Source organism: Candidatus Agathobaculum pullicola, assembly GCF_052117205.1.
GTDB lineage: Bacteria > Bacillota > Clostridia > Oscillospirales > Butyricicoccaceae > Agathobaculum > Agathobaculum pullicola.
On record NZ_JBQKJP010000003.1, the window covers coordinates 1 to 57671 of the forward strand.

Below are 57671 nucleotides of genomic sequence, written 5' to 3' on the forward strand. Positions count from 1 at the left end.
GGCACGGAATTCGCCGACTATAACGCGAACGCGACCCGCGCGCAAATGGCGTATCTGTTCGCAAACGCGCTGCCGGAAAGCGAATATACGGCAATCAACGACGTTACAGCACTGCCGGACGTAAAGGAGCAGACACAGTACAGCGACGAGATTTTCCTGCTGTATAATGCGGGCATCCTGACCGGTTCGGATAAATACGGCACGTTCAAACCAAACGATACTATCATTCGCGCGGAAGCTGCGGCAATTATTAACCGAGTAGTAGATTCGAGCAAGCGCAAGGAAGTGACTCTCGAGGATGAAGATACCATAGAAATGCCGACTGGCTTGTCTCCCTTGCCGGACGGCGGCAACGTAGGCCTATCGGGTATTGTTTATCCTAAGGAAGGCGACGTTATCAATGGTGTTAAGGTAGAGCGCGATGAAGAGACCGGTGTTCTTGGTTTAGGTGGTAATGGTAAAGGTGGTATTTATCTTGGCCTTGTTTACCCGACCAACGGTGTAAAGATAGAGCTTGGTGATGTGGCTGACGACTTCTATGATAATATGGGTGGCCAATACACTCAGAAAGGTGATTATATCTTCTGGGACGCAGAATGGGCTATGATTCAGGGCGCAGGTATGGGAAAGGTTGAAAAGATAGCCAATCCAACAGAGGGTATGGTAGCAGACATCCATGGCAATCTTACCACTGGTGTTTGGACAGACAATAATGTGTTCTTTGAGTATCATGATGGATACTGGCAGTTCGTCAAGTAAAGGTAATACTATCCCTTTAGACTACAAAGTTAAACTAGAGAGGTGTGATGTTTAGGCATTACACCTCCTCTTAATATAAGGAGGAAATTTTAAGAATGACAATTACACCACGAGGTCATCCCAACTCAACTCTAACTGAGATTAGTTTCAAAAGGAGGTAGACAGATGCAACGAAGAAGCAGAATATCAAGGGTATTTAGTTTGGTTCTAGGTCAATTGCGAAAGGAAAAGGGATAGGTGATCTCGAATGTGAGAAAACCTATCCCTTTGTCTTTGATTATGCCTTTTTAGTTTGAAAGTTTGACGAAACCTGTTTGACCGCTGCCTAGAAACATATTGATTTAGTTTTGTTTTCCTGTCTCAGGCTGGTTTTAGCGGGCTTTTTTATGTGGAGCGGATGATGGGAGTCGAACCTGCGCTGAGGGTGCAGAATATCAGGCGTTTTCGGTATCTGTGTCGCATTTTGTGTTGCATAACTCCCCCAAATAGCGGTCGATCTGGTCGCCTAAGGCCTTGTGATAGTCCGAAAAAGTATGCAGATAAACGGTTTGCAGCACAGCATTCGTTGACCAGCCGCCGTGCTCCATGGCGTATTTGCCCGGTACGGCCAGCTGCAACATGACCGAGGCGTTCGGATGTCGCAAGTTGTGAAAGCGCATGTGCGGCAACCCGGTCGCGGCGATTGCGGCGACAAAGCGGTTGTAGATCACCGCGCCGCTTTCCTTGATGATCGGTTCGTCCGGTTTGCCCTTGCCGATCAGCTGCCGCTTTTCGCGGGCAGCGTGACGCGCAGCCGAAGGTCGGGCGCAAACATGGTGCACGCGGCTGAAATCAGGCCGTAGGCGTTGGACACGCTTTACCGCCTCACGGTTGATTGCTTTGTACGGCCGCTGAATCCAGTGCGGCGAGCAACAGCTTTTGCAGTGCTTGAAAGCGGTTCTTGGAAATCAACCGATAGGCGTGTACAGTCGTGGGGGAGAGCACATGCTCCTTGGAGTCGATGGCCTGCGCAAGCGTCAGATCCGCAGCATTGCCGCCTTTGTGTTTGTGGGTGAGAGATTCACTGGCCAGAAACTTCGCTGTGCGCTTGTTCGGATCGGTAAAGGATTTGTATTGCCGCTTGCTGGCGGTATCTTTGCCGGTATAGACCAGTACGCGGTAGTTGTCTGATGGTAACTTCTTTGCAGTTGCCATTGCAAAAACCCTAAAAAGAACATTTGCTCTGCTTGAGAGGATCTAAAAATGCAGACCACAACAAAACGGCGTTTGGTTGTGGTCTGCGGGTTCCCTATGTCAGCCGCCAGCGCAATTTTTGCATGGCGTCAGACCACGGGCTTGCGCCTGCTCCAGCGTAGCCTCTGTTGCATTCTTCCCGGCACAGCTGGCGGAGTAATGATACCGCTTGCCGGTGGGCGTGACATAAACCATCCGTCCGGTGGTTTGCGCTGTGGCAGCAGCCGCGGCTTCTTCGGCGGCCTGCTGCTCGGCTGCTGCCTGTGCGGCGGCGGCTTGTTCGGCAGCTTTGCGCTCGGCCTCGGCTTGTGCCGCTGCTGCTTCCTCTGCGGCCTTGCGTTCCGCTTCAGCCTTGGCGGCGGCCTCTGCGGCCGGGTCGGTGACGCTCATCTTGAGTTCTGGAGCCTGCGCGGTGTCCGTCTGGCAGGTGATGACCACGTCTCCAGCAGACATGGGGGTAATCAGACAAGTGATTTTGCCGTTTTCCATCGAGGTCACATCGACGGTAGCAACAGCCGGATTCGAACTTTCACAGGTGATGCTGTCAGTGGATGCGTCCGCAGGCTCGTACTTGTATGATATGCTGGTCGCTTCGGGTACTTCCAACTGAGTGGACACCAGTCCGTTCAGCGAGATTTTGTTGACCGGGTCGGGCGTCAATGCACCGGCAGCCGCCAGCAAGACAAAGGCCACTGAGACGACAATCTGCCATCGCCGTCGGAATGGGTTGGTAACGGTTTGGCCGGTTTTGGCTTCGATCATGCGCGCTCGCTTTTGCAGTACGACGCAGCCGATTGCAGTAAAGATGAAACCGCCGATGACCGAGGCAATCGAAAGGAACAGGCCGAGCGCCACCAGAAGGATGCCAAGCACCTTGAGCAGCGTATAAGCGCCTTTTGGTTTGTTGGGCTGCGGTTGCGGTGCAGGTAGCGGTGTCTGCGAAGAGGGTGGCTCTTTGCCGCCACCCGATCCTGTTCCGCCGATTTTGCTGGTTTTCACATAGCTGATTCCTGTGCCGGGAATGCCGACGGATTTGGTAACGCGGCCGGAGCTGTTGACGGAAACGCGCGCGCCCTTTACGCCAGCAGAGATGCCGATGCTCTTTTTGCCAAGGTTGACACGAACACCCGGTGCGATTTTGAAGCTCTTGCGAAATCGGAAGCCCATCCATATCCCCCCATTTTATAAATCCAGTGTTTAACAAATTATATCATATATGAAAAAATTATACAACATAATAAAACAAATGTTCGTGCGAGGAGCTGAAAATATAGACCACAACAAAAGCGGTGTTTGGTTGTGGTCTGTGGGGTTCTTTAGTAGCCTGCGGCCGTGACACCGTATTCGGCTTGCTCCTGCGTAAAGCCATCGTACATAAGCTGGTCGATCAATTCTTGACGTGAAAACGACATCACTTCCAGATAGCTTTGAGCGGATTTAGCGGCTTGCTCGTTCCAGTCTGCATCACAGCTATCTGCCGCAAATGTTGCGTCCTCAGTGGTGTAACCGTCGTATTTTAGTTGTTCTATCAAGCTGCTGTGAGAAAATGGCATGATAGACAGATAGCTTTTTGCTGATTCCAGCGCATTTTGCTGGCCCATGGTCAGGGGGACAGTCGGTTCTATTGCAGCCGGAGGGGTTTCCTCAACGACTGGCTCGGCGGTTTCAGAGGAATCGCTGGTAGCGGCCTGCGTGTTACCAGCTGACGGCTGATCGGCATTTCCGCATGCCACTAGGCCACAGAGCATAGCCACGCATAGTAAGCACAAAAAGAGTCGTTTCATGCTGTTTCCCCCTAAATGATGCACAATTTGCACACTAATATTTTGTGATAAATTATAATATATTGGATTTCCCTTGGACAAACGCAGGCACACGCCGCCGCGCTTCTGCAGAAAGATGCTCCAAGGTAGCATCCGGTTTCCACGCCGCTTCGCTCACTGCTCGTTCAGTGGGCGATTTTTTGTCCTTCAAGCAGCTTGTCAGCAGACTACAACCTCGTCCGATATTCGGTGACAAAACAATATTCGGGTTATTCGTAGACTTTTGCAAAGGTAGCGGCACTATCTGCTGCTTGTATTATATCAAATTCACTCCCGGAGGACAATATTCAATATGGCTTCCGTATACGAGAAGGCATATACATAAGCAAGTTTACTTAACGGGAACTGCGCGGTCACACGCGGCATCTTGACCTGCGTCGACACAGGCAAGCGCGTCGCATCGGTAAAGTGCGGAGAGCGCTCCGCTGCTGTCACGATTGCGACAAGGGGGCGCGAATGGGCCTGGCTGCGCCAGACGCTGGAAAGCATCGTATCACAGCGCTAACCGAGATGGAGCGGCTGTTCAGCGATCGCGCCAGATGGATTTTTCGCCTGATTTGATACGGTACCACATACCGGATATCGATGATATGTATTCCTTCGACCATTATATCGGCATCGACCTACAGGAGCTGTTGTGAGCAAGCCGGAGCATTAAAAACGCGCCTGCAAAACAGGCGCGTTTGGAAAAGCAAGTTGGTAAACCTGCGGGCGTTTCTGCTGTCAGCTGCCGCTGCCCGACGCCTCGATCGGCTCCATGACGGAAGCGAACAGAGAGGTGAGCTTGGCCATGCCCTCGGCGGCGGGCTGCTGCGCAGCACGCGCAAAAATATCGTATTTGGCCGTTTGGTCGGTGGAGCGCGTGTTTTCGCGCGAGGTGGTCACCTTACCGGTCACGCTGGAACTGAAGCCCCATGCGGAGAACTTTGCGGTGGTGTCCAGTGAGGAAGAACTGGAGTTGGTGTCGGTTTTGACATCCGTGATTTCCATGGTGAACTGCACCGTGGCCTCGTCCATCGTGAACGCCGGAACGGGCACAAGGGACAGCAGCGGCGCTTCAATTTCCAGTTCAATGCTCTTGGTGTCGCCTGTTGGGGTGACGATTTGGCGCGGCAGTTTGAATTTCACGCTGTTAATGCCGTTGTCCGGATTACCGTCTTTGAACGCCAGTTCAAACAGATAATCCAGATACACGCGGCAGAGTTCGGATTGACCTTGCGCGACCGCAATGATCGGCCCGCAGATCAACTGGCTGATGGGCAGGGATGCAAAGCTTTTTCCGGGGTTGTCACTCATGGATTCAATGCCTCCTTTTGATTACAGCAGCTTGTTCAGTTCTGTATTGACGCGTGCGGTACCTTCGGGCGGTTCTCCGCAGCGGAAACACAGCTCCAGTTCGGTGCGCGGCGCAGCGCTGGCTGCGCCGTCCGACGTGGATGGGGTCAAGTCGAGCAGCACTTTTTCGTCCGTGTCCACTGACGCGGCGCCGCTCAGCTTGATGCGCACGTCACGCAGCCCCATGGCGTTGTGATGCGCCATCGTCACCAGCGGCACTGCGACACGCGCAGGCGCACCGCTGCCATCGACCGGCGGAATCAGAATGTCGGCGGTATTCGGTGTATAGGCCCCTAAGCCGTTCTCCGCGCTGTCGGTTTTCTCAAAATAAGTAAAGTAGTTTGCAATGGCGTGAGCGGCCACAGCGCGCTGTGCCTCGGAAATTGCCTGTCCGGTTGCGGTGATCAGTCGGCTCAGTTCAATTTGCATTTGTTTTCACCACCTTGTCCGAGCGTACAGATGCGTTCCTGCGGAATATTGTACTTTTCCGCGAGCGGCGGCAGTTCGCAGCCGACCTCGATGATCTGGTGGCGGTCGGCATTGCGGATGGGCGCCCATACTGCATAGCGTCCGACTACGGTATCCACGCCGTCGATCTCCGCATGGCGGTTTTCGCCCAGATCGGTGATGAACAGCTTACCTTGCATCAGTTCGTCCCATTGTGACATGGTTATAAACCTCCTTATCGGTAAAATCTGATCCAGCGATATAGGGTATTGGGAATCTTATTCCTCTCTTGTTCGTATGGCAGATAATTTTTGATTTCACGATATAGCGTGGCTTCGCTTCGCAGTGCCTCATCGGCTTGGGGCACGGTCGTACGCTTGGATTGTGCACGGATGGTGGAAACCGGACGCACAATGACAGGACCGCGACGGCCGGCGGCAGACTGGGGCGGAAGTGGCTGCTGCGCCGTGCCTGCCATGCTTGCTGCATAGCGTTTGATTTGGTTCAATGAATACCGAAACCGCACCCATGCGCTGACCAGATCCGCCATGGAAACCGAAGAATAGATCGCCATTTCTGCACTGCCGCGTGTTGCGCGATCCAGACGGATGATTTTATGGAACGTATCAGCCTGCGCGGATTGCGAAAATGGTGTGACATTGATTGTGCCCATGCCGTCATGGTCGCAGATATAGCCGCCGCGCGTATTGTTCCAGATGCGAGGGCTAAACTCCATGCGCACGGCATTCGAGGAACCGACGCTGTTAAACGCCATTGTGCATGGTGTTTCCCCTGCCAGCATGATGCGAAAATAGACATAAGATGCACCGGCTAAACCGTGATCATGATCAACGCCGTCTGCTCGCAGAACGCCATTGCGCAATGCGGTAAGCAATGTGTTGCAAGGCGCGCCCTGTACAAAGCCGGTTATGTTCTGGGGAAGGGGACAGTTTTGTGCACCGCCGTGGCCCGCTTTTTTCAGAAGCTCGGGGAGCAAACCGGGGTTAGATCTTTGTCCCTTGATCCACTGTTTCCCAAGTTCGGGATATTCCTCAAGCGGCATTGCGTTTCGCCTCCTTTGCTTCACTGTATGCGGGACAGGCGGTGGATATGCCCTGCGGCAAGCGGACAGCAAGGAACAGCACTTGAAGAAACGGGTTTTGGCAGATATTCGGAAAATCATTCAAACGGAGAACGGAGGGGCAATGAAACGACGAAAAACCATTCGCGCGGGGCGTTTGGTGTGGGACATCGCGTACACGGTGCCGCGGCCGAACGCGACGCCGCAGGAGCTGGCACGCGAGCCGTTCTGTCGGGACTGTGCCCGGCGCGGTCTGCGGGTTTACGCCACCGACGTTGACCATGTCGTGCCGCACGACGGTGACTGGTCGAAATTCGTAGACCCGGAAAACATGCAAAGCCTGTGTCACTCATGCCACAGCGCCAAAACTATCGCGGAAAGCCGGGCAAAAGCAGCGCGCCGGAAGCGCTGACCGGCTGGACGCTCGGACAGGCACGGCGCGGGCAGGATGCGCGCGGCTTTGGCGGGAAATCCGTGGATTTCCCGAACCTCCCCCCACCTCAAGAAAGTTTCGGGGCGGTCGACAGATGACTCCAAGGCAACAATCGCGTGGGATTTTTCCCCACGACAAGAATGTTTTAGTTTAATAAAGTGAGATTTCAAAGTTAAAGGAGGTGTAGAAAGTGGCTGGACCGAGGCAACCCACGGAGTTGGTGGTGTTGAAAGGGCGTAAGCATCTGACCAAAGCCGAAATTACCCAGCGCCGCAATAGTGAGCCCAAAACCGACAAGGTCAAGCAAGTGCGTGTGCCGGTCTGGCTGCCTGAGCATCTGCGCGACGAGTTTGCAAAGCTCGGACACGAGCGGAACGAGGTCGGCCTGCTGTCCAAGCTGGATTTCGACATCCTGGCGCGCTACCTGATGAGCCGGGACGCTTGGGTCGCGGCGCACCTCAAGGCGCGCGATGCGCTGGACATGGACGACGCCAAGGAAGCTGGTGCTTGGTCACGGGTCGCCCGTACCTACTTTGACCAGTGCCAGCAGTGCGCCAACAGCATGGGCTTGACGATTTCCAGCCGCTGGCGTCTGGTCGTACCCAAACCGCCGGAAGACCCGGCAGGGGACGACCTGATGACCCAGATGCTGCGCGAGCGGGCGGAAAGGCGGCGTAAAGCATGAAGCAAATCATGTGCAGCTTGTTCTGTCCGATGCTCAACAAGTTTGGCGTGTGCGAAAGTACCATGCGCCGCGTCGAGCGGGTGCAGGAGTGTCCGCATAACCGGCTGCGTCAGGTGTTCGAATTGAAAACTGAGCGCCAGAGCAGGGGAGAGGATAAGCCTGTTTGACGCCGAGAAGGCATCGTTTGTCTGTGATTATATCAAATACCTGACCTGCTCGAGCGGCGCGCCGTTTCGTCTGATGGACTGGCAGCGCGACGCGGTCACTGAGTTCTACGGCCAGATGGTACATCCGGCGGTATCAGTATCTGTACCTCGAAATTGCCAAGAAAAACGGCAAACGGGGTGCGCGCCATGACCTGTGATGAAACCGACATGTCCGAGAGCGTGTACGGCGGTGTGCAAGCATATTGGGCGAGCGAGGCCGCGACAGTCAACGCCAGCTAGCCCAAGTTTTACGAGACCAAGATCGACCTCGAGAAGCTGATGGCGTTCATCTACATCACGGACGAGGCACTCGGGGACATGCCGTTCATGTCCGGCCTGCTCAATAACGCGATGGCGACCGCAGCAAACCGCCTGCTGGAGGGTCGCTGGCGGCGCAAAAGGGCGTGAAGGTGGAACTGCTGGGCGCGAAACGACGCCGGGACCGGCGAGCCGATGCAAAAGCTTATCTACAACGGAGAGGAGATCATATAGGGGGTATCCATACCACCTATATGTGGCAGGTGATACCCGCCGATACCCTTGGATGCCGCCCAAGGCGGCTGGATCGGGGGTATTAAAAACCCGCGGACATGTCGCGGATTTTGATGAAAACGGCAGGGACGTTTTCCGAGAGGTGCGAAATGGCAAACGAGTACGACGATATGCTGAAAAGCCTGCCGACAGCCTATCGGCGCGACGCATGGGTGATGGCGCTGCTGGGCACGGGTGACGGCCTGACCTTCACGCGCGCGGCAGCGGCGGATGCGGAGGGCGTGGAGAGGTTGGACTTGATGTTGCAAGCACCCAGCTGGCATAGACGGACGGCAAGGTGTATAGCCCGGAGAGCGGCGTCACCTATCACGCATGGTGGACAGAGAGTGGCACGAGCCTCGGTACTTATATCGCGGGCAGATCGTGCAAGACCTGTCCGGGCACGGCGTTTTTCGGCGGCAACACGCGCGCCAGCTATGACAAATGTCTCAAGCCGCTGCTGACGGCGGCGATGAACGGAAGCTATCAGGAGGAGGACGATGAAGTGATAGAGCAGAAAACCGTGCTGGTGGACGGCAAGGAGTACACCTGTGAGTGTATCGAAAAGGATGGACATAACTTTGTGAAGATGCGTTCGCTTTCGCAGGCGGGGTATGACGTTGTATTCGATGCGGCGCGCCAGCTGCCTGCCATGACCGCGCCGCAGTGCCGCGCGTTTGTGCCGGATGGGGACGAGGCCGTGCAGGACGCGATTGACACGCTGCATGAGACCTGCGGGCTGGAGGAACAGACGATCAAATATCTGCTGCGGTATCAGTACGGCGACGATCTGGTGCGGAAGCTGGCCGCCGCCGTAAAATAACGGCGTTCAATTTGCACACGGAAAAGCCCGAGGCTTATGCCTCGGGCTGTGTCCACTCCTGATGCCGCAACACGCCTGATATCGTGTTGCATCATGCGGTTTTTCATTGTATTTTTGCGGTTCATGGTTGCAACACCACGGTATGCGCGAAACCGCTAAACCTCGCACCATATCTGGAGAAAATGAAAAACCCCCGAATTTTCGGGGGTTTTAGTTTGGAGCGGATGATGGGAGTCGAACCCACCTATGCAGCTTGGGAAGCTGCCGTTCTACCGATGAACTACACCCGCAAAGAGTATGTTTATTATACTGAAATAGCAGCGATTTGTCAAGAATAAGTGATTGTAAACTCTTATACTTAATTAAGTTGACAATAGGGAGGGCGTATGGTATACTCGTACCGAAAAACGGAAAAGGAGCATTTTTATGGAGCAGAATCAAAGACTCAATACCCGAATGTTGGTGCTCAGCGCATTGTTTACTGCGCTGGTAGCGGTCGGTGCGTTTATCCGTATACCAATCCCTCTATGGCCGTTCACGCTGCAAACCTTGTTTACAACTATGGCCGGTTTGCTGCTGGGACCGCGCTATGGCACATTGTCATGCACTGCTTATATGGTGCTGGGACTGGCAGGATTGCCAATCTTTACGGGCGGCGGCGGACCGCAGTATATTTTCCAGCCGACCTTTGGCTGTATCGTTGGCTTTGCGCTCGGGGCGCTGGTGGCAGGCCTGATTGTGCAGTGTGCGTCCAAACGGAACTTCGGTACTTATGTGGTTGCCGCACTGGTCAACATCGTGGTCGTATATGTGATTGGTATGGTGTGGTTCTGGGGCGTCAAGGCATTTTACCTCAACGACCCTATCGGCATGTGGACTCTATTTGTCACCTGTTTTGTGCCAACCATTGGTGTAGATATCGCAAAGGCCCTCGCGGCATCCGCGCTGGCGGCGCGCTTGGTTCCTGTGGTAGGGACCTATCGCGTACCGGCGGGAGCAAGTCATTAGTGGGCGATTCCAATAGAGAAGTCATTACATTCGCAAAAGCGCCGTCCCAACTGGACATAATCCAGTGGAACGGCGCTTTTTGGGAGTCTATGTGATATTATTGTGCTCCGAACTAAAACAGAGATTGCTTACGAGTTGATCGATTCGACGATCACATCTGCAAGAGCCTCCAGCTCGCTGGCCTTGTCGGGCAGCAATGCGGAAGCCATAGACAGACGCTCGTTGAGTACGGTCATATTCTTAAGCTCTTCGTCGATGAACTTCTGCATCAGATCGCCAGATTTAACCGCCCACGATCCGTTCTCAATGATGGCAAAGGTGCGGTTCTGCAGGTTGAGTGCCTTCATATCCATCAGGTAATTGTGCATAACCGGATAGATACCCAGGTTATATGTGACAGATGCCAGTACAACATGGCTCAGGCGGAAAGTTTCGGAAATGAGGTAGGAAACATGGGTGTTGGAAACATCGTACAGCCAAACATTGGTGACACCCTTATCGCACAGACGGCTGGCCAGTGCCTGCGCTGCGGACTCTGTGTTGCCGTACATCGAGGCGTATACGATCATAACGCCCTTTTCTTCCGGCTCATAGCGGCTCCAGTGGTCGTACTTATCGATGAAGTAACCCAAATCCTTGCGCCAGACCGGACCATGCAGCGGGCAGATAAACTTGATCTGGTCCAGAATGCCGGCAGCCTTGCCGAGCAACAACTGCACGTGAGGGCCATATTTGCCAACGATGTTGGTCAGATAACGGCGAGCATCATCAATCCAGTCACGGTCGAAGTTGACTTCGTCCGCGAACAGCTTGCCGTCCAGTGCGCCGAACGAACCGAATGCGTCAGCCGAGAACAGTACGCCATTGGTGGTATCAAAGGTAACCATAGCTTCAGGCCAGTGTACCATGGGCGCAGCAACAAAGGTTACCACATGCTTGCCGAAGCTCTGGGTATCGCCTTCCTTGACCTCGATTAATTCATGACCGTCGATGTCAAAGCCAAACTGGCGCATGAGCATGAATGCCTTTTCGGTGGAAATCACCTTGACGGACGGATAACGAATCAAAACCTCTTCAATGGAAGCGCCGTGGTCAGGTTCCATGTGGTTGATGACCAGATAATCCAGAGAACGGCCGTCCAGCAGATGCTCGACGTTCTCCAGCAGCTGGCGGCAGGCCGACCAGTCGACGGTATCAAACAGAACGGTCTGTTCATCGAGCAGCAGATACGCGTTGTAAGACACGCCGCGCGGGATGGGGTGGATATTTTCAAACAGAGCAAGACGATGGTCGTTCGCGCCGACCCAATAGAGATCGTCCGTTACATTGCGTACGCAGTACATATATTCTCCTCCTTATTTTCCGGTCAGCCTTCAATAAACATCTCTTTGCCTTCGCCGCATTCCGGGCAAATCCAATCCTCAGGCAGCTTTTCAAACAGCGTGCCGGGAGCGATTTCGGCATCCTCGTCACCCACCTCGGGGACATATTCGTAGCCGCAGCCGCCGCAGACATAGCGCTTGCCGATCGGCTCGGGCTTGGGCACGGGCGGGCGCTTCATCTTAATCATGGGCGGTGCAGGCTGCTTTTCGCCCGTATCGAGCGCAGCGGTCAACAGCGGCAGGATTTCATTGACATCGCCCACAATGCCGTAGTCGCAATTCTTAAAGATAGGCGCATTGCCGTTCTTATTGATAGCCACGATGGTAGAGGCGTCCTTGATGCCCTTGAGGTGCTGAATCGCGCCCGAAATGCCGCAGGCGATGTACAGGTTGCCCTTGAACTTCTGACCGGACATACCGACATAGCGGTCAAGCGGCACATATTTGAGCGTTTCTGCCACCGGACGAGAGGAACCGACCGCAGCGCCGGCAGCGCGTGCCAAATCCTCAATCAGCTGCATATTTTCCTTGCTGCCGATACCCTGACCAGCGGAAACCACACGCTCGGCCTGCGTAATCGGGGTGTCAATCGGGATGCCGACCGTAAAGTCGTGGCCGTCCTTCTGCAGTGCCGCAACCAGTGCTGCGACCTTCTCTTCCGAAGAGCCTTCCTTAAGAATGTTGCGCTTGCGCACGCCGGTTACCGGTGCGGGCTTCTTCGGACGGCTGGACGAACCGCCTTCGCTCTTGGGCGGCTTGCCCAAGATATTTGCGGAGATAACGACGCGCTGAATTTCATTGGTGCCCTCATAGATCGTGGTGATCTTGGCATCGCGGTACATGCGCTCTACATCCATGCCCTTGAGGAAGCCTGTGCCGCCGAAGATCTGCAGTGCATCGTTGGTTACTTCAAGCGAAATATCGGATGCGTACATCTTGGCCATGGCAGCTTCCGTGGCGTACGGCTCGTGCGCTTCCTTCAGCTCGGCTGCGGAGTAGACCAGCATGCGAGCGCAGCGCAGCTTGGTCGCCATGTCCGCGATTTTGAACGAAAGAGCCTGCTGGAAGCCGATCGGCTTGCCGAACTGAACGCGTTCCTTTGCGTAGTCGACCGCCGCTTCGTATGCGCCCTGCGCAATACCGAGTGCCTGTGATGCAATGCCGATGCGTCCGCCGTCCAGCGTTGCCATGGCGATTTTGAAGCCCTGGCCTTCCTTGCCAAGCAGGTTTTCCTTGGGAACCTTGACATCATTGAAGATGAGTTCCGCGGTGGACGAGGAGCGGATGCCCATTTTGTCATAATGGTCGCCGAAAGTGAAGCCTTCCCAGCCCTTTTCAACGATGAACGCAGAGATGCCGCGGGTGCCGATATCCGGCGTGGTAACCGCGAATACAACATAAGTATCCGCCTTGGGGGCGTTGGTGATGAAAATCTTGCCGCCGTTGAGCAGATAATAGTCGCCCTTGTCAATGGCAGTGGTTTCGGTGCCACCCGCGTCCGAGCCGGCATTGGGTTCGGTCAGGCCGAAAGCGCCGATTTTCTCGCCCTTTGCCAGCGGGACGAGGTATTTCTGCTTCTGCTCTTCCGTGCCGAATGCGAAAATCGGCCAGGAACCGAGCGATACATGGGCGGACAGGATAACGCCCGTGCCGCCGTCTACGCGCGAAAGCTCTTCTACCGCAATCGCGTAGCTCAGCACATCCAGACCGGCGCCGCCGTACTCCTTGGGGTAGGGCAGTCCCATAAAACCAAGCTCGCCCATTTTCTTGACAGCTTCCGCCGGGAATTCATTTTCTTTGTCCATGAGGAAAGCCTGTGGCTTTACCTCGGTTTCCGCAAAGGCGCGGATTTCAGCGCGCAGTTTCTCATGCGCGTCGGTAGTTCGGAACAACATGGGGAAACCTCCTTAATCAGCATTGCTTCTAAATAATATGTATTATCCTTAACTGACAACAAAAGGATACCATAAAGGTATTGTTTTAGTCAAGTGCAATTTACACAAAATTCCCAATAGAAATTTATATATAAATAAATATTCGTGCAAAGTGCACAAATAAAACTGACGTGATTCGACTAAATAGTCAAAAGCATCGGCTGGAATAGGTAAAATCAAATGGAGAGGGTAGCGGATATCACGGACTGAAAGCGGCCTTGGGATTCTAACATTCATCTTGGGGATATGCAGGCAAGAATGAATGGCGAGATATATCCTGATGGCAGGCATAAAATGGGCAATAACATAGGAATTTTGTGATTCTTTTATCATGTATTGTAAAAGGCATGCTTTGTCGTTCTTTTCTTTTTCCGGGCGCTATGTTATACTTTATCATAATAGATATGGACTGGATTGAGAGGGATTCCTATGACAAAACAACCGCAGCGAAAAAAAGCATGTGCGGAATTGAATCAGGAAAAGCGTTATCGCACGCGCCGTCGTCTGACCATTCGCGGCGTTCTTTCGTTTTTTATTGTGCTGACGTTCGTGCGCGCGGCTTTCATGCACCGGTATGAAAATATGTTTGTCTGTGTGCTGTCGCTGGCACTGTTCTGCGTACCGATGCTGATTGAGCGCAGCCTGGACATTGATATTCCGCCGCTGATGGAAGCGATTATTTATTGCTTCATTTTTGCCGCGGAAATTCTCGGGGAAATCAACTCGTTTTACACGATTATTCCCGGATGGGATACTATGCTGCACACCATTAACGGTTTTCTGGTTGCAGCAGTCGGTTTTTCGCTGGTGGATTTGTTTAATCGCAGCGAACGGTTTTCTTTCAAGCTCTCGCCGCTGTTTTTGGCAATCGTGGCGTTTTGCTTTTCGATGACAGTCGGCGTTTTATGGGAATTTTTCGAGTTTGGCGCGGATCAGATGCTGGGAACCGACATGCAGAAGGATTTTATTGTGCGCAACATCAATTCGGTTTCGCTCAATCCGGACGGACTGAATACCGTGGTGCATGTGCCGATTGAGAGTCTGGTCGTCAACGGGGAGGACTGGATGCAGTTTCCGGGCGGCTATCTGGACATTGGCCTTATCGACACGATGAAGGACTTGCAGGTCAATTTCATTGGCGCGGTAGCGTTTTCAATTATTGGATATTTTTATGTAAAAACACGAGGCAAAGGCAAGCTCGCCGCGTCGCTGATTCCGATTGTGCTTGACCCGCAGAATAACGAACCGGAAGAAAAAGGATTGAAGAAAAAGGCTCCGGACAGGGAACCAAACGCGGACCAGTCCCGTCCAATCAATCAGAACGACGAAAAGGAGTAGTTTTCTGATGAAAAAGCAAGTGACCGCGGCGTCTCTCGCCGCTCTGGTGGCGATTTCCGCGCTGCCGATTTCTGCGTGTGCGGCCGCTATGGGAGACATGGCGCAGGTAAAAACGCCGGTGCTTAACACGACCGACCACATGCAGTATATGAACGGCTATGCGGACGGTACGTTCCGTCCGGACGCACCGATTACCCGCGCGGAGGCCTGCAAGCTGATTTCCTCTCTGCTGGCTGAGCCCTCCGGCGGCGGGGATTACCTGTTCACCGATGTGCCGCAGAACGCGTGGTATGCTGCGGCAGTTGGAGAGATGACTGGCTATTCGCTCGTTGGCGGTTATGCGGACGGCACATTCCGCCCGGACGCAAACATTACGCGCGCTGAGTTTGTCACCATCCTGTCCCGCATCCCGCACGATGATATTGGCACCGAGGGCAGTTTCTCGGATGTGCCCAAGACCCACTGGGCGTATGAAGCGGTGCAGACCGCGCTGGCACAGGGCTGGGTTGCGGGCGACCCGTCCGGCCTGTTCCGTCCGGATGATTCGATTACCCGCGCGGAGGCTGTGACCGTACTCAATCGGATTTTAGGCCGTATGGGCGACGCAGTGATGGCGTCGACCGGCGAGGGTATCCGCGTGATGCCGGACGTGCCGGACACGCATTGGGCGTATCTGGCGATGCTGGAGGCAACGACCGACCACGAATATGAGCTGACCGATAGCGTAGAGCACTGGACTTCGTATGATAAGGAGACCACCACACTGGCGGAAGGCTGGCATAATATTAACGGCTTGCTGTTTCATGTCAACGGTGCGCAGCAGTTCGATTACAATACCACGGTGGACGGTCTGGAGCTGGATCGCAATGGTCGTTACACGACCGGCTCGGAGGAGCTGGACAAGCTGCTGACGCAGGCGGTCGCGGGTGTGGTCAATGACAAGATGACGCAGATGGAGAAGCTGCGCGCGGTATATGACTACGCCAAGAAAACCTTCGGTTATCTGGGTATCGGCACGGTCGACACCACGGTGGACGGCTGGGAGATTGAGCAGGCGATCAATATGCTGACCGATAAGCGCGGCAATTGCTATTCGTGGTCGAGTGTGTTCACATACCTTGCCCGTCAGGTAGGATTCGATGCCAAGGCCGTCGTCGGTACGGGCGTGTCCCCCAAGGGCAGCGAGTCCGTGCACGCGTGGACGGAAATCACAATTGACGGCGTAGCTTACACCTTCGATCCGCAGATTGAAAGCGTGTATGCGGCGCGTTACGGCGAAAACTATGATCTGTTCATGAAGCAGTACGGCCAAGCCGAATGGGGCTACAAGAAGGCGGAGGAGCCGGAGCAGCCTGCTGAGCCGGAAACGCCGCAAGCGGACGCTTCTCTGGTGGCGCTGATGGATAAGATTTACGGCGACAGAAAGGACATCATGGTTGGCCAGACCGTGCTGTATAACGGCATGGGTGCGGATGGCACGACGCAGCCGCTGACCTGGTATCTCGGTACGGAGGATGTGCAGTTTGAGGCCGGTCTTGCGTCCGAGGCCATGATTTCTTCGCAGGCACATTCGATTGTCCTGCTGCGGATGCCGGAAGGCGCGGATATGGAAGCGGCCAAGGCGAAAATCGCGGAGAGCATCGACCCGTTCAAGTGGATTTGTGTCGGTGTCAATCCGGATAAGGTACGCGTGGAGAGCAACGGCGATCTTATTTGCGTTGTGCTCGATGACCAGAACGGCGATTACTACGCAGAAAATTTCCTGTCCTTCGCAGTAGCAGAATAAACTAGATAAAATGACAAACAAAAGGCGCGCAGCCGATCGGCTGCGCGCCTTTTTGTGCCCCTAAGCGGAAATTAACCCTCGCGGTTATCTTCTTTGATTTCGCCGCGACGGAATGCCGCGAGCAGTTCTTTCAGATCGTCTATGGTCTGCTGAAGCGCATGGCCAATATCGGTTTCCCGGATGCGGATGCGGTTTTCCGAACGGTCGAACGCCATTGAGGTAGACAGGATATCCTTGTTGTCGCGGATGGCGGTTTCTTTGCCGGGGAACGGCTCGTGCGCGGTGATGTGAATACCCCACGAGTCGAATACCAGTGTGTAGCCCGCGATGCCGGTGGTCGGCTGGTAGGCGCGGCAGAAGCCGCCATCGATTACAATTAAACGGCCGCCCGCCTTGATGGGGCTTTCGCCGTCTTTGGTCTTTACCGGTACATGGCCGTTGACAATATGGCAGTGGTCGCCCTCCAGACCGAACTCCTGCAGGATGCGCACGCAGGCAGCGTCCTCATTGTAGAAGGAGTAGTAGGGGTTTTTCGGCTCGGCCCACGTGGATTTATCCTCGATCAGGCGGCGTTCAAAGGTGGCAATGTGGTCGCGCCCAAAGGATGGCGAGTGGCGGCCGCACCAGAGAAACCACAGGAAATCCTTGCCGAACTGCCGCTCTTTCGTGCCCTCGCGCGCATAGTAGCCTTCGCGTGCGACGGTTTCGCACCAGTCCATCAGTGCTTTGCCGGAAAGCTGCTGCCCCCCAAAGGAGAACTGCAGGAATTCGCCCTTATCGTCCATCGGGATGCAGCCATGGAACAGCAAATTGCCGTTGAAGCACTTGTACAGCCCGCCTTTGGAATAGAGAAAACCAATATGCCGCTGTAATTTTTCGCTGCGCAGGAAAGCATTTTTTAGCTGTGCCATCAGGGCGTGCTCTTCAGGGGTCAAGCGGTAGGGGTCAGCCGGATCAATGGTCGGGAAGTCACAGTCGCGCAGTTGGTATTCGCCGGTTGGCAGGGTGACCGTCCCCTTTTTAAAGTCGATTTTATCGAGCAGCAGACGGTCATCCATGTGGAAGGAGGGGTTGCGCCGGATGGTCTGCCCTTCGAGCTTAAACTGGATGACGGCAATCGCTTTGTGCATGCGCGCGGCGCGCGCAGTATCCACGCCGGTCTGCTCGGCCGGTTCCAGCGTCTTGGGCAGGAAACAGGATACGTCGCGGCCGCGATAGGTTTCGTCCGCGAACAGCGCGAGCGGGCGCAGGCTGATGCCGTAGCCAGTCTCGATGACATCCAGATTGTTGTAGGTGATGGAGTTGCTCAAAACGGTTGCAATACAGGTGCGGCTACCGGTAGCGGCACCCATCCACAGTACGTCGTGGTTGCCCCACTGAATATCGACCGAGTGGTGTTCCATCAGCATGTCCATAATGATATCAGCGCGCGGGCCACGGTCGAAAATGTCGCCGACGATGTGCAGATGGTCGACCACCAGCCGCTTGATAAGGTTGCACATCGAGATGATAAACTCCTCTGCGCGGTCGGTTTCGATGATGGAGGAGATAACGGTGTCGAAGTATGCGCGTTTGTTGTAAATATCGTTATTCTTGTTGAGTAACTCGTTAATGATGTCGCCGTTCCAGCGCGGCAGGGCACGGCGTACCTTGGCGCGCGTGTACTTGGAGGCGCACAGGCGGCAGATTTCGAGCAGACGGCTGAGTGTGATGCGATACCACTCGGCGCGGTCGGGCGAGGCTGCGACCAGTTCCTCGAGTTTTTCCTCCGGGTAGTAGATGAGCGTGGCGAGTTTGGCGCGCTCGTCGGCGGGCAGACTGTCGCGTAGCACGATGTCCACCTTTTCTCGTACTGCGCCCGAAGCGTTGTTCAGGATATGTACGAAGGCGTCTGCTTCGCCATGCAGATCGCTCATGAAGTGCTCGGTGCCTTTAGGCAGGCTGAGAATAGCCTGTAAATGGATAATTTCACTGCTGGCCGCGCGCACATTGGGATATTGCAGCGCGAGCAGGTGCAGATATTTTTGACGGTCGGTGCAGTTGTCCATAGAAAAGCTCCTCTCTGATATCTATTTTCTTTTGATACCTATTTTCTATAGTATGCCATAAAATAGAGGGAAACACAAAGGGATTTCTGTAAAATTAAAAAAAACGCCGTCTCCGGTCACGAGACGGCGGTTGAGGGATCATTTGGGGCGCTTGGGTGTGCGGGTGCGGTCGGGCGCCCAGCCCTGCAAAGGATAGCGCTGCATGGCACCGAAAATGCGATCGCGCAGGCCGGGCATGGTCTGCTCGAGATTTTTGAGCAAATCCTTGATTTCCTGCCGCTTGGTGTTTCCGTCGGCGGGGCAGGGGTTGTGTACGATGGGCAGCGCATGCCGCTGCGCAAACGAGCGAACGTAATACTCGGGCGTATACAGCAGCGGACGGATGAGCGTGACGCCGGTACGGTCGAGGAAGGTGACCGGCTGAAAGCACGAAATGCGCCCCTCATAGAACAGGGAAAGCATATAGGTTTCGACGACGTCGTCAAAATGGTGGCCGAGCGCGACTTTTTTGCAGCCGGCCGCGAGCGCCGCCTCGTGCAGCGCGCCGCGGCGCATCTTGGCGCACAGCGCGCAAGGGTTTTCCTCCTTACGGATGTCGAAGATGATAGGGCCGATTTGCGTCGGGATGCGGATGTAGTCCACGCCCAACTCGTCGCACAGCGTTTGTACGGGGGAAAAGTCCATCTCGTCATAGCCCATTTCGAGCGTAATGGCGACGACTTCAAATTTCTTAGGATAAAAGGCGCGCAGCTTGGACAGCGCGACCAGCAGCGCGAGCGAATCCTTGCCGCCCGATACGCCGACGGCAATGCGGTCACCGTCCTCGATCATATGGTAATGGTCCACCGCGCGGCGGACATAAGAGAGCATTTTCTGCATAGTTTAGTCTCCGGTTTTTCGTAAAATGAAATCAAATACAATTATTTATAACAGAAAACCGATGCGGACGCAAATAAAAAATTTGAATTGAGAGAAGAGAAAACAAGAGATTAAAAGAGAATAAGAGAGAATATGGGAGTTCTCAGTGGATTTGAGATAAATTTTAAAAATTCCGCTTGACTTGCGCAAAACGATGTGTTTTAATAGATATGCTCGCTTAGAGCGTATGAAAATGTTGTCAAAATAATTTTTGATAGAATAAACGGAGGAAGAAAACATGTCTACTTTTATGGCTAAGGCAGAGACTGTCGAGCGTAAGTGGTACGTGCTGGACGCCGCGGGCAAGCCGCTCGGCCGCACCGCCGCTACCGCCGCCATGCTGCTGCGCGGCAAGCACAAGGCCGAGTTCACCCCCCATGTTGACTGCGGCGATTTCGTTATCGTCATCAATGCGGACAAGGCGGTTCTGACCGGCAAGAAACTCACTCAGAAGTACTATCGTCACCACACCGGTTGGGTTGGCGGCCTGAAGGAAGTGCAGTACAAGACCCTGATGACCGAGAAGCCGGAGTTTGCAATGCAGCTGGCTGTTAAGGGTATGCTGCCGAAGAACTCTATCGGCCGTCAGTCCGCGACCCGTCTGAAGGTCTTTGCCGGCGAGAACCACAACCATCAGGCGCAGAAGCCCGAAGTTTGGGATAAGTAAGGGAGGAACTAACTGATGTATACACCTAAGAAGGCTTATTTCTATGGCACCGGCAGAAGAAAGTCCTCCGTTGCCCGCGTTCGTCTGTTCCCGGGCGGCACCGGTGAGATCAAGATCAACAACCGCACCATCGACAATTACTTCGGTCTGGAGACCTTGAAGATGGTTTGCCGTCAGCCGTTCGAAGTGACCGGCACTGCCGGCAAGTTTGATGTGGAGTGCACCGTAGCTGGTGGCGGCTTCACCGGTCAGGCGGGTGCGATCCGTCACGGCATCGCTCGTGCTCTGCTGCAGGCGGATTCCGAGCAGTACCGTCCCGCGCTCAAGGCGGCTGGTCTGCTGACCCGCGATCCGCGTATGAAGGAGCGTAAGAAGTACGGCCTCAAGGCTGCTCGCCGCGCTCCCCAGTTCAGCAAGCGATAATCTACAGCTTAATAATGCTAAAAAAGCCCGGAAATACGCCATTTTCCGGGCTTTTTCTATGCCTGAAATCGCCTGATTCCGATGGTGAAATTTGAGGAAATATGACTTCAAATTAACCCATTTTGATGGGTTTACCATGGGTTTACGGCCTATTTTTGAGCCTAATGGGTGGGAAAATGGGTTTACAGAAGGCCATTTTGGAGGGGAAATTAGCCCCATATCCTTGACAGATTTTCGGCAAAAATCCGGCTGAAACGGAATGAAAAACAGTGTCAGGTTCGTTTGGCGAGTTCTGACGAATTCTGCAAAAATTTAATATCAGGTATCCTGTTACATAGAGCCTTGGCTCATTCTTTGAAAACGAGAATGGGTCGAGGCTCTATTTTTTTCGCCCGAAATCCGGCGAGACAAATTTGAGCAGGAGGTAACAGGTATGACGGATTTCAATCAGAAGACCCATGACACCGATGTGGGCAGTCATGGCGGACAGTCAAGGCAGATGATGGAGGTGTTTGAGAACCAGGAGTTTGGTTCGATCCGCGTGTTGCAAGAGGCGGGCAAGACCTTCTTCTGTGCAAGCGATGTGGCGAAAGCGTTGGGGTATGTGAATCCCTACGCCGCAGTGAAACGCCATTGCAGAGGCCCCCTAACGAAACGCGAGGGGGTCGTTCAGAAGGTGAATCAGTATGGAGATGCTGGAGAGCAGGTCGTTGAAATCTCCTTTATCACAGAAGGCGATGTTTACCGGCTGATCGTTCACAGCAAGCTGCCATCGGCAGAACGATTTGAACACTGGGTGTTTGATGAAGTTCTTCCTTCCATTCGCAAGCATGGTGTGTATATGAGCGATTCCATTTTGGATCAGGTGATTCAGCATCCGGAGGTCATCTACACACTGGCACAGGAGCTTGTAGCCGAGAGGGAGCAGCTTGAGGGTATCCGCAAACAGCTGGATGCGGCACAGCCCAAGGCAGACTACTTCGACACCTTTGTAAATTCGGAAGATTGCACCTGCATCCGGAATTTCTGTAAGGAAATCGGAATCCCAGAGAAGACGGCAGTAGCTCTCTTACTGGATCACCGCTATCTGTACCGCAGTCCAAGCGGCTGGCTGATGCCTTTTGCAGACAAATCTGCAAGGGGCTATTTTATTGTCCGGGATTGCTACGGCAGAAGCGGAAAACTGGTGCAGCAGACGAGAGTGACCTGCAAGGGAAAGAATCATCTCTTCAAGTTGTTTAAGAAATGGGGTGTGATCGAATGACGCTTTTTACAGAGGGACGCCTTCAGGCGTTTGAACGCATGATGCAGGATACCGGCAAATACCATCGACGGGAGGACAGCGAAGATCGTCCGCGCAAATGTCCGAAGAAAAAAGCGGAGCCTGCGAAAAAGGATGGTGAGCACCATGCCGGTATTCAGGGTTGAGAAGAACAGCAATTACACAACGATGTGCAATTACCACCTGCGGGATCAGGGTCTCAGCCTGAAAGGGAAAGGACTTCTCTCTATGCTGCTCAGTTTGCCGGACACATGGAACTATTCGGTACGGGGATTATCTTCGATTACGCCGGATGGCGTAGATGGAGTGCTTACAGCTCTGAAAGAGTTGGAGCGTCTTGGGTATCTGGAAAGGAACCAGCAGCGTGAAAGCAACGGTCGGATGGGCAGAGCGGAGTATGTGATTTATGAGATGCCAAGGAAAAAGCCGTGTTTGGAATCACCGTGTACGGAAAAGCCGTATACGGTAAATCCGGATACGGACACACCGGTTACGGAAAATCCCGCGCAATTAAGTACTAATAGAACAAGTACTGAAACAATCAATAAAAGAGAGAAGAAGGAAATCCAGCATCGGTATGGCTCATATGAAAATGTCCTTCTCTCTGACGCGGAATACAGCAAGCTCCGGCAGGAGTTTCCAGGTGATTATCAGATACGGGTGGAACGGCTCTCTGAGTATATGGCCTCCACCGGCAGGAGCTACAAAAATCACCTTGCAACAATCCGGAGCTGGGCAAAGAGAGAAAAGCCGAAGTATAACCCGGCAGACTACACATTTGAGGAAGGAGACAGCCTATGAGCGACATGGTGCCTGAAGTTTTGAATGCGGCGTTGGATTCGCTCTTTACGCCGAAAGAACCCGGAGAGATGGAATACCAGGGTGATGACGGACTGTTGTATTGCAGAAACTGCCATACGCCGGTGCAGTGCAGGGTAAAGCTCTGGGGCAGAGACAAGATTGTTCCCTGCCTTTGCAGATGCCAGCAGGAAGCGATGGCGGAGAAGAAACGCCAGGATGAGCTGCTGGAGCGGCAGCGTAAAATCAGGCAGCTGAAAGCAACTGGGATTCAGGAAAAGCATCTTCTGGAATGGAATTTTGGCGTTGCAGAAGACAACAAGGACATCCAGATGGCAAAACGTTATGTGGAGCAGTGGAAAAAGGTCAAGGCTGAAAACCTTGGCCTTTTGTTATGGGGAGATGTCGGAACCGGAAAGTCCTTTGTGGCGGCATGTATAGCAAATGCGCTGCTGGATCAGGGCATTCCGGTTTTGATGACGAACTTCTCCAAAATCCTGAACCAGATGGGTGCCATGTATTCGGAAGAACGATACCGGTATATCGCTTCGTTTTCCAACTATTCTTTGCTGATTCTGGATGATCTGGGAATTGAGCGCAGCACCGAATATGCGCTGGAGCAGGTCTACGCAGTCATTGATGAGCGGTATAAGTCCGGGCTTCCGGTCATTATCACAACCAATCTGAAAATTGCAGAAATCCGCAATCCGCAGGATGTGGCATACGCCCGGATTTACAGCAGGATTCTGGAAATGTGTACGCCGGTGCGAATCAGCGGAGAGGACCGCAGAAAGAGCATTGGAAAAGAAAAACAGCAGGTCGTTAAGGAGGTACTTGATCTATGAAGTGCAAGGCAAAAAAGGCGTTTTTCGCAGGTAAGAATGACATCTATCACCGCTGGAAGGAGGTTAAGAAGCTGAATGGCAAAAGCAAAAACCAGTATTACAGCAGAAAACCGCAGTGGCTCAGCTGCCGACGCTGCGGCTAAGGAGAAGCGGACGGAGATGCCGCTTTCTGACCTGCATCCTTTTGAAGGGCATCCCTTTAAGGTGCTGGATGACGAGCTGATGGAACAGACCGTAGAGAGCATCAAGCAGATCGGTGTGGTATCACCACTGATTGTCCGACCTGATCCGGAAGGCGGATTTGAAATTCTTTCAGGACACCGCAGACTTCATGCGGCGCAGCTGGCAGGTTTGGAGACTGTGCCGGTCATCGTCAAGGAAATGGACGATGATGCAGCAATCATCTTTATGGTGGACAGCAACTTGCAGCGGGAGAATATTCTTCCCAGCGAGAGAGCGTTTTCCTACAAGATGAAGTTGGAGGCGATGAAACATCAGGGGGAACGCGGAGATTTAACTTCTGGCCAAGTTGGCCAGAAGTCGGTTGGAACGGTTTCAAGAGACATTGTGGCAGAGCAGGCTGGAGATAGTTCTCGCAATGTACAGCGGTTTATCCGCCTTACCAACCTAATCCCCGAAATTCTGGATATGGTGGATGAGAAGAAAATCGCCTTCAATCCGGCGGTAGAGCTGTCTTATCTGAAACCGTCTGAACAGAAAGAATTTCTGGAGGCTATGGACTATGCACAGGCATCTCCATCCCTGTCGCAGGCACAGCGGCTGAAAAAGCTCTCGCAGGAGGGCGGCTGTACCTTGGATGCCATGTGTGAAGTGATGAATGAAATCAAAAAGGATGAGCTTGACCATGTGACGATTAAAAACGAGGTTCTTCGGAAGTATTTCCCGAAATCCTATACGCCGAAGCAGATGCAGGACACGATTATCCGGCTGCTGGAAAAGTGGCAGCGAAGTAAACAACGAGATATGGAACGATGAGAAGGAGATTTTTATGATGATGAACTTTAAGAAGAATCAGAACAACGCAGTGTGCAGCATGGATTGCAAGAACTGCCCGAATGGTGCATCGCAGCCGAATCCGATGGATGATTCCATGTTTGAGAAGTCCATTGCGATGCTTCATAACTGGGTGATGCTGGAGGGAATCCGTGAAGATCACCCGAAGGAACGCATTGTGATGGTGATCCTGCCGGGAGCTGGCGGCGAACTTCTGACCGAGGCTGGCAGTCGAGACATCTTTGAGGATGTTTACGATGAGATGGAGGCTGATCTGGTGGCAGATGGGGAACTGCTTCTCCATTATGATAAGAGCGATGTGATCGAGACTGACAGAACCCGCTATCTGTTGGGAGCTGCGGAGGTTTCGGAAATCGACCAGAACGGCAACGAATGCAGCATCAATCTGTTTACGCTGGAACGCACCATCGACTATGTGAACGAGAACCTGACGGTGGTTTCCATTGGCGGCGAGTTGGTTCCAGCACTGCGCCTGATCTAAGGAGGTGCCTATGAAGAAATTTGATGTGGAGATTACAGAGACTCTCCAGAGAAAGGTTTCCGTGGAAGCTGCCTCACAGGAAGATGCGGAACGCATGGTGACGCAGGCGTGGAACAATCAGGACTATGTTCTGGATTCCGGCGATTTCACTGGTGTGGATTTCAAGACCGTTGGAGAACATGAATTGGCAGAGACCAGGACAATGGATGTGCTGCTGGTACAGCCCAATGCCTATCCGAAGAAAATCAGTGTTGGCACGGAGCTGGAAGATTTGCAGGCCATGGTCGGCGGCGATATTGAAGTCACCTATCCATTTGAGGATGAAGTGGCCATTATTCTGAATGAATCCGGCAAAATCAATGGTCTGCCGCTGAACCGTGCGATTTACACCGAAGACGGGGATATGCAGGACATTTATGCCGGTGATTTTCTGGTGGTAGGGCTGACAGAGGATGACTTTGGTTCTCTGACTTCGGAGCAGATACAGAAATTTGAGGAACAGTTCCATCAGCCCCAGATGTTCGTTCGTATGGGTCGCAGCATCATGGCGATTCCGGTTCCGGATGACATGGTGAAGAAGATGGAGGAAAAGGCTGCAAAGCCCCAAGAAAAGAGCAAACCTGCACCGGACCGGGATAGTTTGTAAGGAAGGAGGCGGAGATTCATGCAGGAAGAAGTTGAAAATCGTACCGTCAATCTGGCAATCAGCACCACGAAATTGACCTTTCGCACCATCGTGAATGGCTATAATGCGTGGAAACGGCACCATCAGGCAAAGGTGGCTCAGAAAACAGCGCAGCTGCCGGTTGGAAAGCAGAGCATCAAAGAACTGATCGGTCAGAATCAGGGAGTCAGCAGTATCCCCATTGAGAAAACGGATTTGAAAGGCTTTGAACAGGTGGCACGGAAATATGGTGTGGATTATGCCATTACGAAAGACCAAAATGTAATGCCACCCAAGTACACGGTGTTCTTTAAGGCGAAGGATGCGGATGCACTGACTTCCGCTTTTGAGGAATTCACCAACCGAAAGCTGAAAACAAAGGAAAAACCGAGTGTTCTGGAGCAGCTTAACAAGCTCAAAGAGCTGGTTGCTGCAATTCTTCCGGATAAGGTTCGCCACAAAAGTCAGGAGCGTGATCTATGAGTAATAAGACAAAGAAGCAGCTGCTCCTGAACCTGCCGTACTTCATTGCCGGTCTTGTATGTACCAATCTGGGAGAAGCGTGGAGAATTGCCGAGGGCGCAGACATGTCTGAAAAGCTCCTCGGCTTTCTTTCTGCCCTGGGTGCAGCCTTTTCCAATCCGATGCCAAGTTTGCATCCGATGGATTTGCTGATTGGTGTGTGCTGCGGAGCGGGTTTGCGGCTTGCTGTGTACCTGAAAGGCAAAAATGCCAAGAAATATCGCCATGGCATGGAGTATGGCTCTGCTCGTTGGGGTACGCAGAAAGACATCGAACCGTTTGAAGATCCAGTGTTTGCAAACAATGTGATTCTGACCCGGACGGAGCGGCTGATGATGGGCAACCGCCCGAAGAATCCGGCAAATGCCCGAAACAAAAACGTGCTGGTGGTGGGCGGCTCCGGCAGCGGCAAGACCCGGTTTTGGCTTAAACCCAATCTTTTACAATGCCACAGTTCCTATGTGGTCACTGACCCGAAAGGCGATATCGTAATCGACTGCGGCCAAGCCCTTTTGAAGAACGGATACAGTATCCGGATTTTCAATACTATCAATTTCAGAAAGTCGATGCATTATAATCCCTTCGCGTATATTCACAGCGAAAAGGATATTTTGAAGCTGACCACAACCCTCATTGCCAACACCAAAGGGGACGGCAAGGCCGGTGACGAATTCTGGACGAAGGCAGAGACCTTGCTGTATTGTGCTTTGATTGGTTATATCCACTATGAGGCACCGCTGGAAGAGCAGAACTTTGCAACACTGATTGAATTCCTGAATGCGATGGAAGTACGCGAGGATGATGAAACCTTTCAGAATCCAGTGGATCAGATGTTTGAAGCTCTGAAAAAGAAAAAACCGAACCACTTTGCTGTCCGCCAATATGCCAAGTTCAAGCTGGCGGCGGGCAAGACCTTAAAGTCGATTCTGGTGAGCTGCGGCGCACGTCTTGCTCCCTTCGATATTGAGGAAGTCCGTGATATCACTATGTACGATGAGCTGTCGCTGGATACGGTGGGAGATAAGAAAACGGCTCTGTTCCTCATTATGAGCGATACAGACCCGACTTTTAATTTCCTGATTTCCATGATTTACACACAGCTGTTTAACCTGCTGTGCGAAAAAGCGGATGATGTTTACGGCGGCAGACTGCCGGTGCATGTGCGCTGCCTGATTGATGAGTGTGCGAACATTGGTCAGATTCCGAATCTGGAAAAGCTGGTAGCCACCATCCGATCAAGAGAAATCTCGGCGTGTCTGGTGCTTCAGGCACAGAGCCAGTTGAAGGCAATCTACAAGGACAATGCCGATACCATCATCGGCAATATGGATTCCCGTATTTTTCTTGGCGGTTCGGAGCCGACTACGCTGAAAGAGCTGAATCAGGCACTGGGGAAAGAAACGATTGATCTGTACAACACTTCCGATACCAGAGGTAATAGCCCATCCTACGGCACCAATTACCAAAAAGTCGGGCATGACCTGGCCTCGGTGGATGAACTGTCTGTGTTGGATGGCGGTAAGTGCATTTTGCAGCTGCGCGGTGTGAGACCGTTCAAGTCAGATAAATATGATCTGACCCAGCATCCGAACTACAAGCTCACTGCCGGTGCTGATAAGAAAAACACATTCAGCATCGAGGCGTTTCTTGACCATCGGCTGAAACTCAAGCCCGGTGATAAGTACGAAGTGGTTGATGCAGATCATGCCAAGTAAGTTCGTTCCGGTGACGAAGATGTCATAGGTGTGCTGTTGGCAACAGAATAAGAAGGGGCGGCGAGCTGCCGCCTCTTTACATAGCCAGGTTTCTGATTGGGATTGGAAATCTGGCTATATGTTTGCCCATTTGCAGGTGCACATGCAGATGGAAAATCACTATTCATCAGCCCATAAGGGCGCAACGTACAAGGAGGTACACATTTATGGCATTTTTCAACAGCGCAGTAACCGTTCTTCAGACCCTCGTTATCGCACTGGGTGCCGGCCTCGGCATCTGGGGAGCGATCAACCTGCTGGAAGGCTACGGCAACGACAACCCTGGTGCCAAGTCTCAGGGCATGAAGCAGCTGATGGCTGGCGGCGGCGTGGCACTGATCGGCACGACTCTGGTGCCGCTGCTTTCTGGACTTTTTGGTTAAACAGAAAGCATACGAGGTTGGAATTCTGATGAGGGCGGCGGTGAGCCGCCCTTTTTACATAGCCAGGTTTCTGATTGAAATTGGAGACCCGGCTATTTTTTTGCCCTTTTGCAGGTGCACATGCAGGGGGACATTCACTATTCACCAGCCCATAAGGGCGCATTGTACAAGGAGGTACACATTTATGGCATTTTTCAACAGCGCAGTAACCGTTCTTCAGACCCTCGTCATCGCACTGGGTGCCGGTCTCGGCATCTGGGGAGCTATCAACCTGCTGGAAGGCTACGGCAACGACAACCCCGGTGCCAAGTCTCAGGGCATGAAGCAGCTGATGGCCGGTGGCGGTGTAGCACTGATCGGCACGACTCTGGTGCCGCTGCTTTCCGGTCTGTTCGGTTAAGCAAAGGCTGTCGGAGCGAAGATTCCGACCGGGCGGCGAAAGCTGCCTGTTACATAGTCAGGTGCAGGCAATCTCCGCAGCTGGCTATTTTCTGCGCTCTCCGGCAGGTGCACATGTTGGAAGTATGGCGCAGAACCGCAGTTTAGAATCGCACCGGCTGATAGGCCGGACAAGTTACAGGAGGACAAATCTATGGCGTTTCTTACTACAACTGCATCGGCACTGTCTCTTTTCTCACAGCTGTTTATGCTTCTGTCCCGGATGGCGAAGCTGTTCGGCGTGTTCGCGTAAGGAAGGAGGCGGCTCATGCAGAGTATCCTTGAACAGATCACAGATTGGCTCAAGAGCATGATCATCAGCGGTATCATGGGAAATCTTTCAGGGATGTTCGATTCGGTCAACCAGCAGGTTGGACAGATCGCAGGAGATGTGGGAACCACACCGGCGAACTTTTCACCTGCGGTTTTTTCTATGATCCGCAACATCTCGGAATCCGTGATCCTGCCCATTGCCGGAATGGTGCTGACATTCATCGCCTGTTATGAGCTGATCCAGATGCTCATAGAGCATAACAATCTGGCAAATTTCGAGACCTGGACATTTTTCAAATGGGTCTTTAAGACCTTTCTGGCAGTGACCCTGATCTCGAACACATTCAATATCACGATGGCTGTCTTTGATGTGGCGCAGCAAGTGATCTCCCGAAGCGGCGGTCTGATTTCCGGCAGTACGTCCGTCAGCGATGCGACCCTGACAGCGATGCAGGCCACATTGGAAGGCATGGACTTGGGACCGCTGCTGGGACTGTATTTGCAGACATTTGTGGTTCAGGTCACGATGCTGGCATTGTCGGCTATTATCTTTGTTATCGTGTATGGCCGAATGGTGGAAATATATCTCATGGTAAGCCTTGCGCCGATTCCGTTCGCAACCTTTGGAAACCATGAGCAGAGCCACACCGGTCAAAACTATCTACGCTCCCTGTTTGCACTGGGATTCCAGGGCTTTCTTATCATGATCTGTGTAGGCATCTATGCAGTTCTGATTCAGAACCTGTCCTTTTCGGATAACATTATCAGCAGCATTTGGGGCGTTATGGGCTATACGGTTTTGCTGGCATTTACGCTGTTTAAGACGGGAAGCCTCGCGAAATCCGTGTTTGCAGCGCACTAAGAGAGGAGGAATGAGTCATGGCATCTTATATTTCTGTGCCGCGAGACCTTTCAAAGGTCAAGACCAAGGTCTTTATGAACCTGACCAAACGGCAGATTCTCTGCTTCGGAGCCGGTGCGCTGATTGGCGTTCCGGTTTTCTTTTTACTCAAATCCAGCGGGAATCTGAGCCTTGCCGCACTTGGCATGATGGCGGTGATGCTGCCGCTTTTCTTTCTTGCCATGTATGAGAAAGACGGTCAGCCGCTGGAAGTGGTGGCAAAGCACTTCTATGAGGCAAAGTTCAAGAGGCCGAAAACGCGGCCTTACAAAACAAAAAATTACTATGCACTGCTGGTTCAGCAGGCAGACGTGGAAATGGAGGTAAATCGCATTGTTCAAAATTCTCGAAAAGCTGACAGCGAAAAATAAAAAGCAGGATGACATCCGAATGCCGTCCCATCTGTCAGCCGCAGAGCAAAAACAGGTGCAGACGGTGATTGACCGTGCAAGGGGTGACAGCACGGTTCCGCACTCAGCTCAGGATAGCATTCCCTTTCAGCGGATGTTCCCGGATGGTATCTGCCGTGTGACGGACAACTACTACACCAAAACCATTCAGTTTCAGGACATCAATTACCAGCTGGCACAGCAGGAGGATCAGACGGCTATCTTTGAGGAATGGTGCAGCTTCCTGAACTTCTTTGATTCCAGCATCCGCTTTGAGCTTTCTTTTATGAATATGGCTACGGATGCCTCGAATTTTGAGAAGATGGTGCGTATCCCGTACCAGAAGGATCATTTCAATCCGGTGCGCACGGAGTACAGCACCATGCTGCGCCGCCAGCTTGCCCAGGGCAACAACGGCCTGACCAAGACGAAGTACCTGACGTTTGGCATTGAGGCGGAATCCATGAAACAGGCAAAGCCGAGGCTCATTCACATCGAGATCGACCTGATGAACAACTTCAAACGCTTGGGTGTCCGGGCAAAATTGCTGAACGGCAAGGAACGGCTTCATCTGATGCACGATATGTTCCACATGGGTGACCATGACCGATTCAATTTCGATTGGAAGTGGTTGCCGGAGAGCGGGCTGTCGGTAAAGGACTTTATTGCACCGACCGGTTTTGCCTTTCCGAAGAACCGTATTTTTCAGATGGGCGGGATGTATGGCTCCATGTCCTATCTCCAGATCACGGCTTCCGACCTATCGGATCAGCTGCTGAAGGATTTTCTGGATATGGAATCCAGCCAGATCGTGACCATGCACATTCAGTCGGTAGACCAGAACAAAGCAATCAAGTCCATTAAGCATACAATCACGGAGCTGGATCGTTCCAAGATTGAGGAACAGAAAAAAGCAGTCCGTTCCGGATACGATATGGACATCATTCCGTCGGATTTGGCGACTTATGGTAAGGACGCAAAGGCATTGCTGAAGGAATTACAGAGCCAGAATGAGCGTATGTTCCTGCTGACTTTTCTGGTGATGAACACCGGCGAGACGGAGCAGGAGCTGGAGACCAACGTGTTTCAGGCTTCCAGCATCGCACAGAAGTACAACTGCAACCTGCGCCGTCTGGACTTTCAGCAGGAGCAGGGGCTGATGAGCTGCCTGCCGCTGGCACAGAACCTGATTGAGATTCAGCGCAGCATGACTACCAGCAGCACGGCAATTTTCGTGCCGTTTACCACCCAGGAACTGTTTCAGACCGGGAAAGAGGCTCTGTACTATGGGTTGAATGCCCTGTCCAACAACCTGATCATGGTTGACCGGAAAAAACTCAAGAACCCCAACGGGCTGATTCTTGGTACTCCCGGTTCCGGTAAATCCTTTTCTGCCAAGAGAGAAATCGCCAATGCGTTTCTGGTGACGGATGACGATGTAATCGTGTGCGATCCGGAAGCCGAGTACACGGCTCTGGTGCAGAAATTTGAGGGGCAGGTCATTAAGATCAGCCCTTCCAGCACGCAGTATATCAACCCGATGGACATCAACGCGAATTATTCGGAAGAAGATAATCCGATTGCCCTGAAAGCAGATTTCATCTTGTCCCTGTGCGAGCTGATCGTGGGCGGCAAAGAAGGCTTGCAGCCGGTAGAAAAGACGGTTATCGACCGTTGCGTTCATCAGATTTACCAGACCTATTTTGAGAATCCGGTGCCGGAGAATATGCCGGTGTTACAGGACTTGTATGAGGCACTGCTCAGGCAGGATGAAAAGGAAGCACACCATGTGGCAACAGCACTGGAAATCTATGTAACCGGTTCTCTGAACCTGTTTAACCACCGCACCAACGTAGATATCAATAACCGGCTGGTCTGCTATGACATCAAGGAACTGGGCAAGCAGCTGAAAAAGATCGGGATGCTGGTGGTGCAGGATCAGGTCTGGGGGCGTGTGACCGCCAACCGCAACGCAGGTAAAGCCACCCGCTACTATATGGACGAGTTCCATCTGCTTTTGAAAGAAGAGCAGACAGCGGCTTACAGCGTGGAAATCTGGAAGCGATTCCGTAAATGGGGCGGTATTCCAACCGGCATCACCCAGAACGTGAAAGATCTGCTTTCTTCCCGCGAAGTGACAAACATTTTTGAGAACAGCGACTTCATTTATATGCTGAATCAGGCAGCCGGTGACCGTCAGATTCTGGCGGATCAGCTGAATATCAGTCCGCACCAGCTGTCCTATGTGACCCACTCCGGTGAAGGCGAAGGATTGCTGTTCTACGGAAATGTGATTTTGCCGTTCGTTGATCGTTTCCCGACCGATTTGGAACTGTACCGGATCATGACGACCAAATTAACCGAAGTGCAGGAAGCAAAGGAGGCATAAGTGATGGCGGGCAAGAAAAATCCGAATCTCGGAGACAAGCTGCGGCAGGAGCGCGAGGGTGCGAAGAACACCCTTCGCAATTCCAGAAACAAAACCGCCGATAGCAGTACGGGAGACAGCAGCAAGAAAAAAGCGGAACACCGAAGGCAGATTCGTCACGAGGCCGATCTTGCTAAGATGCGCAGTAAGAAACTGAAATCAGAGCAGGAAGTAAAAGCGAAAAAGAATGCAGCAGCTTCCGGGAAAAAAGGCGGAAAGCCAAAGAAGCCGGGAAATCTTGCGGCAGATGCACTTTCAGCCAAGGCACATCAGAGCGTGCGCAATGCCGACCAGGATAATAATTCTGGTGTGGAGGCAGCGCATTTTACCGAAGGCTCAGCGGAAGGTGCAGCCCGTGCTGGTTCCCGGTTCCAATATGGTCGAAAGCTGCGGCAGTACAAAAAGCTGGAGCGGTTGGAGAAAAAGGCAGATAAAGATGCCGTGGATTCCATCTTTGCGGAACGCATGAAGTCTGATCCGCAGGCTGGTTCCAATCTCTTTTCCCGATGGAGGCAGAAGCAGGCTATCAAAAAAGAGTATGCCGCTGCGAAGGCAGGTGCGGCTGCTGCGGAGAACACAGTAGCTGGCACAGCCAAAGCTGCGCAGGGTACTGTCAGTATAACGGAAAAGGCATTTCAGTTTGTGCAGAGCCACTCGCATATCATCATCGGTATCGCAGCCGTGGGACTGCTTGTTTTGGTGATTGCCGGGGCGGTTTCATCGTGCTCTGTCTTGATCAATGGCGGCGGCAATGTGGTGCTGGGGACTTCCTACACGGCAGAAGATGAAGATTTGAAAGGCGTGGAAACAGATTATACCAAGCTGGAAGATAAACTTCGCAAAAAAATTGACCGTATTGAAACCGACCATCCGGGTTATGACGAGTATCGCTACAATCTGGCAGAGATTGGTCACAATCCCTATGAGCTTGCATCTCTGCTGACCGTAGAATTTGAAAACTATACGAGAAGCCAGGTGCAGGCGCGGCTCCAGAGTATTTTTGAAGCGCAGTATGAGCTGAAGTTGGAGGAAAAGGTGGAAATCCGGACAAGGAAAGAAACCCGTGTGGGCTATCGCTACAATCCAATCACCGGAACCGGGCACACCTACACCTATCAGGTGACGGTACAGTATGAGTATAAAATCCTCAATGTAACACTGCTCAATCGGGGCGTTGACTATGTTGCAAGAAATTCCGGCCTTACAGATGACCAGCTGCAACGATACGAAGTCACACTGGAGTGCCGGGGCAATCGGGATGACCTGTTTGCAGGCATAGCCTTTGCAACGCCGGATGGCGCGGGTTCCAGCGGAGAATACCAGGATTACGACATTCCGGGCGAAGCTCTGACGGATGAAAAATTCCGGAAGATGATTACCGAAGCAGAGAAATATCTCGGTTATCCCTATGTTTGGGGCGGCAGCTCGCCGAGTACCAGTTTTGACTGCTCCGGTTTTGTAAGCTGGGTCATCAACCACTGCGGCAATGGCTGGAATGTAGGCAGGCAGACGGCCAACGGTCTGATGGGAAAATGCGACATTATCCCGAAGGGTGAGGCAAAGCCCGGAGACCTGATCTTCTTCCAGAAAACCTACAACACCAGTGGCGCATCCCATGTGGGCATTTATGTCGGCAACGGGATGATGATTCACTGCGGCAACCCAATTTCCTATGCTTCCATTGAGACGAACTACTGGCGGCAGCATTACTACTGTATGGGAAGAATTCGATAAAAACAGGGCGTTTATTCGTCCGGAAAGGAAACGATATGAGCTTGAAACTGGAAAAGATTGCTGCGGAGCGGGAGAAAGCCCGCAGAAAACGCGATGAGTGGGAGGAGCGCAGAAAGGAATGGGACAGAAAGTACCACGAACAGGAAAACAGCGAAATCTGTGAAATGGTACATGCCCAGAGCCTGACCCCGGAACAGCTGGCAGTCATCATTCAGATGGCGCAGGCTGCGGTTCCAAACCCGGAAAACATGAAACTGGACGAGAAAGAAACGGAGGATGTGGAATGAAAAAGATGATGGCAATGCTGCTTGCCAGCGTGATGGTGGCAGGAACCTTTGCGACTACTGCGTTTGCCTATACGGGCGATGATGTGCAGAAGAACACATCTGTCAGTACCGCTGCGCAGGAAGCGGATGCAGCAGGAAGCGCAAATGCAGGGAAAACGGACAATACCGACAGCATCGAAATCGACCCGGATATGCAGGTGCTGCCGGATGGCTATGAGGTTTCTACGGATGTGGATGGGAACCTGATCGTTACGGTGGGCGGCAAGGAATACAACATCGGCAGCGAAAAGTCTCGAAAGCAGATGGGTACAGTGGTGCCGGGTATCACCAGCCTGCATTTTCGTTCCGGTCCCGGCATGGATCAGGAGATTATCGGATATCTGCATTCAGGCGATACGGTGGAGATTGTCGAAAAATGCGGTGACTGGTATAAGGTGAACTTCAACGGCAAAACCGGGTATGCACATGGAAAGTACCTGAATGTCACGGATTCCACAAAAGACAGCAGCATGTTCAGTGAAGATGCGCTGAAGCTGTTTCTGGATCTGATGCAGAGCGGAATGTCATCCGAGGATGAGACGGAATCCAGTACAGCTTTGACTCCGGAAGGAAATATGACGCTGGTGGACGATATCGGTGAGGAAGAAGATAAATCCAGCCAGCAGTTCATCACACTGGTGACAAAGGCGGGCAACACCTTCTACCTGATCATCGACCGCGATAAAGACGGCAACCAGAATGTGCATTTTCTGAATATGGTGGATGAGGCCGATCTGCTTGCGCTGATGGATGAAGAGGAAGCCGCCAAGTATCAGGAGAAGAAACCGGAAGTCACGGAACCTGCTGAAACCGAAAAGCCGAAGGAGACGGAACCTGCACCGGAAGAGCAAAAAACAGAGAGCGAGCAGAAGAAAGCTTCCCCGCTCCCGATGATTATGCTGCTTCTGTTTGTGATCGGTGCAGCCGGTGTCGGCGGTTATCTTTATGTTAAGATGAAGGGCGTAAAGCCTGCGTCCAAGAAAAATCAGCCGGACCCTGATGCGGATTATCACGATGAGGATGAAGACGCGCTCCAGCTGCCGGAGGATGACGGTGACGAAGACGAAGAAGTGGATGTCAACGAGGATTACGAAGCAGAATCGGACGATGAACCTGTCTGATTAACGCAGCGTTGACCTGTGGGGCGGCTGAGAAGCCGTCCCTTTTACATAGCAGTCATGCGCTTCGGTGCTTGGCTGCTAATTTTTTGCGAAAGGAGCAGTATCGAATGAAGCTTGTATTAGCGGAAAAGCCCTCGGTTGCCATGAGTCTCTCGAAGGTGATCGGGGCAAATCAGCGCGGAGACGGTTATATGGAGGGCAATGGCTACCTTGTCAGTTGGTGTGTGGGGCATCTGGTGGAACTTTCCCAGCCGGAAGCCTATGATGAAAAGTATGCCAAGTGGAGGTATGATGATCTTCCGATTTTGCCGGATCATTGGCGGTATCAGGTATCTGCCAGCACGAAAAAGCAGTTCGGAATCCTGAAAAAGCTCATGCAGCGGAAAGATGTGGAGAGTCTGATCTGTGCAACCGATGCAGGGCGTGAGGGAGAACTGATTTTCCGACTGGTTTACCATCAGTGCGGCTGCAAAAAGCCGGTGGAACGACTTTGGATTTCCTCGATGGAGGACAGTGCGATCCGGGAAGGCTTTCAGAAGCTCCGACCGGGAACAGAATATGATGCCTTATATGAGGCGGCTTTATGCCGGGAGCGTGCCGACTGGATTGTCGGAATCAACGCCACCCGGCTTTTTTCATGTCTGTATGGGCAGACCCTGAATGTGGGGCGCGTGATGACACCAACGCTTGCGATGGTGGTCATGCGGGATGCAGCAATCCGGGCTTTCAAGCCAGAGCCGTTCTACTCGGCAGAATTGAAATTCCGGGATTTTCAAGCAGGTGGTGAGCGGATGAAAGAAAAAGCAGAAGCAGAAAAACTGGTGGCAGAGTGCTGTCAGGCAGGTAGTGCCATCATTACTAAGGTGGAGCAGAAAGAAAAATCAGAGAAGCCCCCGGCATTGTTTGATCTGACCTCGCTTCAGAGAGAAGCAAACCGGCAGTTGGGATTCACTGCCCAGCAGACCCTGGATTACACGCAGGCTCTGTACGAGAAGAAACTCGTGACATATCCCCGTACCGACAGCCGGTATCTGACGGATGATATGGCACCGCTGGTGCCGGAACTTGTTTCTGTGATCCAGCAGAGCTTTCAGATTCAACCGGATGAGCCAGCACCGGTGAATGCAGCGCAGGTCATCAATTCCAAGAAAGTGACCGATCACCATGCCATAATCCCCACAAAAACAGCGGCGGGTTATGACATTTCCTCTCTTCCCAGTGGAGAACAGGCGATTCTTACCATGCTGGCGGTGCGTCTGATTTGTGCGGTAGGAACTCCTTGCCGCTATGCAGAAACCATAGTGGAAGCGGAGTGCGCCGGTCAGAAGTTCCGCACGAAAGGCAAAACAGTCACGGATATGGGCTGGAGGCAATATGCAGGAAAGCCGGTTGAAGATGCTGAGAAGAATGCGGAGGCAGGTGATCTTCCGGAGCTTTCGGAAGGCATGACATTGGAACTTGCCGGTGTCGATCTGAAAGAAGGCAAGACCAGCCCACCCAAGAGGTTTACCGAAGATCTTCTGCTTTCAGCGATGGAAAGTGCCAGCTCGGATGAATTTCCGGCTGGTGTAGAGCGAAAAGGCGTCGGCACACCAGCTACACGCGCTGCCATCATCGAAAAACTGGTACAGAAAGGCTTTATCGAGCGCAGGGGCGATAAGAAAACGAAATACCTTTGTTCTACGGACAAGGGAAATGCGCTGGTGACGGTGGTGCCGGAACAGATTCAGTCTCCATCCATGACGGCAGACTGGGAGGAAAAACTGCTGAAAATAGAACACGGCGAGTATGACAGCGATGCCTTTATGGGAGAAATCAGCAGCATGGTCAGCGGACTTGTAAAAACCTACGAGGCTGTGAAAGGGGCTGATGTTCTGATACAGCCGGAGCGCAAAGTCATTGGTTCCTGCCCCGCCTGCGGCAGTGATGTTTGTGAAACGGCAAATGGATGGTTTTGCAGGGATAAGAGCTGTAAATTTGCGCTCTGGAAGGAAAACAGGTTCTTTCAGACACTGGGAAAGCAGATGACAGAGGAACTGGCAAAGCAACTGGTAAATCAGGGAAAAGCACGGCTTACCCACTGCTATTCCAAGAAGTCTGGACGTTACTATGACACAACCGTTCATGTAGAGACTGGCGAGGACGGTGCAGCAGCATTTAAGCTGGAGTTTGGAGGTAAAAAATGAGCATGAAAATGATGAATGCAGCTTATTTGGTGGATAATGCTGCGCTGCTTTCTTTGCAGGAAAAGCAGGACGGCGTGGAATTCCATTGCTTTGATATGGACAGCAAGGTGCAGATTGCCGAGGGACACATTGGCTGGGATGTGTTGGATAAACAGCCGTCTTCTACGCTGGAAGAAAGCGCAAGGGTGGTAGCACTTCAGAAGATTCCCCAGCTTGACGGTCTTGCCGTTGCGCCGGTAGCTCCGGAGATGCTGGAGCAGGTACGCGGCGGCAGAAAGGTTCTCTGGCAGATGAAAAAGGCTGATCCTGAGCTGGAGAATGCAAAAAATATCCGGTTTATCACCAGCAACTACGAGGATCGGTTCAAAATTCCGGATGGCAGTGCAGTGGAGATCGAGTATCCGAACCGGAAGTTCTCAGCTCGCTGCGAATATATGGACGAATATCATTTGCGCCTGGGGTATGATGTTTTGCACATCTGTCAGCTGGCAGAAATGCTGGAACGCGGTGGCGGTACATGCCGCCCGGAGCCGCTGATTACGGAAGAATGCAGCGCATGGGATTTGGGAAGCAAGGGCTTTCTTGCCATTCAGACCTGTGAGGACGGTTACGACTATACCTTATATTATAAGGACTTCACGGAAATTGACGGTGGCCAGATCGAAAACCCGGAAATCAGCATGAATGCAGCCAGAGACCTGATCCTTTCGGATTATGGATTCGGTGGACGTACCATGACGCGGATTGACTATGATGAACTTTGTGATCATGCAGAGGATGCAGAAATCAGCAGACGGGAATCTGTGCTGGGTAAACTCTCGGATTTGTCTTCCAGAACGGATACGCCGGTGAAAGCTGCTAAGGTGAAGGAGGCGGAGCGATGAAATATAAGCTTACGAAGGCAGAGCAGGAAACCGTCATCAATTTTGACAATGAACTGGATACGGCCAGTGTTTACACCCATGACAGCCGGCTGATTAAGAAGCTTCGGGAACTGCGAAAACAGTATCCGGAGCAGTTTATTTTGGAGCACCGGGAGCATGGATCGGTCACTTATACGATTCCGAAACGCTGCGTCGGTATCCGACCGCCTTACAGTGAAAAGCGTCGGGAACAGCAGCGACAGGAAGCAAAGGAAAACGGATTGCCGTTTATGGAGAAGGGAGAAATGAATGATGGCAAGAATTGAAAAGTGGGATGAAGTGCATGGAAATCAGGCACCGGGCGAAAGAATGATGGCATTTCTCGACAGTGCCACTGACCAGTATGCGATTTTGCAGCTTCGCCGCAGCGAGGATACGGTATATGAACGCTTTTCGTCTATGCGCGAACTGGAACGGATGGGGCTGGAACCGGATATTGACCATTATGAAGTGGTTTATACGGCTCCGCTGCTTCCCTACAAGGATCAGAATACGATGTTGGAGGAACTGTATGCGAAATTCAATGTTTCCCGCCCTGATGATTTTACTGGGCATAGTCTTTCTGTGTCTGACATCGTGGCTTTACGGCAGAATGGTGTTGTAAGCTGTCACTATGTGGATTCCATCGGCTTCCAGGAACTGCCCGGATTTTTAAAACCGGAGAATTACCTGAAAGCCGCAGAAATGGCGATGGAGGACGATTACGGCATGATTGACGGCGTGATCAATAACGGAAAGAAGGAAGAACCGGCGGAGAAAGCATCGGTTCTGGATCAGCTGAAGGAAAAGCAGGAGGCTGTGCCGCCTGCGCCACCTCGCAGGTGCTGCGAAGAAAAGGAGTTATAAATGCGTTTTACGGATGACGAATGGATGCTCATGATGCTTTACAGCCCTGGCACACGGACAGGGCTGATCGAAGAGCTTCAAAAGATGCAAAAAAGTCTGACCGGCAGAGATAGAAATCTGCGCAGGTGGACGGCCTCGCTGCTTGCAAAACTGGCAGAGATGACGGATGCAGAATATGAGGCACTGGATTTGTATCCGGACGAATAAAGGAGAGGAGGAAAAAGACAGATGATGACGAAAACGGCATATTATATGCAGATGGCACAGGAAGCAGCGGCGCAGATCACTGGCAGCAAAGAGCAGTGGACAGCGTTTTTGACCACATCCGCACGGCTTTATAAGTATCCCTTTGCGGAGCAGCTGATGATCTATAAGCAGAGACCAGAAGCAACGGCCTGTGCAGAGTACGATCTCTGGAATGATCGGATGAACCGCTATGTGAAGCGTGGTTCCAAGGGCATTGCTCTTTTGGACATGCGCGGCGAGCAGCCGAAACTGCGGTATGTATTTGATGTGGCAGATACCGGAGAACGGAAGAATTCCCGACCGGTACAGCTCTGGAAAATGAATGCGGAGCATGAGCAGCCAATCATTCGCGCACTGGATGCAGCATTTGATGTTCCTTCCGGTGCTGGGTCTCTGGTAAATCATATCATGGAAGCGGCAGAACGCCTTGCAAGGGAGTACTGGGAGGAAAACCGCAGGCAGATCAGTGACATCGTTGCAGATTCCTATCTGGAAGGATATGATGAACTCAACATCGGAGCTTCCTTTAAGAAAGCTGCCGCTGTCAGCATCGCATATTCCGTCTTTACCCGGACGGTGGGCAATGCAGATGACTATTTTGAGCACGAGGATTTTCTGGACATTTTTGATTTTAATACGCAGGCTGCCGCCAATGTGCTGGGAACTGCGGTCAGCGAAATGTCCAGCCAGATCTTCCGGGAAATTGAACGCACGATCCGAACCTATGAAAAAGACAAGCAGGCAGAAAGGAGCCAAAACTATGATGGAGCTGAATTACACGAAGAACGGCGATTACCTGATTCCGGACATCCAGTTGTCGGTGCAGGAACAGAAGCCCCTGGGCAAGTACGGGAGGATGCGCAGAGCGTTTCTGCAGGAGAACAACACGCTGCTGTACAATCACCTGATCCTGACCGAGAAGCTGTACCCGCACCTGTGGGAGATTCAGGAGACCGCGACCGCACGGATGGAGCAGATGATGGCGGATCTTCTGAAAGCGAATCCGGCACCGGACAAGAAATCAAACCAGATGGCCTGGGTGCAGCACATGAACATGCTGAAAGCGCAGGCAGAGGAAGTCATTCTGACGGAACTTATCAACAGTTAAACTTCATGAGTCTGTTTCAGTCCGAAGCAGAGCAGATTCAGAAAATTGATGCGGCGGCAGAAAATGCAGCCAAAGAAGCGGAGAGCGAAAAGCCCTCCGCTTTTGTCATTTCTGAGGATGAAATCGACCGGATGCTGCGGACAGGTTCTAATTTTGAAGGCGGTAAAATCCGTATTTATGCGCTGTATCAGCAGCAAGGAGAAGCGAAAGAACGGGCTGCATTCCTGAAAGCAGAATATGGTCTCGGTGGTCACAGCTATACCTTTATGGATGGCAGTCGCGGTTTTGCTGATTATGACGGGAAAGGCATTCTGCTTCGCAATTATGACCATGACCGGGAAGTGCACCTCACATGGTCGGCGGTGGATAAGCGGTTAGACCGGCTTGTGGAAAATGGTCAGTATCTGACTGCGCTGGAAATGGAAGAGTATCGGAAGCTGGAGCAGGAATATGGTGCACCGCTTCCTATGCCAACTGCCGCCCATGTATTTCCGCCAACACCACCGGAACGCTACGATACCGGAAATGAGCATGTGGACAATATGCTGAATACGGCTGCGGATATCTATGCCCGGAGCGAGCTGGCAGCACCCCAGCGGTTTACCGTGATGGAAACTGACTATGGCTATGCGGTTTGGGATGATATTCAGGATGGCATTCATGTGGAGCCGGATGGTGTCAGCGAAGAGTTTACCAGCGAATGGGAGGCAGAGACCTACCGCCAGCAGCTAATTGAAAAAGTCCAGGAACGGGAAGCCAAAGACTGGCTCTATGTTGAGCAGAGCAAGCAGAATTTGCAGCAGGACATTCCATTCCCAGATGTGGAATCCGAAGAAGCACAGAAACTGGCTCAAGCAGAGACAGATCCTCTGGTGCTGGAAATGCAGGAACGCGCCAGAGAACTTGCCAGAGAGTCTGGCTATGCACCGGATGAACGATTTGTAGTTACGATGACCGGCGATAATTTCCCGGATTCTAAAGATGCGTTTGCCATCTGGGATTATGTCAAAGAAGAGTATTACGGATATTCGGACGGAAAAGTGCAGACATTTGCCGATTATGTGAGCGCGTCAGAGGCGTTGCAGGAGATTCGCGGCAGGAACATGGAGGCTGAAAAAGAGCCTGCAACTGTGCAGCCAGAACCCGCAGCTCCGGTGCAGCCGGATTATCGTGTCGGCGATACGTTGTATCTGGACGGAAAGGCATTTACGATTGAAAAAGTCGGGCTTTTCGATGTGGAGCTTCGAGACCCGGATTCCGTGTATCCGATCTTCCGCTCGGAAAGCAAAGAAAATCTGGCAAGGCTTTTGGGGCATGAGGAAAATGTTCACCTGCACAATCTGGTGGTTGATCTGAATCCGGAAAAAGAAGCAGTGTCAAAAGATATTGAGAATTCAGGTACTGTATGGTCGGATGAGGCATTGGATCAGCTCCCGATTACAACTGTGATTGATGGGAGAGTTCAAACGTTTCCTAATGCAGCTGAGGAAGAAGCGTTCCGGGCAGGGCATGAAGCAAAACATGCGGAGAACTACCGCATCAACAGCTTTCACCTCGGCGAAGGCAGTCCCAAACAGAAATTCCGTGCCAACATGGATGCCATCTACACGCTGAAAGCCTTAGAAAATCAGCATAGGGATGCGACACCGGAGGAACAGGAAACGCTGGCCAATTATGTCGGCTGGGGTGGGCTGGCAGATGCCTTTGACGCAGAGAAAACTGCCTGGACAGGCGAATATAAGGAGCTGAAAGCAGCTCTTACGGAAGAAGAATATGCCGCAGCCAGGGCTTCGACTCTGAATGCGCATTACACCAGCCCTACCGTGATCCGTGCAATCTATGAGGCATTGGACGGTATGGGATTTGAGAAAGGCAATATTCTGGAACCGTCGATGGGTGTCGGCAACTTCTTCGGTATGCTGCCGGATTCCATGCTGGGAAGCAGACTGTATGGTGTGGAACTGGATTCCATCACCGGGCGCATTGCGCAGAAATTGTATCCGCAGGCAGAAATCAAGGTGGCAGGCTTTGAAACCACCGACCGGCGCGACTTCTATGATCTGGCCGTGGGCAATGTGCCCTTTGGCAACTACCGTGTCAGCGATAAGCCCTATGATAAACTCGGATTTTCTATCCACAACTATTTCTTTGCCAAGGCATTGGATCAGGTTCGTCCCGGTGGCATCGTGGCCTTTGTTACCAGCCGCTACACGATGGATTCCAAGAATCCGGACGCGCGAAAGTATCTGGCGCAACGGGCAGAACTGCTGGGAGCCATTCGACTTCCTAATAACGCATTCCGTGCCAATGCCGGTACAGATGTGGTGTCGGATATCATTTTTCTGCAAAAGAGAGACCATCCCATTGATATCGAACCGGATTGGGTGCATCTGGGGCTGACATCGGAGGGGATAACCCTCAACAGCTACTTTGTTGACCACCCGGAAATGGTGCTGGGTGAGATTACAACGGAAAGTACCCAGTACGGCAAGGAAGAATGTACGGTCATTCCGATTCCAGGTGCGGATCTGGGAGACCAGCTGCATGAGGCGGTGCAGCACATCGGCGGTCATTATGAAGCACAGGAGCTGGCACCGGAGGAGGAGTTGTCCTTGCAGGGCGAAACTATTCCGGCAGACCCCAATGTCAAGAACTTCTCCTATGCCGTAGTGGATGGGGATGTCTACTTCCGTGAGAACAGCATCATGCGGAAGGCTGACCTTTCTGCGACAGCCACCGGCAGGATCAAAGGCATGGTGGAGCTTCGCACCATTGTGCAGGAACTGATCGACTATCAGTTGAACGATTACCCGGAGGAAGCGATTGCCCAGAAACAGCGGGAACTGAATGTAGCCTATGACCGATTCGCCGATCAGTATGGGCTTATCAATTCCCGTGCAAATGCACAGGCTTTTTCGGAAGATTCGTCTTATTATCTGCTCTGCTCTCTGGAAAATGTGGATGAAAACGGCAGGCTGGAATCCAAGGCGGATATGTTCACCAAACGGACGATTCGACCGGAACGGGCTGTTACCAGCGTGGATACTCCGGCTGAAGCTCTGGCAATCTCCATTGGAGAGCGCGGCAGAGTGGATTTGCCCTATATGTCGGAGCTTTTAGGTACACCAGGGGAATATGAAAAAATCCAGCAGGAACTGCATGGTGTCATTTTCAAAGACCCGATGACGCAGGGCAGCGAGGAAACCGGCTGGGTAACAGCTGATGAATATCTGTCCGGCAATGTCCGGGAAAAGCTCCGCGTGGCAGAGTTGGCTGCGGCCTCTGACCCTGCCTTTGCGGTGAACGCGGAATATTTGAAGAAGGCACAGCCAAAAGACCTGGATGCTTCGGAGATTGATGTGCGTCTTGGTGCCACATGGGTCAATCGGGATTATATCCAGCAGTTTATGGAAGAAACCTTTGAACCGCCGTTCTATCTGCGCCGAAATATTGAAGTGAAATTCTCTCCCATGACGGCAGAATGGCAGATTACCGGCAAGAGTACACCGAGCCGGAACGATGTCCATGCCTATATGACCTACGGCACCAGCCGTGCCAATGCCTACCGGATTTTAGAGGATACGCTGAATCTGCGGGATATTCGTATCTACGATACCGTGGAGGATGCAGACGGTAAGCAAAAGCGAGTTCTGAATAAAAAGGAGACCACCCTCGCCCAGCAGAAACAGCAGGCCATTAAGGATGCGTTCCAGAATTGGGTGTGGAAAGACCCTTATCGCCGTGCGGAACTGGTGGAAAAGTATAACGAGCTGTTCAACAGTACCCGTCCTCGTGAGTACGATGGTTCTCATATCCGCTTTGGCGGCATGAATCCGGAAATCCGGCTGCGTGAACATCAGCAGAATGCCATTGCTCATGTGCTGTACGGCGGCAATACGCTGCTGGCCCACGAGGTAGGTGCCGGTAAGACCTTCGAGATGGCAGCTTCTGCTATGGAGGCAAAGCGGCTGGGACTGTGCCAGAAATCCATGTTTGTCGTTCCGAATCATTTGACCCTTCAGTGGGCAAACGAGTTCCTGCGCCTGTATCCGAGTGCAAAACTGCTGGTGGCAAGCAAAAAGGACTTTGAGACTGCCCGCAGAAAGAAGTTCTGCGCACGAATTGCTACTGGTGATTACGATGCAGTCATCATCGGGCATTCCCAGTTTGAGAAAATTCCGGTGTCCGCAGAACGGCAGGAGCGGATTTTGACTGCCCAGATTGATGAAATCGAAAACGCCATTGCTGAGATGAAATCCCAGAATGGCGAACGTTTCTCCATCAAACAGATGGAAAAGACCCGGAAAGGATTGGAGGCGAGATTGGAGAAACTCCGGGCAACCGACCGAAAAGACGATGTGATTACCTTTGAGCAGCTGGGCGTAGACCGACTGTTTGTAGACGAAGCACATGCCTTTAAGAATCTGTTCCTCTACACAAAAATGCGCAATGTTGCAGGCTTGTCCACATCGGAAGCGCAGAAATCTTCGGATATGTTTATGAAGTGCCAATATATGGACGAGTTGACAGGCGGGCGCGGCATCATTTTTGCGACCGGCACCCCGGTCAGTAACAGCATGACGGAGCTTTACACCATGATGCGGTATCTCCAGTACGGCACATTGCAGCAGAAAGGGCTGACCCATTTCGACAGCTGGGCTTCTACCTTTGGTGAGACCACCACGGCCATTGAGCTGGCACCGGAAGGAACCGGATACCGGGCAAGAACGAGATTTGCAAAATTCTTCAACCTGCCGGAGCTGATGAACATGTTCAAGGAAGTGGCGGATATCAAGACTTCCGATCAGCTGCATCTGCCGGTGCCGGAGGCAAAATTTGAAACCGTGGTAGTGCAGCCTTCGGAGCATCAGCAGGCGATGGTGGCGGAGCTTTCGGAACGGGCGGCGGCTGTGCATTCCGGCGTGGTAGACCCGTCGGTCGATAACATGCTGAAAATCACATCAGACGGCAGAAAGCTGGGACTGGATCAGCGGCTGATGAATCCTCTCCTGCCGGATGACCCCAACAGCAAGCTCAACGCCTGTGTGCGGAATGTGCTTCGGATTTATGAGGAAGGACAGTCGGATAAGCTGACCCAGCTGCTTTTCTGCGACCTCAGCACACCGAAAAACGATGGAACCTTCAATGTCTATGAGGATATCCGCGCCAAACTCATCCAGTCCGGCGTACCAGAAGAAGAAATCGCATTTATCCATGATGCGGATACCGAGGCAAAAAAGAAAGATTTGTTTGCCAAAGTCCGTACTGGGCAGGTGCGGGTGTTGTTAGGTTCGACACAGAAGATGGGCGCAGGCACGAACGTGCAGGACAGACTGGTGGCCGTGCATCATCTGGATGTGGGCTGGCGGCCTGCGGACATGACCCAGCGAAATGGTCGTATCATCCGTCAGGGAAACCGAAACAAAGAAGTGCAGGTTTATCAGTATGTGACGGAAGGAACCTTTGATGCCTACCTCTATCAGACACTGGAGAATAAGCAGAAGTTTATCAGTCAGATCATGACCAGCAAATCTCCGGTACGTTCCTGTGATGATGTGGATGAGCAGGCTCTTTCCTATGCGGAAATCAAGGCACTTTGTGCCGGAGACCCGAAGATCAAGGAAAAGATGGATTTGGATGTAGATGTTGCAAGGCTGAAGGTGCTGAAAGCTGACCATCAGAGCCAGCAGTACCGATTGGAGGATAAGCTGATGAAATATTTCCCTGCGGAAATTGAGAAAACACAGGGGTTCATCAAGGGCTTTCAGTCGGATATTCGGACGGTGGCGGCACATCCGTTGCCGGAAGAGGGATTCTGCGGCATGACAGTGAATAGCACACGATTTACTGAAAAAGCAGATGCCGGTGAAGCAATCCTCGCGGTTTGTAAAGCCAATCAGAGTCTGGAGCCGGTGCCGCTTGGCAGTTACCGTGGTTTCAAGATGGAGCTGACGTTTGATAGCTTCCAGAAAGAGTATCAGGTGCTGCTGAAAGGTGAGATGACCCACCGAGTGCCCATCGGCACCAGTGCTGCGGGCAATATCCAGCGTCTGGACAATGCTCTTGCCGGGATTCCAGCAAGGCTGGAAAAGGCAGAACAGCAGTTGGACAGTCTTAGGAGCCAGCAGGAAGCTGCGCAGGCCGAGCTTGGAAAAACGTTTCCCCAGGAGGCAGAACTGGCAGAAAAGAGTGCAAGACTGGCAGAACTGGACGCACTGCTAAATATGGATGACCGTGGAAATGATGATCCTGACCGTGAAAAAACAACGGAAAAGCCGTCTGTCCTGGCAGAGCTGCGTGACCGTGCCGGTCGCATTCCGCCTGTGACACATCGGGATGATGAGGAGGTGGCACTATGAGTGTTCGGGAACACTGGATCAATGTCCGGGTAAACCCGGAAGAGCTGGCGAGGATTCGTGAAAAGCAGAAGGAATTGGGTATTCGGAATACCGGCGCCTATATGAGAAAAATGGCGATGGACGGGTACTGCGTGAATCTTGATTTGTCGGATGTGGCGCAGGTATCCACCCTTCTTCGCCGATGCAGCAACAACCTGAACCAGTACGCAAAACGCGCCAATGAATCCGGAAGCATCTATGCGGAGGATATCCGGGATTTGCAGAAGCGACTGGATGAACTCTGGGAGATGCAGAAGCTGATCCTGAAGAGACTTTCTGGTATTCGATGACGGCGCAAACGTGCGGAATTTCTATTGCACATGGCACAGATGAAACTGTCTGTGCCGTTACATATTTTTTGGTCTACCTGTTGACATCGTGGTGTTTGGAAAGCGGGTACGGTAAAATGAAGATGAAAAAAACGAAGGGGTGAAATCCATGAAGATCGTATGTTTTTTGTTGAAGCTGGTGCTGAAAATTCTGTTGCTGCCGGTTGCGTTTCTGCTGCGATTTCTATGCTTTATCTGGAATCTGCTGATGCAGCTATCCCTGTGGGTGCTTTCGCCGGTTATGCTTTTCGTTCTTGGCTGCGGCATCTATTCTGTGGTTCGGGCGAGCTGGACGGATGTGTTCCTGCTGACCCTAATTGAGATGGGACTGTTCGCAGCTGCGGTTGGAGCGGGCGGCATCATGGAACTGATGGAACAGCTGTGTGAGCGAGTAGAGGATGTTTTGACAATTTGAGTTCAGGAGGGATTAGATGGATATTCAGTTTATGAAAGATTATTATGATTTACGGTACGAGGAAACAGATGGAGAGAACTATTTTGTGGAAGAGACAGCTTATCAGGAAAAACAGTCTGAGCAATCGAAGATGGAAGACCAGCTGATGGAAATGGTGGGAGGCAGCGAATCTAATGTGTGGAAGCTGTACGAAAGCATCATGTGTGTCTATTTCGATATGGAAGAGATCATCAAGCAGGCCGTTTATTTGCAGGGAGCTTATGACCGAGAACGGATGCTAAAATGAGAATATTGGATTGGTAAGAGCTGCCTTTGGGTGGCTCTTTTTAGATGGAGGAATAAGGAATGGCGGCTACAAGACTAATCGCGCTGCATATCAATAAAGGAAAGACGGTAGCGCAGTGTCTGGCTGACCGTACTGATTATTCTGAGAATGCAGCAAAGACGGAAGATGGAAAATATATCAGCGCGTATGCCTGTGACGCAAAGACCTGTGATGAAGAATTTCTGCTTTCTAAACGGCAGTATGAGCATATCACCGGTAGAACCCAGGCGCATGATGTGATTGCATATCAGATTCGGCAATCCTTTAAGCCCGGAGAAATCACGCCGGAGGAGGCGAACAAGGTTGGATATGAGACGGCCATGCGCTTTACTAAGGGAAAACATGCCTTTATCGTGGCTACCCATGTTGATCGTGCACACATTCATAACCACATTATTTTTAATTCGACTACATTAGACAGCACCAGAAAATTCCGAGATTTTCGCTTATCCGGTCTTGCACTGGCAAGGCTCAGTGATATCGTCTGTCTGGAACACCGGTTGTCGGTCATTATCCGGAAGCCATATGGAGAGCGGCAGAAGAGAACGGAATACCCGGAGAAAAAATCGCAGCGGGATGAAATCTGCGAGGCCATTGATGCAGCATTGGAAAGAAAACCAAAAGACTTCCGGGAACTGATTGGAATTTTGCAGGAAGCAGGGTACGAGTATAAAGATGGAAAACAGCCTTCCCTGCGGGGGAAAGGCCACGCCAGATTTGCTCGCTTCCGCTCTCTTGGCAAAGGATATTCGGTCGAAGAACTCTGCGAAGTGATTGCCGGGAATGCGGTTCACAAAAGCAAATTTACGGAGAAAACCTGCACAAGCGCACGGTCAGCACAGGTGCATCAGAAGGCAGAGCTGTCGTTCCTTATTGATGTCCGTGCCAAAATGCAAGCAGGCAAAGGTGCAGGGTATGCGCGTTGGGCGAAAGTCTTTAATCTGAAGCAGATGGCAAAAGCTATGATGTTCATGGAAGAGCATGGAATCAAGAGCTATGCAGAGCTGAAGGAAAAGGCGGATGGAATTTCTGAAAAATGCGATGCGCTGCTGGAATCTGTAAAGGCAGATGAAGCACGGATGTCAGAAGTGTTGATGCTGCGAAAGCATCTACTCAATTATGCCAAGACAAAAGATGTTTTTGCTGCGTATAAGGCATCCGGCTACAATCGGGAGTTCTATGAAGCCCATCGAGATATGCTGGTCTTACGCAGCGCAGCGAAAAAGGCATTTGATGCCTATAAGAAAGAGAACGGTTCTGACAAAAAGCTCCCGCGCATCAGCGAGCTGAACACAGAGTATTCAATGCTTCTGGAACGAAAGAAAAGCTCCTATGCAGAGTACCGCAAGACCAAATCGGAAATGCAGGATTGGCTTGTGGCACAGAAGATTGTGCAGGAAATTCTGAAAGAGGACGAACAGAAGAAAGAGCAGCTGCATGAGCAGGAAGTGCGGCAGGAAGAAGAAAATAGACAAAGCAGTCGATGATGGAAAGTCCGGTGCAGTGTGGGTGTAATGCTCATGCTGCACCGGGCTTTTTCTCTTTGGCAGGAACTGCCGTTAAAGCATCCGAAACGGATGCGCAGCCCGATGCCGCAGGCAGCGTTCTAAGGGGATTGGGGAGTCTCCCCAACAAGCAGAAAATCGCTTTCGTGTCACGAAAGCCCTGCTTGCAGAAGAGTGAAAAGTGTTTTGAACGCACGATTTTCTGTTTACTTAGAAGATGATAAGTGCTATACTTGAAAATAGAGAAATTATACCCATGGGCAGGTTGTTTTTAAGCAGGAGGCAAAGACGATGGCGGTATCATATAACAAGTTGTTTAAGCTGTTGATTGACAAGAAAATGAAGAAGAAAGAGCTGTGCGAGCTTGCCGGAGTCAGCGCAAGTACTATTGGAAAAATGGGGCGCGGAGAACCTGTTTCTATTGAAATGGTAGAAAAAATCTGTCTTGCATTAGGATGTACGGCTGACGATGTGTTAGATTTCATCCAAGAGAGTCCAGATAATGGGACAGCTGATAATGTAGAATAAGGATGGTGGCCGAATGGGAAGGATAATACAGTATCGGCTGCTCCAATCCGAAAATCAAACAGGAATGATGCGACCAGTTGTCTACTGTGATGAAAAATACTGCGAAAGTTTGCAGCAGGTTTCATTAAATGAGAAAATTGCGGCTCTGCTCATAAAAATTAAACCGGAACGAAGAACCATGAGGATTGAAAGATGCTTTCAGGAAGTTCTTGCAAATATTCCGGAAAACAGTTGTATTCGAGACTTTGATGTGCTGTTCAATCCAGCATACAAGATAGATGTTTTGCAGCTTCTTACAATTGCGAATCGAAGCAAGCCTTTTTCTGTTTTGTGGCCGGGAACCATGATAGACGGAAAATTGGTTTATGCGGAAGATAGATATGCGGACTATAAAGAATACGATGTAGAACGATACGACATAACCTGTGTCGTTTAAGGGAGGATAAAAAAGTGAAGTACTCAGACTTGATCAGCTTCAACCCGATTGAGGATGTCATTCAGCTTACTACGGCGGATGATGCGAACCGGGCGAAAGAGTATGTGAAATCTTATGTTATGTCTGATACCATGGCGGCAAATCTGAAAAGCCCGGTATTGGATCAGCTTCAGATGGACGAAGTGGTTGATAACAAGGGTGTTCTTGTTGTTGGTAACTATGGTACTGGTAAATCACACTTGATGAGCGTGATTTCTTCTATTGCCAAGGATGCGGATAACCTTCAGTATCTCCAGAATAAAAACTTTGCAAAAGAGATGGAGTGCATCGCAGGCAAGTTTGAAGTACTTCGCATTGAAATCGGCGGCGTAACGATGTCGCTACGTGAAATTCTGTTTGGCTTCATCGAAGACGATTTTGCGGCACGAGGAATTGATTTTGAAGTGCCGGATTTTGATACAGTCCGCGATAATAAAAAGCTGATTCGAGATATGGTGATGGCCTTCTCCGCAAAGTATCCGGATAAGGGATATCTGATTGTTGTGGATGAGTTCCTGAGCTATCTGACTTCCCGTGACGAGCGGCAAATTGTCCTCGACCTTGAGTTTTTCCGCGCACTTGGCGAGATGTGCTCCAAGAGCAAACTGCGCGTAATTTTTGGTGTGCAGGAGAAGATTTTTGATAATCCGCGATTCAGCTTTGTGTCGGATACACTGAAACATGTGTCGGATCGTTTTACGCAGATTGTCATCACCAAAGAGGCAACATCTTATGTTGTGTCTGAGCGTATCTTGAAGAAAACGCCTGAGCAGAAGGCTTTGATTCGCAAGCATTTGGAGAAATTCTCAATGCTTTATACTGGTATGTCTTCCCGGATGGACGAGTTTGTAGATCTGTTCCCAATTCATCCGTCCTATATTGATGTGTTCAATAAGATTTACCTGATTGAGAATCGACATATCCTGAAAAACATCTCGATGACGATTCGCGATATTTTTAACCGCGATGTGCCAGAAAATGAGCCTGGCATCATCTCTTTTGATAATTATTGGCCTGCAATCAAATCCAATGGATTGCTCAAGAGTGATGTGACCATCAACCGCGTTGTTACTGCCAGCGGACAGCTGGAGGATATCATTAACCGTGCGTTCCCTAAGGCAGCATACAAGCCGCTGGCAATTAAAATTATCTATGCACTGAGTGTCCATCGCCTGACTACGAATGGCTTGGATGTGCATTTCGGACTGACGGCAGAGAATCTGAAAGATGATCTTTGCCTGTTCCTGCCGATGCCGGAGCAGGATGCAGACTTCCTGTTGGCTCTGATTAAGACTACGCTGAAGGATATCATGACCACGGTATCCGGTCAGTTCATTATCTACAACGATGCCAATAACCAGTATTACATTGATGTGGATAAGGTCGTTGACTATGATGAGAAGATCAAACAAAAGGCTTCCATCATGGCAGATGGCGAACTGAATCGCTATTTTTATCAGCTGATTTACAGCTGCCTCGATTGGGATGCAAAGCAGTATGTTCCTGGATTTGAGATTTATCAGCGTGACCTGAACTGGGATAGTCATAACATTTTCCGTGAAGGCTATCTGTTCCTCGGTCTGCCGGGAGAGCGCAGCACTGCGCAGCCGGAACGGGATTTCTATATCCATATTATGCCGCCATACAGCAGCGGCAGTATTGCTGTGAAAAATTTGGAGGATGAAGTTTATTTCTTCTTCAAATCCACTGCGGAGTTCAAGGAGATTCTGGGCTTCTTCTCTGCTGCCAATGCACAGGCACAGATCAGTGAAGGCAAAGATAAGGATGCCTATCTGAGCAAAGCGGCGATGATCCGCAAAAAGCTGATTAAGTATCTGTGTGAAAATAAGAACACCTGCTTTGATATCCAGTATAAGGGGCAGAAGCGGCAGATGATCGAAGTGCTCCGTGGACGCTATAACCGAGATATGGACTTTAAGGACACCGTTGATTTGGCGGCTTCCCTGTGTCTGGATGAATATTTCTGCGGCAAATATCCGGATTGTCCTATGATGAAAACAAAGGTAACTCGGAAAAACATGGCAGAAAATGTACGGCAGGCATTTGATTATTTTGCTGGTCGTAAAACGCAGACGGCAACCTTGATGCTCCAGAGCTTTGGCGTTCTGGATGGCGATAAGATTCGACCGGAAGGTTCCAAGTATGCAGCTTACTACATTGACCAGCTGAAACAGCTGCCGCCGCAGGGCGTTATCAATTATTCGGATATCTTTAATGTCAAATACGATGATCAGTATGAAGATAAACATTTCAAGATCAACTATCTTTTTACACCGATCATCTTCCTGTCCATGGTGTATGCGGGCTATGCAACGATGACTCTGCGCAATGGCACTGTTTTGAGTGCATCGAATCTGGATACTGTACCTCGCATTGGTGTTCTGGACTTGTATGAGTTCAAATATCTGGCACGGCCTGCGCAGATGGCAATGGCAGAGCTGAAAAAGCTTTTTGATGTGCTGGAAATCAATCCGGTTCTGTTGGACAACCCGAATGACCGTGATGAGGGAGTAAAACAACTGCTGAAAAAAGCGCAGGAAACGAGCAACTCTGCTGTTCTTGCGAACCAGAAGCTGAACAATGGATTTGAGCTTTGGAATGAACCGCTTGTGGATGCGCAGCATTTGATCGCTATGCAGAAAGCCTGTGCAGCAGTTAAGGATGAATTCAGCAATTATTCTGCTCGGTTCAATACTCCGGCGAAGCTGAACAACTTCACGCTGACCTTTGAGGAAATTGATAAGCTGGCGGAGCAGATTACACTGATCAAAGCGATTGCGGAATATGTGACTTTCAAAACGGATTGCGCAAACAATGTTTCCTATCTGAGTAACATTGAGTTCATCGACCTTGGCGCAAACTTCAAACAAAAACTGGAAGCTGCAAAAGACGAATTCCGTTCTGCACGCGATAGCATTCTGACCGGTACATCCGGAGATGCAGCTGCACAGAAGGTAAATGCTGCTCTTGAAAAGGTTAAAGAAGAGTATATCGGCATTTATTTTGAAGAACACAAGAAAAAACGCCTGGACATTGACGATGCAAAACGACGCGGTAAATTACAGGAGAGTTCCGTACTGGCAAATCTGCGTAAGTTGCGTGGCGTTGAAATCCTTTCGGCAGCCAAACTGACAAAGATCGAGCAGGACATGGCTAACTTGAAAGTCTGCTATGAGCTGACACCGACTGAGCTGAAAACAACTCATATCTGCCCGCATTGCCATTATAACCTTGGTGATCAAGTGCCGAATGTAGCGGGCCAGCTGGATAATCTGGATATTCGGATTGATGATCTGGTGACGGAGTGGACGCAGACTCTGTTGAATACGATTTCTGACCCGATTGTGGCAAGCCAGAAAGAGTACCTGAGTGCAGAACAGCAGAAAGCGATTGATGATTTTATTACATCCGGTACTTTGCCGAAGCGTGTTGACGATTTCTTCATCAAGGCGATTCAGGCATTGCTGAAGGGCTTTGAACCTGTGGTAGTGGATGCAAAAGATTTGATGGATAAGCTGACGAAGCTGCCGCCAATGGATGAAGCTACTTTCAAACAGAAGCTGAATGAGCTGATTGCTGGCTATACCAAGGGCAAAGACGAAGGTAAACTCCGCATTATTGTCAAATAAGATTGTGCAAGTGCCGCTTGCACAATTTAGAAAACGAAAGTGAGGAAACAGCTATGGAACGCAGAAAGCTGACCAAAGAAGATATAGATAAAGTGCGCAATATCGAGGGCTTTCCCATCGGTACGGATGAGGATATCATCGCTCTCTCGGATGCGCCGTTTTATACTGCCTGCCCGAATCCCTTCATCGAGGATTTTATCAAGGAGTATGGCACTCCGTATGATGAGGCAACAGACGATTATCACAGAGAACCGTTTGCGGCAGATGTGAGTGAAGGTAAGAACGATCCAATTTATAATGCACATACTTACCATACAAAAGTGCCACATAAGGCCATTATGCGGTATATTCTTCATTACACCAATCCAGGAGATATTGTCTTGGATGGTTTTTGTGGTACTGGAATGACCGGTGTGGCGGCGAATATGTGCGAGCATCCGGACAATGAATTTAGGATGACAATAGATCATGAAATGCCATATGTTAAGTGGGGCCGTCGATATCCGGTATTGAATGACCTTGCTCCCATTGCAACTCTTATTTCCAGAAATTACAATGCCGATTTTGATGTCACGGAGTTTGAGAGAGAGGCTGAAAAAATACTCGAAGATACTAAACGTGAATGTGGATGGATGTATAAAACAAATCCGACAGAAGATGGTCAAAATTCATTTGTTGAAACACAAGGGACAATACTGTATACAGTCTGGTCAGACGTGTATATTTGTCCTCATTGTGGGAACGAAATTGTGTTCTATGATGCAGCTGTTGATTCAGAAACTGGAAAGGTGGCAGATAATTTTAAGTGCTCAGCTTGTGGTGCAACGCTAAAGAAACGGGACTGTGATAATGCGTTTGACACATATTTTGATGAAAAAACCAATGATACAAGAAGGATTATCAAACAACGACCAGTTTTAATCGCTTATCAATTCGGCGGAAAGCGATATAAAAAAGCTCCGGATGACAATGATCTTTCAATCTTAAGTAAAATTGAAAACATGTCTATTCCATATTGGTATCCTTCCAATAGAATGTGTGAAGGAAAGGAAAGCCGACGGAATGATAAAATCGGTTTGACACATGTGAATCATTATTTTTATAAGCGTACACTTGCAACACTTGCGAAAATGTACGACCTGATTTGCAAATCTGAACATGCCGATATGTTGAAAATATGGTTCACGAGTCAAATCATAAACATAAGCAAAATGAACAGATATCGTCCGCAGGTGTCATTTCCGTATAATCCTCTAAGTGGAACACTGTATGTGTCTTCTATGGTGAGTGAGGCAAACCCATTTAATGCTTATGAAGGGAAAATAAAAAAGTTTAGTTTAGCATTACGCAATAATGCTGGTAATTGTTCTTGTATCTCTACAGGATCGACAACGCAACTTCTGGTTGGTGATAATGTGTGCGATTACATTTTTACCGATCCTCCGTTTGGAGCCAACCTAAATTACTCTGAATTGAGTTTTCTGTGGGAGTCTTGGATAGGAGTGACAACGCGCAGTAAATTTGAGGCAATAGTGAATCAAGCTGTTGGCAAAGCATTACCGGAATATCAGGAATTGATGACACGCTGTTTTGCCGAATATTTTAGGATTCTAAAGCCAAACAGGTGGATGACTGTGGAATTTCATAATTCACAAAATGCTGTTTGGAACGCCATTCAAGAAGCATTACAGAAATCCGGCTTTATTGTTGCTGATGTAAGAACATTGGATAAGCAGGGAAGCAGTTTCAAGCAAGTAACAGCTGCTACCGCAGTGAAACAGGATTTGGTAATTTCGGCATATAAACCAAAAGAGAGCTTTATTCGAGAGATGGTGGAAAAGGCAGGAAACGAGGATACAGCATGGTCGTTTGTTCGGCAACATCTGTCTAATATTCCAGTAGTTGTAATCAAGAATAACCGTATTGAAGTTTCGGCAGAGCGTCAAGCGTATCTGCTCTTTGACCGTATGGTTGCTTACCACATCATGCAAGGAATCCCGGTGCCACTGGATTCTACTGACTTTTACCGTGGATTGGACGAGAAATTCCTAAAGCGCGATAATATGTACTTCTTGCCGGATCAGGTCAATGAGTACGATACCGCTCGTATCACAACCGAAGTGGAGAATATCCAGTTCGAGCTGTTTGTTACAAATGAGAAGTCTGCTATTTCTTGGCTGTATCAGCAGCTGGATGAGCAGTTCTGCGGTCCGCAGACCTACGCAGAGCTTCAGCCGAAGTTCATGCAGGAAGTTAAGGCGGTTGATAAGTATGAGCAGATGCCGGAACTTGCCACTATCCTGGAAGAGAACTTCCTGCAAGACGAGAAAGGTCGTTGGTACATCCCGGATGTGACCAAAGAGGGCGATCTGGTCAAACTGCGTGAGAAGAACCTGTGGAAGGAATTTGAAGGCTACATGAACAGCAAGGGCAAGCTGAAGCTGTTCCGTTCGGAGGCCATCCGTGTGGGATTCTCGCGCCTTTGGAAAGAAAAGAACTATAA

Annotated in this window: 55 protein-coding genes, 1 tRNA gene and 1 pseudogene (1 of these 57 running past the window's edge); 44 read left to right on the forward strand and 13 right to left on the reverse strand. The window is 51.2% G+C overall.

What is annotated here, in order from left to right:
* On the forward strand, positions 1-759 hold a 759-nt coding region (locus ACTQ3V_RS01915; protein WP_441466038.1), incomplete at its 5' end, for an S-layer homology domain-containing protein.
* 434 nt (positions 760-1193) lie between these two features.
* Here the strand turns inward: ACTQ3V_RS01915 and ACTQ3V_RS01920 are convergent.
* The 8 genes from ACTQ3V_RS01920 to ACTQ3V_RS01955 all read right to left on the reverse strand — a co-directional run bounded on the left by ACTQ3V_RS01920 (position 1194) and on the right by ACTQ3V_RS01955 (position 6660).
* Complete coding sequence (locus ACTQ3V_RS01920) at positions 1194-1580, reverse strand: site-specific integrase (RefSeq protein ID WP_441466039.1); 387 nt, start codon at positions 1578-1580, stop codon at positions 1194-1196.
* A gap of 43 nt (positions 1581-1623) precedes the next feature.
* Entirely contained in the window at positions 1624-1953 is a 330-nt protein-coding gene (locus ACTQ3V_RS01925; RefSeq protein ID WP_441466040.1) for a hypothetical protein, read from the reverse strand.
* Positions 1954-2052: 99 nt separating this feature from the next.
* Positions 2053-3159 carry a DUF4236 domain-containing protein gene (locus ACTQ3V_RS01930; RefSeq protein ID WP_441466041.1) on the reverse strand — a complete coding sequence of 369 codons (1107 nt, stop codon included), beginning with the start codon at positions 3157-3159 and terminating at the stop codon, positions 2053-2055.
* A gap of 149 nt (positions 3160-3308) precedes the next feature.
* A complete protein-coding gene (locus tag ACTQ3V_RS01935; protein ID WP_441466042.1) occupies positions 3309-3776 on the reverse strand; it encodes an Ltp family lipoprotein in 468 nt (155 codons plus the stop codon).
* A gap of 762 nt (positions 3777-4538) precedes the next feature.
* Entirely contained in the window at positions 4539-5111 is a 573-nt protein-coding gene (locus tag ACTQ3V_RS01940) for a DUF2589 domain-containing protein (RefSeq protein WP_441466043.1), read from the reverse strand.
* Positions 5112-5132: 21 nt separating this feature from the next.
* Positions 5133-5579 (reverse strand): DUF2589 domain-containing protein, encoded by a 447-nt coding sequence (locus tag ACTQ3V_RS01945; RefSeq protein ID WP_441466044.1) that lies wholly within the window; start codon positions 5577-5579, stop codon positions 5133-5135.
* Entirely contained in the window at positions 5564-5818 is a 255-nt protein-coding gene (locus ACTQ3V_RS01950; protein ID WP_441466045.1) for a hypothetical protein, read from the reverse strand. Before ACTQ3V_RS01950 ends, ACTQ3V_RS01945 begins: the two co-directional genes overlap by 16 nt.
* 14 nt (positions 5819-5832) lie before the next feature.
* Entirely contained in the window at positions 5833-6660 is an 828-nt protein-coding gene (locus tag ACTQ3V_RS01955) for a hypothetical protein (protein ID WP_441466046.1), read from the reverse strand.
* 142 nt (positions 6661-6802) lie between these two features.
* On the opposite strand from ACTQ3V_RS01955, the gene ACTQ3V_RS01960 reads away from it, so the two are divergent.
* The 5 genes from ACTQ3V_RS01960 to ACTQ3V_RS01980 all read left to right on the forward strand — a co-directional run bounded on the left by ACTQ3V_RS01960 (position 6803) and on the right by ACTQ3V_RS01980 (position 9356).
* Positions 6803-7090, forward strand: a complete 288-nt coding sequence (locus ACTQ3V_RS01960) for an HNH endonuclease signature motif containing protein (RefSeq protein WP_441466047.1) — start codon at positions 6803-6805, stop codon at positions 7088-7090.
* 211 nt (positions 7091-7301) lie between these two features.
* Entirely contained in the window at positions 7302-7796 is a 495-nt protein-coding gene (locus ACTQ3V_RS01965; RefSeq protein ID WP_441466048.1) for a phage terminase small subunit P27 family, read from the forward strand.
* Positions 7793-7963, forward strand: coding sequence for a hypothetical protein (locus tag ACTQ3V_RS01970; protein ID WP_441466049.1), 171 nt, complete (start codon positions 7793-7795; stop codon positions 7961-7963). The genes ACTQ3V_RS01965 and ACTQ3V_RS01970 overlap by 4 nt, the downstream gene beginning before the upstream one ends.
* Positions 7964-8281: 318 nt before the next feature.
* Positions 8282-8410, forward strand: a complete 129-nt coding sequence (locus ACTQ3V_RS01975; protein ID WP_441466050.1) for a hypothetical protein — start codon at positions 8282-8284, stop codon at positions 8408-8410.
* A 421-nt stretch (positions 8411-8831) separates the two neighbouring features.
* Positions 8832-9356, forward strand: coding sequence for a hypothetical protein (locus ACTQ3V_RS01980; RefSeq protein WP_441466051.1), 525 nt, complete (start codon positions 8832-8834; stop codon positions 9354-9356).
* Positions 9357-9572: 216 nt separating this feature from the next.
* Here the strand turns inward: ACTQ3V_RS01980 and ACTQ3V_RS01985 are convergent.
* Positions 9573-9646: transfer RNA gene (locus ACTQ3V_RS01985), tRNA-Gly, on the reverse strand.
* A gap of 136 nt (positions 9647-9782) precedes the next feature.
* Here ACTQ3V_RS01985 and ACTQ3V_RS01990 point away from each other — a divergent pair.
* Positions 9783-10364 carry a biotin transporter BioY gene (locus ACTQ3V_RS01990; RefSeq protein WP_441466052.1) on the forward strand — a complete coding sequence of 194 codons (582 nt, stop codon included), beginning with the start codon at positions 9783-9785 and terminating at the stop codon, positions 10362-10364.
* 128 nt (positions 10365-10492) lie between these two features.
* Here the strand turns inward: ACTQ3V_RS01990 and ACTQ3V_RS01995 are convergent, their stop codons facing one another.
* Entirely contained in the window at positions 10493-11707 is a 1215-nt protein-coding gene (locus tag ACTQ3V_RS01995) for an FprA family A-type flavoprotein (RefSeq protein WP_441466053.1), read from the reverse strand.
* A gap of 23 nt (positions 11708-11730) precedes the next feature.
* Positions 11731-13641, reverse strand: coding sequence for an acyl-CoA dehydrogenase family protein (locus ACTQ3V_RS02000; RefSeq protein ID WP_441466054.1), 1911 nt, complete (start codon positions 13639-13641; stop codon positions 11731-11733).
* A gap of 468 nt (positions 13642-14109) precedes the next feature.
* Here ACTQ3V_RS02000 and ACTQ3V_RS02005 point away from each other — a divergent pair, with 468 nt between their 5' ends.
* Positions 14110-15018, forward strand: coding sequence for a DUF2238 domain-containing protein (locus ACTQ3V_RS02005; protein ID WP_441466055.1), 909 nt, complete (start codon positions 14110-14112; stop codon positions 15016-15018).
* A gap of 7 nt (positions 15019-15025) precedes the next feature.
* Positions 15026-16804, forward strand: a complete 1779-nt coding sequence (locus ACTQ3V_RS02010) for an S-layer homology domain-containing protein (RefSeq protein WP_441466056.1) — start codon at positions 15026-15028, stop codon at positions 16802-16804.
* 71 nt (positions 16805-16875) lie between these two features.
* Here ACTQ3V_RS02010 and ACTQ3V_RS02015 read toward each other — a convergent pair whose 3' ends face one another.
* Together ACTQ3V_RS02015 and ACTQ3V_RS02020 are read right to left on the reverse strand one after the other, a co-directional pair.
* Positions 16876-18852 carry a fructose-1,6-bisphosphatase gene (locus tag ACTQ3V_RS02015; RefSeq protein ID WP_441466057.1) on the reverse strand — a complete coding sequence of 659 codons (1977 nt, stop codon included), beginning with the start codon at positions 18850-18852 and terminating at the stop codon, positions 16876-16878.
* A gap of 138 nt (positions 18853-18990) precedes the next feature.
* On the reverse strand, positions 18991-19731 hold the full coding sequence (locus ACTQ3V_RS02020) for a tRNA 2-thiocytidine biosynthesis TtcA family protein (protein WP_441466058.1): 741 nt from the start codon (positions 19729-19731) through the stop codon (positions 18991-18993).
* A gap of 277 nt (positions 19732-20008) precedes the next feature.
* Here ACTQ3V_RS02020 and rplM point away from each other — a divergent pair, with 277 nt between their 5' ends.
* The 35 genes and pseudogenes from rplM to ACTQ3V_RS02195 form a co-directional block, all read left to right on the forward strand.
* On the forward strand, positions 20009-20437 hold the full coding sequence (gene rplM / locus ACTQ3V_RS02025; RefSeq protein ID WP_300187121.1) for a 50S ribosomal protein L13: 429 nt from the start codon (positions 20009-20011) through the stop codon (positions 20435-20437).
* 15 nt (positions 20438-20452) lie between these two features.
* The gene (rpsI, locus tag ACTQ3V_RS02030) at positions 20453-20860 is read left to right on the forward strand and encodes a 30S ribosomal protein S9 (protein WP_373164545.1); all 408 of its coding nucleotides are present in this window, start codon (positions 20453-20455) and stop codon (positions 20858-20860) included.
* Positions 20861-21293: 433 nt separating this feature from the next.
* Positions 21294-22124 carry a phage antirepressor Ant gene (locus tag ACTQ3V_RS02035; protein WP_002576413.1) on the forward strand — a complete coding sequence of 277 codons (831 nt, stop codon included), beginning with the start codon at positions 21294-21296 and terminating at the stop codon, positions 22122-22124.
* Positions 22121-22288: a hypothetical protein gene (locus ACTQ3V_RS02040; RefSeq protein WP_009532276.1), complete on the forward strand. Its 168-nt coding sequence runs from the start codon at positions 22121-22123 to the stop codon at positions 22286-22288. The genes ACTQ3V_RS02035 and ACTQ3V_RS02040 overlap by 4 nt, the downstream gene beginning before the upstream one ends.
* The gene (locus ACTQ3V_RS02045; protein WP_441466059.1) at positions 22269-22943 is read left to right on the forward strand and encodes a helix-turn-helix domain-containing protein; all 675 of its coding nucleotides are present in this window, start codon (positions 22269-22271) and stop codon (positions 22941-22943) included. Before ACTQ3V_RS02040 ends, ACTQ3V_RS02045 begins: the two co-directional genes overlap by 20 nt.
* A complete protein-coding gene (locus tag ACTQ3V_RS02050) occupies positions 22940-23785 on the forward strand; it encodes an ATP-binding protein (RefSeq protein WP_441466060.1) in 846 nt (281 codons plus the stop codon). Before ACTQ3V_RS02045 ends, ACTQ3V_RS02050 begins: the two co-directional genes overlap by 4 nt.
* Positions 23782-23928, forward strand: a complete 147-nt coding sequence (locus ACTQ3V_RS02055; RefSeq protein ID WP_441466061.1) for a hypothetical protein — start codon at positions 23782-23784, stop codon at positions 23926-23928. Before ACTQ3V_RS02050 ends, ACTQ3V_RS02055 begins: the two co-directional genes overlap by 4 nt.
* Positions 23861-24781, forward strand: coding sequence for a ParB/RepB/Spo0J family partition protein (locus ACTQ3V_RS02060; RefSeq protein WP_441466062.1), 921 nt, complete (start codon positions 23861-23863; stop codon positions 24779-24781). Before ACTQ3V_RS02055 ends, ACTQ3V_RS02060 begins: the two co-directional genes overlap by 68 nt.
* 13 nt (positions 24782-24794) lie before the next feature.
* Complete coding sequence (locus tag ACTQ3V_RS02065) at positions 24795-25301, forward strand: hypothetical protein (protein WP_441466063.1); 507 nt, start codon at positions 24795-24797, stop codon at positions 25299-25301.
* 10 nt (positions 25302-25311) lie between these two features.
* Positions 25312-25947 (forward strand): DUF3846 domain-containing protein, encoded by a 636-nt coding sequence (locus ACTQ3V_RS02070; RefSeq protein WP_147601792.1) that lies wholly within the window; start codon positions 25312-25314, stop codon positions 25945-25947.
* A gap of 18 nt (positions 25948-25965) precedes the next feature.
* A complete protein-coding gene (locus ACTQ3V_RS02075) occupies positions 25966-26448 on the forward strand; it encodes a PcfB family protein (RefSeq protein WP_097772871.1) in 483 nt (160 codons plus the stop codon).
* Positions 26445-28202: a VirD4-like conjugal transfer protein, CD1115 family gene (locus tag ACTQ3V_RS02080; RefSeq protein ID WP_097772870.1), complete on the forward strand. Its 1758-nt coding sequence runs from the start codon at positions 26445-26447 to the stop codon at positions 28200-28202. Before ACTQ3V_RS02075 ends, ACTQ3V_RS02080 begins: the two co-directional genes overlap by 4 nt.
* Before the next feature lie 206 nt (positions 28203-28408).
* Positions 28409-28624: a Maff2 family mobile element protein gene (locus tag ACTQ3V_RS02085; protein ID WP_002576404.1), complete on the forward strand. Its 216-nt coding sequence runs from the start codon at positions 28409-28411 to the stop codon at positions 28622-28624.
* A 184-nt stretch (positions 28625-28808) separates the two neighbouring features.
* Positions 28809-29024 (forward strand): Maff2 family mobile element protein, encoded by a 216-nt coding sequence (locus ACTQ3V_RS02090; RefSeq protein ID WP_002576404.1) that lies wholly within the window; start codon positions 28809-28811, stop codon positions 29022-29024.
* A 306-nt stretch (positions 29025-29330) separates the two neighbouring features.
* Positions 29331-30197, forward strand: a complete 867-nt coding sequence (locus ACTQ3V_RS02095; protein WP_002576403.1) for a VirB6/TrbL-like conjugal transfer protein, CD1112 family — start codon at positions 29331-29333, stop codon at positions 30195-30197.
* A gap of 17 nt (positions 30198-30214) precedes the next feature.
* Entirely contained in the window at positions 30215-30607 is a 393-nt protein-coding gene (locus ACTQ3V_RS02100; RefSeq protein ID WP_441466064.1) for a PrgI family protein, read from the forward strand.
* A gap of 19 nt (positions 30608-30626) precedes the next feature.
* The gene (locus ACTQ3V_RS02105) at positions 30627-33014 is read left to right on the forward strand and encodes a VirB4-like conjugal transfer ATPase, CD1110 family (protein WP_215696719.1); all 2388 of its coding nucleotides are present in this window, start codon (positions 30627-30629) and stop codon (positions 33012-33014) included.
* A gap of 3 nt (positions 33015-33017) precedes the next feature.
* Positions 33018-34787 (forward strand): CD1108 family mobile element protein, encoded by a 1770-nt coding sequence (locus ACTQ3V_RS02110; RefSeq protein WP_441466065.1) that lies wholly within the window; start codon positions 33018-33020, stop codon positions 34785-34787.
* A 35-nt stretch (positions 34788-34822) separates the two neighbouring features.
* On the forward strand, positions 34823-35074 hold the full coding sequence (locus ACTQ3V_RS02115) for a DUF4315 family protein (RefSeq protein ID WP_002576399.1): 252 nt from the start codon (positions 34823-34825) through the stop codon (positions 35072-35074).
* Positions 35071-36234, forward strand: coding sequence for a CD1107 family mobile element protein (locus ACTQ3V_RS02120; RefSeq protein ID WP_256291055.1), 1164 nt, complete (start codon positions 35071-35073; stop codon positions 36232-36234). The genes ACTQ3V_RS02115 and ACTQ3V_RS02120 overlap by 4 nt, the downstream gene beginning before the upstream one ends.
* A 107-nt stretch (positions 36235-36341) precedes the next feature.
* Positions 36342-38420, forward strand: a complete 2079-nt coding sequence (locus ACTQ3V_RS02125; protein WP_441466066.1) for a DNA topoisomerase 3 — start codon at positions 36342-36344, stop codon at positions 38418-38420.
* On the forward strand, positions 38417-39304 hold the full coding sequence (locus ACTQ3V_RS02130; protein WP_441466067.1) for an LPD16 domain-containing protein: 888 nt from the start codon (positions 38417-38419) through the stop codon (positions 39302-39304). The genes ACTQ3V_RS02125 and ACTQ3V_RS02130 overlap by 4 nt, the downstream gene beginning before the upstream one ends.
* Complete coding sequence (locus ACTQ3V_RS02135) at positions 39301-39609, forward strand: immunoglobulin (RefSeq protein ID WP_158358157.1); 309 nt, start codon at positions 39301-39303, stop codon at positions 39607-39609. Before ACTQ3V_RS02130 ends, ACTQ3V_RS02135 begins: the two co-directional genes overlap by 4 nt.
* On the forward strand, positions 39596-40189 hold the full coding sequence (locus ACTQ3V_RS02140; protein WP_441466068.1) for a YodL domain-containing protein: 594 nt from the start codon (positions 39596-39598) through the stop codon (positions 40187-40189). The genes ACTQ3V_RS02135 and ACTQ3V_RS02140 overlap by 14 nt, the downstream gene beginning before the upstream one ends.
* Positions 40190-40396, forward strand: a complete 207-nt coding sequence (locus ACTQ3V_RS02145) for a transposon-transfer assisting family protein (RefSeq protein ID WP_005929883.1) — start codon at positions 40190-40192, stop codon at positions 40394-40396.
* Positions 40397-41198: 802 nt separating this feature from the next.
* Entirely contained in the window at positions 41199-41543 is a 345-nt protein-coding gene (locus ACTQ3V_RS02150; RefSeq protein ID WP_227148148.1) for a TnpV protein, read from the forward strand.
* 1553 nt (positions 41544-43096) lie between these two features.
* A pseudogene (locus ACTQ3V_RS02155) lies at positions 43097-47902 on the forward strand (helicase-like domain-containing protein); the annotation flags it as partial.
* A complete protein-coding gene (locus tag ACTQ3V_RS02160; RefSeq protein ID WP_002576391.1) occupies positions 47899-48231 on the forward strand; it encodes a plasmid mobilization protein in 333 nt (110 codons plus the stop codon). The pseudogene ACTQ3V_RS02155 and the gene ACTQ3V_RS02160, both read left to right, overlap by 4 nt.
* 148 nt (positions 48232-48379) lie before the next feature.
* The gene (locus ACTQ3V_RS02165; protein WP_002576390.1) at positions 48380-48685 is read left to right on the forward strand and encodes a hypothetical protein; all 306 of its coding nucleotides are present in this window, start codon (positions 48380-48382) and stop codon (positions 48683-48685) included.
* Positions 48686-48701: 16 nt separating this feature from the next.
* Positions 48702-48971 carry a protein BART-1 gene (locus ACTQ3V_RS02170; protein WP_101871403.1) on the forward strand — a complete coding sequence of 90 codons (270 nt, stop codon included), beginning with the start codon at positions 48702-48704 and terminating at the stop codon, positions 48969-48971.
* A 59-nt stretch (positions 48972-49030) separates the two neighbouring features.
* Positions 49031-50497, forward strand: coding sequence for a relaxase/mobilization nuclease domain-containing protein (locus ACTQ3V_RS02175; RefSeq protein WP_441466069.1), 1467 nt, complete (start codon positions 49031-49033; stop codon positions 50495-50497).
* Between the two features lie 309 nt (positions 50498-50806).
* Positions 50807-51043, forward strand: a complete 237-nt coding sequence (locus tag ACTQ3V_RS02180) for a helix-turn-helix domain-containing protein (protein WP_215694669.1) — start codon at positions 50807-50809, stop codon at positions 51041-51043.
* Positions 51044-51056: 13 nt separating this feature from the next.
* Positions 51057-51479, forward strand: coding sequence for a BREX-3 system P-loop-containing protein BrxF (gene brxF, locus ACTQ3V_RS02185; RefSeq protein ID WP_215694667.1), 423 nt, complete (start codon positions 51057-51059; stop codon positions 51477-51479).
* Positions 51480-51493: 14 nt separating this feature from the next.
* Positions 51494-55168, forward strand: a complete 3675-nt coding sequence (locus tag ACTQ3V_RS02190; RefSeq protein WP_441466070.1) for a DUF6079 family protein — start codon at positions 51494-51496, stop codon at positions 55166-55168.
* Positions 55169-55221: 53 nt separating this feature from the next.
* On the forward strand, positions 55222-57671 hold the 5' portion of the coding sequence (locus ACTQ3V_RS02195; protein WP_441466071.1) for a DNA methyltransferase. Its footprint extends 97 nt past the window's final position; 2450 of the gene's 2547 nt are visible here — the first part of the coding sequence; the start codon lies at positions 55222-55224; its stop codon lies beyond the right edge, outside the window.

Bases quoted from the DNA above. Each gene is read 5' to 3' on its own strand.
- ACTQ3V_RS01925 (WP_441466040.1), bottom strand. From the start codon at position 1,953: ATGGCAACTGCAAAGAAGTTACCATCAGACAACTACCGCGTACTGGTC.
- ACTQ3V_RS01930 (WP_441466041.1), bottom strand. From the start codon at position 3,159: ATGGGCTTCCGATTTCGCAAGAGCTTCAAAATCGCACCGGGTGTTCGT.
- ACTQ3V_RS01935 (WP_441466042.1), bottom strand. From the start codon at position 3,776: ATGAAACGACTCTTTTTGTGCTTACTATGCGTGGCTATGCTCTGTGGC.
- ACTQ3V_RS01940 (WP_441466043.1), bottom strand. From the start codon at position 5,111: ATGAGTGACAACCCCGGAAAAAGCTTTGCATCCCTGCCCATCAGCCAG.
- ACTQ3V_RS01945 (WP_441466044.1), bottom strand. From the start codon at position 5,579: ATGCAAATTGAACTGAGCCGACTGATCACCGCAACCGGACAGGCAATT.
- ACTQ3V_RS01950 (WP_441466045.1), bottom strand. From the start codon at position 5,818: ATGTCACAATGGGACGAACTGATGCAAGGTAAGCTGTTCATCACCGAT.
- ACTQ3V_RS01955 (WP_441466046.1), bottom strand. From the start codon at position 6,660: ATGCCGCTTGAGGAATATCCCGAACTTGGGAAACAGTGGATCAAGGGA.
- ACTQ3V_RS01960 (WP_441466047.1), top strand. From the start codon at position 6,803: ATGAAACGACGAAAAACCATTCGCGCGGGGCGTTTGGTGTGGGACATC.
- ACTQ3V_RS01970 (WP_441466049.1), top strand. From the start codon at position 7,793: ATGAAGCAAATCATGTGCAGCTTGTTCTGTCCGATGCTCAACAAGTTT.
- ACTQ3V_RS01975 (WP_441466050.1), top strand. From the start codon at position 8,282: ATGGCGTTCATCTACATCACGGACGAGGCACTCGGGGACATGCCGTTC.
- ACTQ3V_RS01990 (WP_441466052.1), top strand. From the start codon at position 9,783: ATGGAGCAGAATCAAAGACTCAATACCCGAATGTTGGTGCTCAGCGCA.
- ACTQ3V_RS01995 (WP_441466053.1), bottom strand. From the start codon at position 11,707: ATGTACTGCGTACGCAATGTAACGGACGATCTCTATTGGGTCGGCGCG.
- ACTQ3V_RS02000 (WP_441466054.1), bottom strand. From the start codon at position 13,641: ATGTTGTTCCGAACTACCGACGCGCATGAGAAACTGCGCGCTGAAATC.
- ACTQ3V_RS02005 (WP_441466055.1), top strand. From the start codon at position 14,110: ATGACAAAACAACCGCAGCGAAAAAAAGCATGTGCGGAATTGAATCAG.
- ACTQ3V_RS02010 (WP_441466056.1), top strand. From the start codon at position 15,026: ATGAAAAAGCAAGTGACCGCGGCGTCTCTCGCCGCTCTGGTGGCGATT.
- ACTQ3V_RS02015 (WP_441466057.1), bottom strand. From the start codon at position 18,852: ATGGACAACTGCACCGACCGTCAAAAATATCTGCACCTGCTCGCGCTG.
- ACTQ3V_RS02020 (WP_441466058.1), bottom strand. From the start codon at position 19,731: ATGCAGAAAATGCTCTCTTATGTCCGCCGCGCGGTGGACCATTACCAT.
- rplM (WP_300187121.1), top strand. From the start codon at position 20,009: ATGTCTACTTTTATGGCTAAGGCAGAGACTGTCGAGCGTAAGTGGTAC.
- rpsI (WP_373164545.1), top strand. From the start codon at position 20,453: ATGTATACACCTAAGAAGGCTTATTTCTATGGCACCGGCAGAAGAAAG.
- ACTQ3V_RS02035 (WP_002576413.1), top strand. From the start codon at position 21,294: ATGACGGATTTCAATCAGAAGACCCATGACACCGATGTGGGCAGTCAT.
- ACTQ3V_RS02040 (WP_009532276.1), top strand. From the start codon at position 22,121: ATGACGCTTTTTACAGAGGGACGCCTTCAGGCGTTTGAACGCATGATG.
- ACTQ3V_RS02045 (WP_441466059.1), top strand. From the start codon at position 22,269: ATGCCGGTATTCAGGGTTGAGAAGAACAGCAATTACACAACGATGTGC.
- ACTQ3V_RS02050 (WP_441466060.1), top strand. From the start codon at position 22,940: ATGAGCGACATGGTGCCTGAAGTTTTGAATGCGGCGTTGGATTCGCTC.
- ACTQ3V_RS02055 (WP_441466061.1), top strand. From the start codon at position 23,782: ATGAAGTGCAAGGCAAAAAAGGCGTTTTTCGCAGGTAAGAATGACATC.
- ACTQ3V_RS02060 (WP_441466062.1), top strand. From the start codon at position 23,861: ATGGCAAAAGCAAAAACCAGTATTACAGCAGAAAACCGCAGTGGCTCA.
- ACTQ3V_RS02065 (WP_441466063.1), top strand. From the start codon at position 24,795: ATGATGATGAACTTTAAGAAGAATCAGAACAACGCAGTGTGCAGCATG.
- ACTQ3V_RS02070 (WP_147601792.1), top strand. From the start codon at position 25,312: ATGAAGAAATTTGATGTGGAGATTACAGAGACTCTCCAGAGAAAGGTT.
- ACTQ3V_RS02075 (WP_097772871.1), top strand. From the start codon at position 25,966: ATGCAGGAAGAAGTTGAAAATCGTACCGTCAATCTGGCAATCAGCACC.
- ACTQ3V_RS02080 (WP_097772870.1), top strand. From the start codon at position 26,445: ATGAGTAATAAGACAAAGAAGCAGCTGCTCCTGAACCTGCCGTACTTC.
- ACTQ3V_RS02085 (WP_002576404.1), top strand. From the start codon at position 28,409: ATGGCATTTTTCAACAGCGCAGTAACCGTTCTTCAGACCCTCGTTATC.
- ACTQ3V_RS02090 (WP_002576404.1), top strand. From the start codon at position 28,809: ATGGCATTTTTCAACAGCGCAGTAACCGTTCTTCAGACCCTCGTCATC.
- ACTQ3V_RS02095 (WP_002576403.1), top strand. From the start codon at position 29,331: ATGCAGAGTATCCTTGAACAGATCACAGATTGGCTCAAGAGCATGATC.
- ACTQ3V_RS02100 (WP_441466064.1), top strand. From the start codon at position 30,215: ATGGCATCTTATATTTCTGTGCCGCGAGACCTTTCAAAGGTCAAGACC.
- ACTQ3V_RS02105 (WP_215696719.1), top strand. From the start codon at position 30,627: ATGCCGTCCCATCTGTCAGCCGCAGAGCAAAAACAGGTGCAGACGGTG.
- ACTQ3V_RS02110 (WP_441466065.1), top strand. From the start codon at position 33,018: ATGGCGGGCAAGAAAAATCCGAATCTCGGAGACAAGCTGCGGCAGGAG.
- ACTQ3V_RS02115 (WP_002576399.1), top strand. From the start codon at position 34,823: ATGAGCTTGAAACTGGAAAAGATTGCTGCGGAGCGGGAGAAAGCCCGC.
- ACTQ3V_RS02120 (WP_256291055.1), top strand. From the start codon at position 35,071: ATGAAAAAGATGATGGCAATGCTGCTTGCCAGCGTGATGGTGGCAGGA.
- ACTQ3V_RS02125 (WP_441466066.1), top strand. From the start codon at position 36,342: ATGAAGCTTGTATTAGCGGAAAAGCCCTCGGTTGCCATGAGTCTCTCG.
- ACTQ3V_RS02130 (WP_441466067.1), top strand. From the start codon at position 38,417: ATGAGCATGAAAATGATGAATGCAGCTTATTTGGTGGATAATGCTGCG.
- ACTQ3V_RS02135 (WP_158358157.1), top strand. From the start codon at position 39,301: ATGAAATATAAGCTTACGAAGGCAGAGCAGGAAACCGTCATCAATTTT.
- ACTQ3V_RS02140 (WP_441466068.1), top strand. From the start codon at position 39,596: ATGGCAAGAATTGAAAAGTGGGATGAAGTGCATGGAAATCAGGCACCG.
- ACTQ3V_RS02145 (WP_005929883.1), top strand. From the start codon at position 40,190: ATGCGTTTTACGGATGACGAATGGATGCTCATGATGCTTTACAGCCCT.
- ACTQ3V_RS02150 (WP_227148148.1), top strand. From the start codon at position 41,199: ATGGAGCTGAATTACACGAAGAACGGCGATTACCTGATTCCGGACATC.
- ACTQ3V_RS02160 (WP_002576391.1), top strand. From the start codon at position 47,899: ATGAGTGTTCGGGAACACTGGATCAATGTCCGGGTAAACCCGGAAGAG.
- ACTQ3V_RS02165 (WP_002576390.1), top strand. From the start codon at position 48,380: ATGAAGATCGTATGTTTTTTGTTGAAGCTGGTGCTGAAAATTCTGTTG.
- ACTQ3V_RS02170 (WP_101871403.1), top strand. From the start codon at position 48,702: ATGGATATTCAGTTTATGAAAGATTATTATGATTTACGGTACGAGGAA.
- ACTQ3V_RS02175 (WP_441466069.1), top strand. From the start codon at position 49,031: ATGGCGGCTACAAGACTAATCGCGCTGCATATCAATAAAGGAAAGACG.
- ACTQ3V_RS02180 (WP_215694669.1), top strand. From the start codon at position 50,807: ATGGCGGTATCATATAACAAGTTGTTTAAGCTGTTGATTGACAAGAAA.
- brxF (WP_215694667.1), top strand. From the start codon at position 51,057: ATGGGAAGGATAATACAGTATCGGCTGCTCCAATCCGAAAATCAAACA.